A 55,236-nucleotide genomic window follows, 5' to 3' on the forward strand; every position below is an offset into this window, starting at 1 on the left:
GCCGCGCCGGGTGGTCCCACGACTGGCAACCCAGGTGGTCCCATGAAGCTGGCAGAAAACCGCTCAGAGCGGTCCCATGCTCATGGCAGGCGACATCAGGCACAGATGGCGGGCAACTCTGTGCTAGTCGGATCTGCCCGGAGTGCCCGGGAGGCCTACTTGGTGACCCGAGGCCGAGCAGCCGAGATCATTGAGATCAAGACCGCCGGATTGCGCGAGACGCTCGATGCGGGAGAGTCCGAACAGGCGGCCTTCTACGCCGGCTGCCTCGGCCGGAACCTTCTGGTGTTCGGACGCTTCGCTGAGGCCGAGCGGGCAATCCGCGAAGGGCTCGCGCTCGCCCGGGCGCCGCATACCAGCGCACACGTCCGGCTCGCCGCGGCCTTGCTGTCAGTACGCCGAGGAGACCTGGATCCGGCGCGCTCGCATCTGCAGCGGGCAGCGCAGCTCGTACCAGACCTGGACGAACGCCCGGGACTGGAAGCGCCGCCGACCCTTGCCGAGTACTTGGTGGCCACTGGCCGACCCGATCGTGCCCTGGAGATGCTTGCCCGGACGATGGCGGTCCAGATCGCCGATCCCCGGATCGTCGACGACATGGTTATGTGGGCCGCTCGTTCAGCCGCTGAGATCGCCGAGCACGCGCGGGACCGCCGAGACGGCGAAGGCGCCAGTAATGCTCAACGAATGATGGATGAAATCGTTGGGCTCCGCCATGACCTGCAGCCGCCACCGTTCGAGCGCATAACGAACGACGACCTGATCCTGCCAGCCATCGAGGCTCTGTACATCGCCGAGACCGCACGATGCCGGGCCCTGGCATCGACGTCGGCGGTCTGGGCGAACGCCACAAAACGGTGCGCCGCTGCGGGGCTCCGGTGGGAGGAAGCCGTCGCGTCGTCGCGCTGGGCGCAGGCCCTCCTCCACGAGGGCGCGAGCCGCGCGGCCATCGCCGCTCCGTTGCGGTCAGCGCACAGACTTGCGGTTGAAATGGGCGCCGGTCCGTTGCGCCACAACGTCGAGACACTTGCGGCGCTCGGAAAGATCTCGCTGGATGAGCCGGCGGCACCGTCAACGGATGACGTACCGGACGTCTTCCGTTCCCTGACCCAGCGAGAACGCGAGATCCTGGCGTACCTGGTCGACGGTCGAACCAACGCAGAGATCGCCGACGAGCTGTACATCAGCCACAAGACCGTCAGCGTGCACGTATCCAACGTCCTGCGCAAGACCGACACGTCATCACGGCGCGATGTGTCCGCGCTCGCGACCAGACTCGGCTACCACCATCGAAGCGAAGGCGCGGGCAACAAGACCGACCCGGCATAAGGCATACCTCGCAGAATCTGAGGTCTACTACCCGATGCCGACGCCACTCCGCATGCCGGACAGTCGTGGTATGCCCGACTACAGAGGAGTGGATTCAGATGGCAATCAAGACCATCACCCGAACTGCCGCTGGCGCCGCAACCATCGCAATCGCGGGACTCGCACTGACCACCGTTGCACCGGCAGACGCCACCAACAAGCCCGAGCCTGGCGGCGGAACGGTCATCGTGGACCCGGCGATCCCGCCGACCGACAACGGCCGAAGCCTCGATCTAGCCCAGATTGCCAGTGGAGCGCTCGGCGGCGTCGCCCTGACCACGGCCGGGTTCGTTGCCGCTACTCGCCGGCACCGCCCTAGTGATTCGACACCCCGGCCAGCCTGACGCCTCGGACACCGGGTCACGCAACAAGCCGGCAATCGCCTCAACTCGTCCAGGACCCCGTCGCTTGCCATCCATCAACTGAAATCCTCAGCGTCAAACTGAGTCGGCCTCGTTCCGCCCGACCTGCACCACGACATCAACACTGTCCACAACGCAGACTCCCAGGTCACAGACCCATCTCAGGATCGAAGCCTCACGGAAAGTCTGTTCTAGTAATGCCTTCTGCTGTAGCCGGGCCAGCCCACACCGGGGAGGGTCCTGTCCCCGCTTCTGGAACTGTCGGTGCCTGGTGGGATCGTGTTGTGGCATGGAGCTGACTGTCCGGGATTTCGAGCGGATACCGCCGGGGAACCTGCGGGTGCCGGTGCGTGAGTTCGCCCGGCTGTGGCTGGCGGCTGAGCAACGCGGCGACGCGCAGGCGGGTCAAGATCAAGGCGACTGGTACCTCGCCGGCGTGCGGATCACGTGCCGGTGGATGGCCGGTGCGTTCGTGACCTTCAACTACCCGGCCGGGCCGGTTCGCCAACGAGTCCGTGCGCCGGTCACCAAGACCACCAGGAAGGCGCACGAGGAGCTGATCGCGCGGGAGACCGAAGCGGCTGAGACCGCGGTTGCCCGGGGCGGCCTGCCGGGCCGGCCGGGTCTGGCCGAGGGCGCGAAGGCGACGTTCGCCTGGGCATGGCAGGGTTCGGGTATGCCACCGATCGAGGTGAAGCGCACCGCGGCGGGCTAGTGGCCGCCCGGTAAGCGAAAGTGCCTCAGGAGCGGGGTTGTGTGGCTTCCTGAGGCCCCTCCGGGTGCGGGAGTCGTGGCCGGTGGTCAGGCGGTTCGTTGGCGTGGGTGGCGGGTGCCGGCGGTGAGTCCTGAGGTGATGGTGCGTTCGGCTTCGGCGCGGGGCAGGCCGATGCGATCCGCGGCGGACACGAGTTCGTCGTACGCGGTGTTGTGGTCGAGTAATTGTGCGCCGATGAGTTGGCCGAGGGCGAAGGCTGCACGGTTGAGGGTGTCGTTGCGCTGCCCTGGCACGGCAGCGAGTACGTTGTCGATTTCCCCGGCGAGTGCCGCGAGCGTATAGGCGCTGACGTTCCTCAGGTCGGGTGTGGTGCCGCTCAGTGCGGTGTTTGCGGTGCCCGGTGGCGTGGTGTCGAGGATTGCGGTGATCCAGTCGGGGAGTCGCTGCGGTGGGGTGGTGGTGTGGGTGCGGTAGTGGCCGGTGGGGGTCGTTGATCCGGCGCCGACGACGTAGCCGCCGTGGCCGCGGGTGTCGATCTTCCAGCCGAGGCGCCCGGCGCTGTTGCCGAGCTGGATGTCGGTGGGTTGCCGGCAGTAGAGGTGGTGGCCGCCCGTGGGGGTGGTGACGGTGTAGGTGTCGAGGAGGGCGCCCGGGTTGGTTGAGTAGTCGGCGGCGAGCAGGGCGAGTACGTCGGCGCCGTTGGCTGCGCCTCGGGTGCGCCAGGGTTCGGGTGGGGTGTCGTCGGGGTGTTTGGGTTGGCGATCGCAGCGCTGAAGGAAGCTGGCATGATCGAGGGCCCGCGAGGCAAGCGGCCGCGCGTGATCGCCGCGAGCCCGAAGCCGCATACGTCATCGGCGTAGCTGACCTGCGCGCTCGGAGGTGCGCTCGGAGGGATTCGAACCCCCAACCTTCTGATCGCTTCTACGTCACGGGCCTCGCGTCGGGTGCCGTCAAGGGCTGATTGGTACACGGTTCGGGTGAGAAGCACCACCGGCTCGTAATTTGGTATCTGAGATGCCAAATACATAGGGTCGTTGCTGTGCAGCTCACCCGATTCACCGACCTTGGGCTCCGCATCCTGATGCGGCTCGGAACGCCTGCAGTCGATGGCTCGGCACTGACCACCCAGTCGGTGGCGGACCAGATGGCGGTCAAGTACACGCATGCTGCGAAGGTCGTGGCCCGCCTGCAGATGCTGGGTGTCGTCGAGACCCGTCGCGGACGTCTTGGTGGGCTGCGCATCACCGAGCACGGCCGGACGATGTCGATCGGCCGGCTCGCTCGTGAGCTCGAGGGCACGTCGGAGGTCATCGAGTGCGAGGGGCCGAATCCCTGTCCGCTGCGCTCCGCCTGCCGCTTGCGAAAGGTACTGCGGGATGCGCAGGAGGCGTTCTTCCGGGAACTCGATCCGTTCACGGTGACCGACCTCACCTCGGCGCCGACCGCGGACGTCCTGCTCTCGCTCTCGGTCCGTAGCTCCAGCTAGCCCACCCGTCCAACCAGCTGTGGAGGAAGTCCATGTTGTCAGCCCAGTCGACCGAAGTGGTCAAGGCCACGCTGCCGGCGATCGGCGCCGCGATCGACCAGATCACGCCGATCTTCTACCGGCGGATGTTCGCCGCGCACCCAGAGCTCGAACGGGACCTGTTCAATCGCGGCAACCAGGCACAGGGTGACCAGCAACGGGCGCTGGCCGGAGCGATCGCGGCGTACGCCACCCTCCTGGTCGACGAGACCGCCCCCGCTCCCAAGGATCTGCTCGGTCGCATCGCGCACAAGCATGCGTCCTTGGGGATCTCCGCGGACCAGTACCCGATCGTGCACAAGCACCTGTTCGAGGCCATCATCGAGGTGCTCGGGGACGCTGTCACCCCCGAGGTCGCGGCCGCCTGGGACGAGGTCTACTGGCTGATGGCCAACGACCTCATCGCGATCGAGAAGGAGTTGTACGCCGACGCGGGCGTCGACCCTGCGCACGTGATGCGGAAGGTCGTCGTACGGGCTCGCGTCCAGGAGTCGCCGGACACGGTGTCGTTTGTGCTCGCCTCGCCGGACGGTACGGCGCTGCCGACCGCACGTCCCGGTCAGTACATCTCGGTTGCCTGCACGCTGCCCGACGGTGCCCGCCAGATCCGTCAGTACAGCCTCACCCGGGCCTTCCGGCCCGACGAGTGGGCGATCAGCGTGAAGGCCATCGCCCCCGCCCAGGCCGAGGACGGCTCGCCGATTCCCGAGGGTGAGGTGTCCAACTTCCTGCATCGCACTGTCTTCGAAGGTGACGAGCTCTCCGTCTCGCCGCCGTTCGGTGACCTGGTCCTCGAAGACTCCGACGCGCCGGTGGTGCTGATCTCGGCCGGCATCGGCTCGACCCCGATCATCGGCATGCTGCACTACTTGATCCACACCGCGTCGGCGCGCGATGTCATAGTCCTGCACGCCGATCGCTCTCCGGCCCGGCACGCCCATCGGCAAGAGCTCAAGGAACTCGTCGACCGGCTGCCTACGGCCACCCTGCACCGGTGGTACGAGGACCTCGGCGGGCGACCCGTGCGCGACGACCTCCTCGCCGGTCTCGTCGACCTCGACGCCGTGCAGATCCCCGCTGATGCGCAGGTCTACCTCTGCGGACCGCTGCCGTTCATGGAGCTGGTGCACCGCAGCCTGATCGATCGCGGGCTGCCGGAAGCCAGCATCAGCTACGAAGTGTTCGGCCCGGACAAGTGGCTCGCGGCCGTCTGACCTGATCCGTAGAGACTTGCATGTCGTAGAAGGCAGCCAACTGCAGCGTACTTCAGTGCCTTTGACTTCGGTCGCCGTAGACTCCCGCAAACCCTGTTAGACGTGAGTTCGTGCGCAAAACCATGCCCACGACCCGTCGCATCGCGGGGCCCGTTCTCCGGTGCAGCGTGGCTGCTCCGTGCTCGCTGTGCGGGGTCGTTGGGGTCAGTCAGCACTGCCTTGCAAAGGCGGTTGTGGCGCTCCCGCTGACCTGAGCGGCGGATTGCCAAGCGTGGGCTCGACCGGTTGCACCCCGTTTGCGACCGGCCGAGCCCGCTGCTGCTGTCTCGTTGGGGCACGTGGAGGGCACACGGACCTTCTGATCCGTAAGACCCGCCAGGGTGGGCCTGACCGCCCCTGACCGACCTTCTGAGCTGCGGGACGATCGCACCTCGCTACGGTGACTGGGTGAACGACGAACCGGTGACCATCAAGCTCACACACGACCAGGCCCTGGTCCTCTCGGACTGGCTGTACGACGTGACAATGAGGTCGGATCAGCTGAACGCGATCGTGCCCGACCGAGCAGTCTGGTCGCCGTTGCACACGATTGCCGGCACGCTCGACAAAGCGCTGCCAGAGATCTTCGCGCCGATTACGGCGACCTCCTAGACGCAGCACGCCGCCGTCTGCAAGCGGCGATGGGCGACGACGAGCCGCCTGAGCCCGGAGCCGTAACCGGTCGAGGATACACCGACGCGTGAGATTCAAAGTTGCTGATTGACCGTCGACCGGTGTCCATCAAGGCGTCGGCCATGCTCGCAGTCGAACGCACACCCCGCCCGGATCGCCGCGCACCGTCTACCGCCGTCCACGGGTCCTGTTAGCAAATCCGTTAGCAAGTAGCCAGTTTGGAAGATCGGCCAGAGGCACGCTCACCGCCTGGCGGCGAGCCTCAACCGATGCCCGCCGAGTGACCCCACTTGCCCCCGGATGACCCCTCATAATCGCTCGCTAATCGCTCGCACAGGACAGGATACCGTCGCTATGGACTCGGGATGCGCAGCGGAGCAGACTGAACGTGCCAGCATGCAAGCAGGGGGGCTGCTTTGACGCCGGGGGCCTTGGCGATGAGGCCGATCCTCGATGCCCTGGATCGCGGCCTCTTGCTGCCTGTTCGATGGGGAGGGGCAGAGATGAGAATGCTGATTTCGAGGTATGTCGTCGCATTCCTCAAGAGAACTGTCGGCGCGGTCGGCGCGGCGATCTTGGTGGTGGCGATGCTCGCCTCGCCAGCAGAGGCCGATCGTCCGACGGTCGTTAGCGCCAACCAGACGTTCCTGGATGTGAACCCGTGCACCGGCGAGCTCCACACGGTGTCCATCACGTTGACGCTGTTCCTGCATGATCACGGTGATCTCATCGTCGAGCGCTCCGAGGATACTGTCACCACCACCCCCACGGGATACTCGGGTGGCGGGACAGCCACGTACGTGGAAACCGAGGGACTCGTCGTGTTCAGGCTCACCGATGTCCTGACCAACGAGGCCGGTAGCCGCATCCTGGCGCGCACCGTGTTCGTTCTAGACAAGGCGACCGGAACAGCACGGGTCGACCGCGAAGAACTCACGTGCGTTCGTCCCTGACAACCAACTCGTCTGCGTCCTGAGCACCTGGCTCCCGCGCGTGCCCGAGGAACGCGCTGTCACCGGGGCCGATCGCAAGGCGTCAGCACAACACTTCTTGGCGCGAGGTCAGCGGCTGCGCTGACCGAAGGTCGTTCAACGGGGTCCACCTGAGCGATGAGGGTTGAGGAGGCTGGCATCGGTCACACCTGCCCCGTCCCATGATGTCGATGCCCATCCGAAGGATCACTGCCCGACTCCTCTGCTCGCGTGACAGTTCCGGCCGCCGCACCGCCGTGGGGCCACGATCCGCACCAGACATTCGCTAACAGGGATCCACAAGCCGTGGTCGCCAGGTTCCTAACAGGGCATCTCCCGATCCTCCCCGCCGGCCGCCAAGAAGCCTCAGGACTCGCCCACCAAGATTGAATGTCGGTCAGCGTCGAGGCCGGAATCCCGTACTGCGCAACGTTTTCCCGGAACGACGCGAGCACGATCGGCCCGGTGATCCGGGCATGCGCGGTGACCGACAGCGCGTAGCGGGAGTGGTCATCCAGCCAGGTAATGATCTCCACGTCCACGCCCGGTGAGCCGTCGGGACGGGTGAGGCGGTAGTGGGTGAAGTCGGACTGCCAGCACTCGTTCGGCAGCTCGGCGGCGAACCGCAGGTACGACGACCTGGGCCGCTTCCCGGGATCCGGCGTCACGGCGCCGGCCCGGGTCAGGATCCGGTGGATCGTGGCCCGCGACAGCCTGACCTGGTGGTGGTGTTCCAGGTGCCAGCCGTGCTCGAGAGCCGTCCGGCCTAAGACCCGCCGAGTCAGGTCGTAGGGCGGGGTGCCTGCCGGCGAGCTAGCTCGGCTTCCTAGGGCAGGATCGGGTGATCTCCTGGGCGGCGTCGCGATCGGCCGCGGTGATCGGCAGCGACGGACTTGTGGGCGACCTGGAGGTATCGGAGGACGTAGGCGCACCGGTTGCCGCGGTTGATCGGCAGCCTCTCGCCAGGCCCGTCGTCATGCTTGGAGGCGTTCACGGGTCCGTGGACAGCCAGCAGGTTCGCTGCCTGGTCGTTGGCGAAGTCAATGCGTCGCTGGAGCGGCCAGCTGGCCGCTCCCAGGTCCCACGCCCGGGACATCGGGTACAGGTGGTCGATCTGCCCCCTGGTCGCGGAGGTCTTGCGGAACTCGATCCGGCGTTTAGTGTAAGGGTCGGCGGGAAGGGTGCCGGCGATGACGGCAGATCGGGAGCGAGCGCGGTACTGCACTGCGGTCAGCTGGGCCGCGAGGACGTCGTTGCCGATCATTGAACGCAGCCCAGTTTCCGGCGCCCAATTCATCAAACCCCAAGCCTCGCGTCTGTGCTTTGAGGAACGCACCCTCGGGGTCCTCCGGACTCTCAGGTAGGCGCGCGTCGACCACCACGGTGTCCTGTCAACCATGCGCGCGCAGGTGCGGTCGGTCGTTTGGAATGATTTGGTTTCGTCTGACCGGACGCTCGGCTACGACGTGCGCTTCCGGCGACTCTGGCGCCTCTATCTCGCTTACTGCGAGGCGGGCTTCGCGGAGCGCCGGACGACTGGCAGCTGCTGCTGGGGAAGCCGGGCTACGGGCTACGCCCCGGCCGCGGCGGTGTCCCCGGCAGGTATTGAGTTGTCCCTCAAGTGATAGATCGGAAGGCCGGCGGCTTGAATGTCGCACGCGGGCCCGCCGGCGATCCGGCATTCGGCGTCGCGGAACGCGTCCGGCAGCGCGAGCCCACATACGAGACCGTCGTTGTTGCCGAGGCGGTCGAGCACGTACGGAAGGACGTACGGATCTCCCTCCGTGCCCGGCAGCGCTTCGAGGTTGAGGACCTCGTATCCGGCAGGACACGCCGTTGTGGTCGGGGTCTGCGAGGGGTCGGCAACCGCGGGTCCCGCGGTGATCGCGAGCGCAGGGAGAGCAAGGAGTGATGCAGAAAGTACAGTGAACAATCGTTTCATGGGAATCCATCCGATCGAACGAGCTGCTACGACGTTGGTCTGCACGAGACTTGAGCTGTTCGCACTATGACGCGGGCCCGCCGCCGCGGCCCGCGCGCCGAATCCCCGCCGGATGACGTCATCTGGCCCCCCGGAGCCGTCGTGCGAGTGGTTGCGGACCACGCCGACGGCATGGCAAAGCAGCGATGCTCGCTACGCAAGCGTGTTTGGCGCCCCCAGCGCGTCTTCCCCCAGAGCCCCCTCCGTCGCGGCTGCCGAACAAGGGATGAAGGGCTGCCGTGGCCAACGGAACGTCAGAGAATTTACGCGCGGTACCGGGTTCGCACAAGACACCGCGGACGGGCGATCAGACTTACCGCCGGGTGCTCGTCCGTTGATCCGTCGGAGGCTCCAGAGCCAGCCGCAGCACAGCCACACCGTCCACAAGACGCCTAGGCCACAACCCCAATCGAGAATTCGAGGCTGATGATCGAGCAGAAACCTAGTCGCCCGGGTCGGGCGTCTAGTGCTGCTGACGGAGGCCTATGACAGTGGGTTCTGGGTTTTCTGTCGGAGGCGTTCGCATGGGGTTTGTCCGCTGAGCGCGCCGTGGGGTCGATCGTAGTTGTAGTAGTCCTCCCAGTGCTGGAGTCGGGCGTTGAAGAGGTTGACGTCGTCTATCACCTGGCCCTCGAGGAGGCGGTAGAACTCCTCGGAGCAGCCTGTTCACGGCGGTTGACCTGGCGCCGGCCAAGCCGGACTTCGCAGCGGGCGGCGCCTACCTGGCGGCGAACCTGAGCTGGAAGATCCCGGTGATGTCGGATCTCGATCAGGTGATCGTGCGACGCAATCCGAACAGCACAGTTCCCACGCTGACCACCGGTTCGCTTGTTTACGCGGGTACGGCGTCCGCGGTGAAGAACACCGGCCTCGCGCAGGGCGTGACCTGCACGTACGCGGCCTGGGTGAAAGACCGTAGTGGCAAGGTCAGCCCGGTGGCGGTCAAGCAGTTGCTCGGAATGAAGTCCGGGATCACCACGACGTCGACACTGATCAGCTACGGCGGGTCGATCACGATCAAGGGCAGCACGCTGCGGATCGACAACAAGGCGTACGTGGGGTTGCCGGTCAACGTGTACGTGCGGCCGAAGAACTCGTCGAAGTTCGCGTTGCTCGCGGCTTTGAAGACGACATCGACGGGGACTGTCGCGGTGACGCACAAGCCGGCTGTGTCGTCGGTGTACATGCTCACGTTCCCAGGCAACGCCGACCTGATGGGCACCCGCACCGCCGATATCACCGTGCAGGTCGCGCCGACGATCTCCGCGACGCTCGCCCCGACAGCGATTCGGCCTGGACAGGCGGCTGCATTCAGCGGATACGTCGCCCCGGCGCACGCTGGGCAGACGGTCTACCTGCAGCAGTACGGGAGCAAAGTGTGGAAGTCGATCGCGGCGGTCAAGCTGAGTACTTCGGGTAAGTACGCGTTCGGGATCAAGCCGGCCACCCGTGGACAGATCGCATACCGGGTCTGGTTCCCCGGGGACCCGGATCACGCGCAGGCGTTCACTCCGAACAAGATCCTCACCATCAGCTGATCAGTTGCGCCAACAGCACGCCCGGGTCTTCCAAGGCCGGGGCGTGCTGGTTGGTCGGGGGATCACCCGCCTGGGGTGATGTTGTCGGGGGGCGGGGGTGGTGACGATGGTTGGGCGGCGGAGGAGTGCCGTCGCGTGATCCGGCATGGAAGGGGGACCGGTATGGCCATCGGACCGGTGCAGTTGGTGGTGCTCGGGTTCAATCACCCGAACTTTCACGGGGAGATCATCGAGGAGCTCGAGCGGCTGCGCGAGGCGGACGCCATCCGGGTGATCGACGCGCTCGCCGTCCACAAGGACGCCGACGGCGAGATCGAGGTCGCTCACCTCAGCAACCTCACGCTCGACGAGGCCGTCGAGCTGGGCTCGAAGATCGGCGCCCTGATCGGCCTCGGCATCGAGGGCGAGGAGGGCTTGGAAAAGGGCGCAGAGGCAGGCGCCGAGGCCGCCGCCGACGGATTCCAGGTCTTCGACGAAGAGGACGCCTGGGACGTTCTCGAGGAGATTCCGAACGACTCGGCCGCCGCACTTTTGCTGCTCGAGCACCACTGGGCGGTCCCGCTGCGCGACGCGGTGATGCGGGCCGGTGGCTTCCGGCTGGCCGACGAGTTCATCAGCCCGATGGACCTGGTCGGCATCGGACTGCTCGAGGCCGCCGAAGCCAAGGAACTGCACGAGATGGAGAAGGCCGGCACGGCGAAGTGACGCCGCGGGCCGGAACACGACACTGGAGGTGACCCATGTTCGGCTCTCGCAGGGTGGCACGACGGACAGCCCGTCGTACGGCGCGACGCGTCGACCGCCGCCGGTAACCGACCCGGCGGCGCGGCCTCGGTGAGGTAGCGCCGTCGTCGCACGGGCAGCGCGCCCGTGGCGTATCCGAACCAGCCACCAGTCGGTGGCTGGTTCGGCTTCAGCATGCTGCCGCTACTGCCGTGCCATCTGGGCTTGCAGTTCGGACTCCGGGTCCCGGATGAGGTCGCCGCTGACGTCCACCGTCACCTGGTGAAGGTGCCGGTGAACTTGAACAGGCTCGCGTACAGAGAATCCGAGCCCAGGCTAGATGAGCGGGTCGGGGAAGCCGTTGTGGAGTGTGGTGACTACTGGCCGTGGGGCGGTGTCGACGGCTAGGCGGAAGACGTCGGGGCGGTGGTAGTGGCCTACTGGGTCGAACATTCGGCGGGCGGAGCGGACCTTGGCCAGGTCCAGTTCGGCGTACAGCACGGTCTCCGCGTGGCGGGCGGGTCCGGCGAGGATCTCTCCATTGGGGCCGACGATCACCGTGTTGCCGGGCTCGACCCAGTCGGGGTCGTCCGGGTCGGTGCGCCATACCCGGTCCCGGTCGGGGAAGTCTGCGGGGATCTGGTCGACCTTCAGGCACGGGTTCGAGCCGATCACGTAGCAGCGGCCTTCCCGGGCGATGTGTCGCATGGTCGCGACCCACCCGTCACCTCTGGCCAGCGTCGGCGCCACCCACACGTCGACACCCTGCGAGTAGAGGTAGAACCGGGCCAGCGGCATGTAGTTCTCCCAGCAGATCAGCCCACCGATGCGCCCGAAGGGGGTCTGGTAGGTCTCGAGCATCGAGCCGTCGCCCATCCCCCACACCGTGCGCTCCGAGCCGGTAGGCATCAGCTTGCGATGCTTGCCGAGGAGATTGCCGTCGGCATCGAAGTACAGCAACGTGTTGTAGATCGTGCTCCCGGCGGCCTCGCGTTCGTTGATCCCGATGACGAGATAAACCCCGGCTCGCCGAGCCGCTGCCCCGAGCCGTTCGGTGGTCTCACTCGGTACGACGACAGCCTGGTCGGCCAGCATCGCGAACCACTGCTCGTCACCGTCCCAGATCGGCGGCCCGTCGATCCAGATCGGCGTCCCCGGCACGAACGCCTCGGGAAACACCACCAGATCGGCCGCCCGTACGGCGGGATCGGCCAGCAACTCCTCCACCTTGGCAAGCGTCGCCTCGCGATCCATCAGCACGTACGCCGCCTGCACTGCAGCAACCGTCAATGTCGTCATCTCGCCCCCCTCCTCGACGATACGCCCAGCCGGCGCGCGTCACATCGCGACGACGACCGCCGAGAGGCGCCGCTCCCGCTGGGAACGGCGCCTCTCAGATGTTCGCCGGGGTCAGTGCTCGGTGCCGGGGCGGGCGGTCTTCGGGAGCAGGAAGCCAACCGCGAACGCGAGGAGGATTCCGCCGATGGTGGCGAGGAGCGCGGTCTGGGTGCCGTCGAGGGCGGCCATGGCGCGGGTTGCGGGCGTGGCGTGGGCGACCTTGCCCATGAAGATGGTGCCGATCACCGCGATGCCGAGCGCGATGCCCACCTGCTCGAGCGAGCCGAGCATCCCGGTGGCCGAGCCGACCTCGTTGTCCCGGACGCCGCTCAGGATGATGTCGAACAGCGGGACGAAGACCATGCCCATGCCGGCACCGCCGACGAGGTTGGGGGCCACCAGGTCCCAGTGCCCGACGTTCAGGCCGGTCAGCGCGAGTACGCCGTACAGTCCGATCAGGCCGGTCGTCATCAGCGCGAGGCCGACGTGGAGCAGTTTGCGGCCGTACTTCTGCATCGTGATCCCGGAGACCGCCGAGCCGATCAGCGCCCCGAACGCCCAGGGCGCCATCGCCAGGCTCGCGTGGATCGGGCTGTAGCCGAGGCCGACCTGCAGGAACATGCTCAGGACGAACGTGCCGGCCAGCGCACCGAAGAAGACCACCGCGAACAGCACACCGGACAGGTACGCGCGGTTCCGCAGCAATCCCGGCTCGATCAGCGGGGTGGCACCGCTGCGCTGCCGGCGGGACTGGTAGGCGCCGAACCCGGCGAGCACCGGCACCGAGGCGATCAGTAGTGCCTTCGACCACAGCGGCCAACCGATCTCGTGACCCTGCACCAACGGGTAGACCAGGGCGACCAGGCCGGCGCCGGCGATCAGCAGCCCGGGAATGTCCAGCGAGATCCGGCGGCCGGTGGCCTGGGCGTTCGGCAGGTACTTGGCGGCGATGACGAAGGTGAAGATGCCGACCGGGATGTTCACCAGGAAGATCGCCCGCCAGCCGGTTCCCAGCAGGTCCGCGTCGAGCAGCGTGCCACCGACGATCGGGCCGATCACCGCCGACAGACCCATCACCGGACCGAAGAACCCGAGCGCCTTGGCGCGCTCACCCGGCTCGAACAGGTCCCGGGCCAGCCCGAAGCCCTGCGGCAACATGATCGCGGCGAACGCGCCCTGGGCGACACGCGCGGCGATCAGCATCTCCGACGACACCGCGAGCCCGCACAGGAACGAGGTCACGGTGAACCCGCCGACGCCGATCAGCAGCGCCCGCTTGCGGCCGACGAGGTCGCCGAGGCGGCCACCGATCAGGAGCAGGACGGCCAGGGCCATCGTGTACCCGGCGGCCATCCACTGCAGGCTGGCGTAGGAGCCGCCGAGGTCCGCGCGGATGGCGGGGGCGGCGACGTTCATCACGGTGGAGTCGAGCAGGTCCATCACCGACGCGGTGATGACCGCGGAGAAGGCGAGCCAGCGCCGGCGAAGGAGCGGGGCGGCGGCGGGGGTTGCTGCTTGGCTGGGAAGTTCTGCGACTGCGGTCATCATCGGCTCCAGATCCAAACGGAACGAAATGTTCTGTTCCAACTCTAGCGGAACGGAGCATTCCGTTCAAGTGGTAGTCTGGTGATATGACGAAAGCGCTCAGTGGCCGGCAGGCGCAGGCGGCCCGCAACGACGAAGTGATCCTGGCCGCGGCACGGGCGGTGTTCATCGCCGATCCCGGCGCCCCGATCGCTGCCGTGGCCGAACGCGCCGGGGTCGGCATCAGCGCGCTCTACCGGCGGTACGCGAGCAAGGAGGAGCTGCTCCGCAAGCTCTGCAGCGACGGCCTGGCCCGCTACATCGAGGAATCGGAGAAGGCGCTCGCCGACGACCGCGAGCCGTGGATCGCGTTCGGAGCGTTCCTGCACGCGCTGGTCGACGCCGACACCAACTCACTGACCCAGCGGCTGGCGGGAACGTTCACCCCGACCCCCGACCTCTGGCGGGACGCGGCGCGAGCCGGTGAGCTGAACCAGGCGATCTACGCGCGGACGAAGGAGCACTTCCGGCCAGGGATCGAGGTCGAGGACTTCGCGATGATCCTCGAGCAGATCACGTCGATCAAGCTCGGCGACGAGGCGCGGACGAACCGGCTCCGGCACCGGTACCTCACGCTGATGCTGGAGGCGATGCATCGGCCGGGGGAACGCCCGGGCGGCGATTCGGAACTCCCGGGACCGCCGCCTAGCAACGAGGAGCTGACCGACCGCTGGCGCGCCTGACCGGGGCAAACGCAGTGCTGCCCCCTCGAAAGCTCGAGGGGGCAGCACCAGGGTCGAGAACGGTTAGTGGCGGGTCACCGCGGCGTAGGCATCGACGATGCCGTGGCCGTAGAAGCCGTTGAACTCCCGCGTGCCCTCACAGAGCGCGTTGAACTCCTCCGACCGCCCTTCGTTGGTGTAGGTCTGCAGCGGCGGGACCGGGCACGCCCGGGCCTGGGCCGTGTCCATCAGGATCCGGCCGACCTTGTCCGGGTCCATCCCGTAGTCACCGCGGTTCTTCTTGCCGTACTCGCTGACGATCAGCGCAGCCACACCGGTGGCGTGCGGTGACGCCATCGACGTACCTTGCAGCACGTAGTAGTACCCACACTTGGTGTAGTCCGTGACACCGGCGGGGCACTGCTTCTGCGCACCGAGTGCCACCCCGTCCGGGGTGATGTTGCCGGCCGCGTCGACCAGCCCCTCGGCCTGCAGGGTGTTAACCGGGTACGTCGACAGGATCAGGTTCTCGTTGGTCCGGAACATAGGCGTCCCGAAGTAGTCACGGAACCAGCCACCCGGCGCCGACACCTCGATCTGCTCCAGACCGTAGTTGGAGTAGTCGGCCTTCTTCGTCGACGGACCGAGTGCCGACACACCGATCACGTGCGGGCCCTCGACCGGCAGGTCGACACAGGTCGCGTTGTCGATCGGCCGCGGGTACGCCGTACCCGGCGGGAAGTCGGGGCTGGAGATGTCGGTCCGCGGCTTGCCGAGGTCCTCGTGGTTGTTGCCGAGCGAGCCGACCAGCGTGACACCGCGCTTGTGCGCGTAGTTCAGCGCCCGGTTCATCGCCCGGATGATGGTGCGCTGCTCGGCCTGCGCCTCCGGGCTGTCCGCCGGGTTGGCGGTGCAGTTGTACAGCCACGGGTCGACGTAGAAGGACATGTTGACCACGTCGAGCCCGACGTCACCGGCGTACGTCAGCGCGTCCGTGACCGGGCCGAGGAACAGGTAGCCGCTGTCCTGGCCGCCACGGATCTCCACCAGCGTCACGTTCGGTGCGACGCCGGATACGCCGACGCCGTTGACCGCGGCGCCGATCGTGCCCGCCACGTGGGTGCCGTGACCGCTGTCGTCCCAGCCGACCGGGTCGACACAGCCGCGGAACTCACACGCACCGTCGATCTCCGGGATGTCCGGTGCGAAGTTGCGGGACAGCTTCCAGTCGAAGTTCGGCGCGATGTCGGGGTTGCGGGCATCGATGCCGGAGTCGAGGACGCCGACCTTGACCGACTTCTTGCCTGGCTGGACCGTCCGCGCCAGGTCGGAGCGAACCATCCGCAGGCCCCAGAGTTGCGCGTCGAGCGGGTCCATCCCGACGGCCGTCTGCTTGCTCGCCGCGCCGCCGGTCTTGCCGGTCAAACTGTTCTCGCGCTCGACGTTGTTGCGTGCCTTCTGCTGCGGCACCGTGCCGATCGGGCGGCTGCGTGCTGCGCCCTCGATCGCGCTCGACGCGGACACACCCGCGACGAACCCGGAGGCGGCGGCGCGTACGGTCAGCGTGCCGAGGTGTGCGTTCTCCTTGACCACTTCACCGCCGGCGGCCTTGACCGCCGCGATGGCCTGGTTGCGGTCCGCGCCCTGCTCGAGCAGGACCAGGTACTCGGTGTCTCCCCCTGTCGCTCCCGTAGCGCCGGCACCGGCGGTGACCGGTACGGCGAGCGTGGCGGCGACCAGGGCGATAGCCCCGGACACCGCAAACAAACTTCTCCGGACGTCCCTCACGAGCGGATCCCCTCCCTGGAGAGTGAGTGTGACGGCCTCACGGTAGGTCGGGGTGCGGCGACCGAGAAGGGTGACTACGTTGTCAGCTTCCCAACGCCCCCATGAACGTAGGGATTTCCCTGCGGGAGGCGATGCCGAGCTTCGAGTACACCTTGCGAAGGTGCCAGTCAACGGTGTGGGGGCTGAGGAACAATCTGGCGCCGATGTCGGTGTTGGTGAGCCCCTCGCCGGCGAGACGAGCGATCTGTGCCTCTTGAGCCGTGAGGGCGGTCGTCGCGACCGTGCGCTGCCGCACCTTCGCGCCGGTTGCCTGCAGCGCGCGGCGCGCCCGTTCGGCGAAGGCGTCTGCCCCGAACTGGCTCAGCATCTCGTGGGCGATGCCCAGTTGAGTACGAGCGTCGACGCGGCGGTCCGCACGGCGCAACCATTCGCCGTACAAGAGATGCGCACGCGCCAGGTTCACGCGGACGCGGGTGCGCGAGAGCCGCTCGATCGCCTCACGGTAGAGGGTGTCGGCCGCCGCGCCCTCGGACAGGAGTGCGCGCGAGCGCGCCTCGACACCGAGCGCCCAGTCCGTGCCGCTGGCCTGTGTCGCGTCCGTGAGTTGCTCCAGTGCGTCGGACGCCGCCTCGGGCGCGCCGCTGCGTACCGCCGCCTCGACCAGTTCGGCCAGCGCCCACTGCGGCGCGCCGAACTGCTCCTGGTGTGATGCCGCTTCCTGGGCCGCGGCCATCGCCTGCTTGTACTGCGCGAGACCGTTGCAGAGCACCGCGTGGTGGAAGTGTGCGACGGTGACCCCGAGCCCCTGGCCAAACTGTGTGGCCGCGCTGACCGTGCCGTCGATCAGCGCTCGCGCCTCGCTCTCGTGGCCACGCACAGCGGCCAGTGCGAGCGCCCCGAACGGCGGCTGGTTGCTGCCGATCGCCGTACTCACGGTTCGCACCTCCTCGACCATCGAGGCGGCCGCCGCCAGGTCGCCGGCGAAGACATGCACGACGGCCGACGAGTCGAGTGCCAACGGGAGCTCACTGAGCGCGCCCGCCTCGCGAATCAGCCTCACGTGCCGGGACGTGACCAGGTCCCAGCGCTCGAGGTCCCAGAGATCTGCCGCGATGACGCCGGCGAGCAGCAGCCACCGCATCGACTCCTGGACCGGAACATCGTCGTCACAGAACGCTGTCAGGACTCGCTCGATCATCGGCGCCGAGGCCGCAAAGCCGTCCGTGAGACGAACGGCAAGAGCATCCAGCAGCTTGTCCGTCGCGCGCGGCAGGTCCGCCGGTGGGGCCGCGCCGGCCGCCTCCCCAACCTCCCGCCAACTCGGGCTGCTCGACAGGTGGCCGGCAAAAATCGCTGCCGACACCGCTTCCAGGTAGGTGTCCCGGGCGAGAGCGACGTCGAGCGGCTCGAGCCGGCGAGCGGCGGTCAGCAGGAGCGGAGGGGCCTCCCTGCCGCGGCCTTGTGCGAAGGCGAGCCCAGCATGCAGTACGTCGATCCGCGCGCGGGTGAGCTCGTTGGGCTGGCCCGCGGATGCCGTCGCGAGGAGCGCGGACGCCGGTTCGAACGCTCCCGCCTGGAACTTCGCCCCGGCGGCTTCCAAGGCGCGCTGCGACCGACGAGCGGGATCTTGCGTCAGCTCGGACGCCCGCTCCAGGAACGCCGCCACCGCCGCGATGCCGCCACGAGCCTGGGCCCGCGCTGCCGAACGCTCGAGCTCCACGGCGACGTTCTCGTCCGGGCCTGGCGCGGCCTGCGCCCGATGCCAGGCCCGGCGATCGGGTTCGGCGTCGGCGTCGATCGATTCCGCCAGTGCCCGGTTGGCCAGCTGACGATCGGCCAGGGGCGTCGCCCGGTACACCGCCGAGCGCACCAGCGGGTGCCGGAAGCGCACGTGCGTGTCGAGCGTCATCAGCTCCGAGGCGTCGCCCGCCGCGGCGTCCGCGTCGATGCCCAACCGCTCCGCCGCCTGCCTCAGCAACCGCACGTCGCCGACCGGCTCCGCCGCAGCGGTGAACATCAGGCGCCGCGTCTCCGTCGGGAGCGACGCGACCCGGCGGAGGAATTCCCGCTCGATCTGACTCGACACGGGCCGGCCATCCACCGTTCCCAAGCCGCCGGCCGGTTCGGACGCGATCCATTCGTGCGGGAGCTCGAGCAAGGCCAGTGGGTTGCCGCGCGACTCGGCGACGATACGGTCGCGCACCCGCTGGTCGAGTGGACCGGTCACGACGGAACCGAGAAGCGTCCTGGAGTCGCGCTCCGACAGGCCATTGACCGTCAGCTCCGGGAGGCCGGTCAGGGTCTTTACGGGGGTGGGTTCCCGGACGGCGAAGACCAGCAGGACCGATTCCGCCAGCAGTCGCCGGGCGACGAACCCCAAGGTCAACGCCGATGCTTGATCAAGCCACTGCGCGTCGTCGATGGTGCAGACCAGCGGTTCGTTGCCTGCGGCATCCGCAAGAAGACTCAGGACGGCCAGGCCGACGAGGAAGCGGTCAGGCGCGTTCCCGGCCTGCAGACCGAACGCGGTGGCGAGCGCATCGCGTTGCGGACCGGGGAGCTGGTCCAGACCGGTGAGCAGCGGGGCACAGAGCTGGTGCACGCCGGCGTACGAGAGCTCCATCTCGGACTGGACGCCGGCAGCCCGCAGTACGCGGCATCCAGAGGAGCGCTCGAGGAGGTACTTCAGCAGCTCGGTCTTCCCGATGCCGGCCTCGCCACGCAGGGTCAGGGCAGCGCTGCGCCCCGCCCTGGCGCCCTCCAAGAGGTCGTCGAGCGCCCGGCACTCCTCTCGCCGACCGATCATTCCGGCGCCTGAAAGGCGGGGCGTCACCGGATGAGCATACTTTGACGGCAGGCCGGCAATTAAGCGTGTGACTGTGCCGCCGGCGCTGCGCTCTCAGGGTTTTCCTAGTGAGTTCTTAGCGTGCTCTATGGGCTGGTGGGGAAGCTCTCTCGTCTAAGTGGGTGTTGGACTCCACTACGGACGAGAGGACGAAGTGCTGTGGCAGGTTTGGGGATCGCCGAGGCGCCGGGGACCCTCCTGGCGCAGGACAGGGACGAGTTGAGGTACCCGGCGGGCTCGGTGGTGGTGCTGGCCGGGATCCCGGGAGCAGGCAAGACCACGCTGCTTCGGCGGCTGTACCCGGTGGGTGGTGACCACCAGGGCGTGCGGGTGTTCGACTCCGAGCGGCTACGGGATCGGTGGATGCCGACACTCGGCGCGATCCCCTACGCGTGGTGGCGCCCACTGCTGCACCTCACGTACTACGTGAAGGCGCTCAGTGCGATGCGCAGCGGGCCGATGATCCTGCACGACTGCGCCACTCGTCCGTGGGTACGGCGCTTGATCGGCTGGCGAGCACGTCGGTCCGGACTCCACGTGCACCTGGTGTTGCTCGACGTACCCGGGGACGTCGCTCGCTCCGGTCAGTGGGCTCGTGGCCGGGTCGTGCGCTCCGGGAGCATGGAGACGCATTGCCGTCGCTGGCCGGACCTGCTGGACCAGGCTGTTGCCGACCCGAGCCGGGTGGTGCCCGGCGCCGAATCCGCAGTGGTACTCAGCCGGCGCCAGGCGAGCAGGCTCGGGCGAATCACGTTCGACTAGCCGAGCGGTTGCCTGTACGGCGGACGGGGCAAATACTCCTGAGTGTCAGCCGGTGGTTGCACGGCTACGTGCTGCTGCCGGTGGAACTCCGAGGGACCCCGCCCAGTCGGTCCCGCGCACGCTTCAGGAGGACCCTGTGAGGATCGAACGTACGTCACGCCGCCGGATCGCCCAGCTGGCAGCCACAGTCAGCGCAGTCGCAGCATGCCTGTACGCCGTACCGCCCGCAGCCGCCGAGCCGTCGCCGGCCGCCAGACTGGCCGCCGCCACCGCAAAGGTCGACCAGTCCGGTGTGAAGGGCATCGCCTGGTACACCGACGCGGCGTCCGGCAAGGTGGTCGTCACCGCTGACTCCACTGTCTCGGCTGCCGACGTCGCTGGACTGAAGCACGACGGCGTCCAGGTCAATCGCACGAATGGGGTGTTCCGGCCGCTGTTGTCGGCCGGCGACGCCATCTACGGCGGCCAGTACCGCTGCTCGCTCGGCTTCAACGTCGTGCAGGGCAGCACCTACTACTTCCTCACCGCCGGACACTGCGGCAAGGTGGCGAAGACCTGGTACGCCAACTCAGCCAAGACCACGTTGATCGGCCCGACGGTCGACTACAGCTTCCCCGGCAACGACTACGCGCTTGTCCAGTACAGCAACACGTCGCTGAGCCACCCCGGTGGTTTCACCGCGGCCAACGCGTTCGTCGGTGAGAACGTCACCCGCAAGGGCTCGACGACCGGCACCCACAGCGGCCAAGTCACCGCGCTCAACGTCACGGTCCGGTACTCCGGCGGCGGACGCGTCAGCGGCATGATCCAGACGAACGTCTGCGCAGAGCCCGGTGACTCCGGTGGTCCGCTGTACGACGGATCCAAGGCACTCGGCATCACCTCCGGCGGCAGCGGCAACTGCCAGACCGGTGGTACGACGTTCTACCAGCCCGTCCCCGAGGCCGCGAGCGTTTACGGCGTCACGGTCTACTGATCAACCAGCACGAGCCTGGCCGCGACCTGGCGGCCAGGCTCGTACCGCACGAACTAGTTGTTGCTCTCGTCCGCGTCCAGCGGGCAGGTGTCCTCGGTGCGGTCACCGGTGAAGTCGACGTCCGGGTGCGCGGCACTGAGCAGCGCGGCAACGTTGTTGGCCGCCTCGCCGCCGTAGAACTGCGGGTCGTCGAGCACCTGCTGCAGGGTCGGGTTCGCGACGCCGCCCTTCTTGGTGCCGTCGACGTCCGGGTCGAACAGCGCGTTGTACGACTGCGTCATGTCGACGCCGGTCTCGGCCACAGCGCCCGGGTTGTTCTTCCAGAACCCAGGTGTGCAGAACTCGCCGCCAGGCGGCGTGGTCGGCGGCGTGGTCGGCGGCGTGGTCGGCGGCGTGGTCGGTGGTGTGGTCGGTGGAGTCGTCGTCGACGGTGGTGTCGACGGCGGCGTTGCGGTGGATGTGGTGGTCGTTGTGCTCGTCGTACTCGAGGTGGCGCCGGCTTGAGACACGAAGCCCATGCCGAGCACACCTCCGGCGGCGACAGCCGACACTGCGGCAACGACAGCGAACACCCCACGATTGCGGCCCATCAGAGGCCCCCCTCTGTGATCAATCGCGCCGCAGGCGGGCGCCGCGGCGACTCCCCCGAATCCGTCCCCCACAGACGGACATTTCGAAGGTACGACTCCGTTTCCGCGTTGACCAGGGCTCGTGGATCTCACACACTGACTTCAGCGATCTCCGCTCTTGATCGCGTCTGCTGCAGGGGGGACCTGTCATGCGCACTCGTGTCTCGCATGCCCGGGTGGCGATCGCCGCCGTCGTTGCGCTGGTGGCTGGGCTCGCGGCCGCGGCACCAGCCACCGCTCAGGACCCGCCACCGACGCCCCCGGGCCACGACCATCACAGCCACGACCACGACCACGCCGCCGAGGACCTGGTCGGCGTGCCGATGAACGAGATCGAGCGTGGCGCGAAGGCACGAGCCGACGAGGTCCAGGCCCGGACCGGTCAGCGGCCCGGCCGCCGCTCTCCGAAGGAGCAGGCGGAGGCCGACCGGATCGCAGCGGACGCGGATCCGGCCGTGTCCGGCACCTGGGGCGGTGTGATTCCGACCCCCGTCGTACCGGTGTTCAGCGCTACGCTGCCGAACGGCAAGGTGCTGATGTGGGACTCCGTCGGCGAAGGACCCGCCGAGTCGTACAGCGACCAGTCGTTCACCCGGGCCGCGGTCTGGGACCCGGTGACGAACACGAGCAGACGCGTCGACGTCCAGGGCTACAACATCTTCTGCGCCGGGTACGCCCAGCTGTCCGACGGCACCGTGCTGGTTGCCGGCGGCAACCGGGACATGTCGCTCAACGGACTCCGCAAGACCCATCTGTTCGACTGGCGCACGGAGACCTGGCGCCGCGGCCCGGACATGGCCGCCGAGCGCTGGTACCCGTCGGTGACCGCGCTGCCGAACCAGGAGGCACTCATCCAGGGCGGCGGTCCGGAGAACGCCGAGGTGCACCAGACGAACCAGTGGATCCGGTTGCTGACCGGGTTCACCACACCGTCCAGCCGGCTGTACCCGCTGCTCACCGTCCGGCCCGACGGGAACGTCGACCTGGTCGGGACCGGCACGGTGATGCGCACGCTCCAGACGGCCGCCGCCGGCGCCCAGGTCGGCACGTCCGTCCGAGACCTCATCAACCGCGACTACGCCAGCTTCGCGACCATCCGGGTCGGCAAGACGCTGGTGGCCGGTGGCGGCGTCGTCGCCGAGGACGGCAAGGTCAGCGTGCCGACACGCACTGCGGTGATCGTGGACTCGAACAGTACGACGCTGGCGCTGCCGACCGGCTCGATGGCCACCGGACGACGGCAGCACAACCTGACCGTCCTCGCCGACGGCGACGCGCTGGCGACCGGCGGCATGAGTGCGGTGATGAGCGACAGCGGGGTCAACCTCGCGAGCCCGGTGTACGACGCCGAGCTCTACGACTCCGAGACGGGTACATGGCGCACGCTCGCCGCCGCGAACCGGATCCGGCAGTACCACTCGACGGCCCTGCTGCTGCCCGACGGCCGCGTGATGACCGGTGGCGGCGGCATCTGTGGCGAGTGCCAGCGCGTCGGCTATCTGGAGAAGAACATCGAGTACTTCACCCCGCCGTACCTGTACGGACCCGACGGACAGCTCGCCGCGCGGCCGGCGATCACCTCGGCGCCGACCACGGCGTCGTACGGAAGCCTCTTCTCGGTCAGCTCGCCGCAGGCTGCGGGGATCGCCAAGGTGGGGCTGGTCGGACTGGGCGCACCGACACACGGCGACGACCAGGGGCAGCGGTATGTGCCGCTCTCGTTCAGTGCGTCCGGTACGACGCTGACGGTCGGCGCACCGGCCAACGTCAACATCGCCCCGCCCGGGTACTACATGCTGTTCATTGTCGACAGCAACGGTGTGCCGTCGGTGGCCCGGATGGTGCAGCTGACCGCGACCGCGCCGCCGGCGCCGGCGCCGATCCGGCTCACCGTCAGCGGACCGGGCGACCGGTGCCTGGACATCGACCACAGCTCGGTCGTGCCGGGGACCAAGATCCAGCTGTGGGACTGCAACGGCACGCCGGCCCAGCGCTGGACGCGGCCGGCCGACGGCACGTTGCGGGCTCTCGGGGTGTGCGCGGACGTGCCGGGCGGCACCCTCAAGGTCGGTGCACTGGTGCGGACCGACACCTGCAGCAGCACCGACCCGGCCCAGAAGTGGACCATCGGCACCGATGGCCGGATCAAGTCGACCACCAAGCCGAAGCTCTGCTTCTCGGCGCCCGGCAAGACCAACGCCGAGCAGGTCGTCCTCGCGAACTGCAACAGCTCGCCGACACAGCTGTTCCGCTACTAGGCCGGCTGGTCCAGCCGTACCTCGGCGGCGGCACGGCGTCGGTTGCGGAGCCAATGGCCCAAGGTGACCAGACCGAAGCCGACCGCGTAGATCATCGTAGTGAAGGTGAAGTAGCCGAGCGTGTCGCCGACGAGCTGGTTCGAGTCGGTCGCGGGGAATGCTTTGGTCGAGCCGTTGACCCACTCCATCACCAGGTCCGCGGTCTGGAACGTGTAGACGTGGCTGAACGCGATGGCGAAGACCAGGTAGGCCGCGAGGCGGTTGCGGACCAGCAGGCCGAGCGGCAGTGCGACCAGGACGGTCAGGATGGCGATCATGGTGTCCTCCAGGACTTGTAGAAGTTGACCACCACCGTGCTCGGCCGGCCCGGTGCGCGGCATCGAGGCCATCGCTGGTTCTGGGGCCAGTGCTGGCACGGAGTCCACTCAGCGGTGAATCGGTGGACAATCTGGCCATGAGACGCGGGCTGATGCTGGGGGCGACGGCGGTCTGCGTCGTGTCCTGGGCGGTGCTTGCCGTGGCGACCTTCGGTTCGTCCGACGCGCGTGACGGCCTGGCGACGCTCGCCGACCTACTGGTGCTGGTCCCGCTCGGCCTGTCCTGGCTGATCGCCGTACGGGTGCCGGCCAGCCCGGTCGGCCCCGCCCTGGCCTGGCTTGCTGCCTTTCTGGTCGCAACACCGGCCGTGGGGGCGTGGGGCGCCATGAGCGGCGGCGTGGTCGCGGTGATCGGGGCAGGCAACTGGGCTTGGCAGCTGGTCGGCTTCCTGATCCTGCTGCTGGTGTTCCCGGACGGCCTGCGCTGGAAGGTGCTGTTCTGGCTCGTGCCCGTCGCGGCTGTGCTGATGACGGCCGCCTTCGTCGTGACGATGAACTACCACGACGTGCCGCCGGCCCACTCGCCGGTCGCCGTAGGAGAAGCACTGTGGATGCCGATGATGTTCGGTGCCCTGGGCATCATTCTCGCGGTCAGTGTGGCCTGCGTCGCGAGCGTGATCGTCCGCTACCGGGATGGCGATCACCGGACGAGGCAACAGCTCCGCTGGCTGATCCTGGCCGCCGGAGCCGTCGTGGTGCTGATGGTCGCGAGCTGGGTGGTGACCACGCTCGGCTGGCTGGGTGAGGGCGCGTACGCCGGGTTCCTGCTGGGCATCGTCGTACTCGTGCCGGCGGCGGTGACCATCGCGATCCTGCGCTACGACCTGTTCGAGATCGGCCGCATCCTCAGCGACTCGGTGGCCTGGGCACTGACCGCTGTGGTCGCCGCACTGACGATGGCCGGCCTGGTGATCGGCATCGGCTACCTGGCCGGACGCGACTCGGCCGTCGGGTTGACCGCCTCTGTCTTCCTGGTCGCATTGGTGCTGCTACCGCTGCACCGCTGGTTCCACAACGCTGTCGGGCGAGTCATTGACAGGGACCGCGTCGTACTCCTGGAGTGGATCAGGCGATTCGTCGACCAGGTCCGTGAGGGCTCCGCAGAGCCGGAGGCGGTCGAGCAGGTACTACGAGACGCAGTGAGCGATCCACAGCTGTCACTGCTGCTGACGAGCGTTGACGATGGCCGGTACGTCGACCTGTCCGGTGAGCCGGTGCACGTCCCGCAGGACGCCGTACAAGTGCCGCTGCGAACGACCGACACCGACATCGGGCTGGTGCTCGTCAGCGAAGCGTCGGCACGGCAGTTGCGACGCGTCCAGCTCGCTGCGTCGGCTGCACGGCTGCCGATCGAGGTCAGCCGGCTGCGGCTCGGGCTACGCCGGGCTCTGCACGAGGTGGACGACAGCCGGAACCGGATCGTCGCTGCCACAGTCGCCGAGCGGCGCCGACTGGAGCGTGACCTCCACGACGGCGCCCAGCAACAGCTACTGGCGATCGGAATGCAGCTGCGGGCTACACAGCGCCAGCTACCAGCGGACCACCCGGTGCTGAGTGAGCTGGATGTGGCAGTCGAGCGACTCGAGCAGACTGTCCGCGAACTGCGTCGGCTCGCGCATGGGGTCCGTCCAGCGAGCCTGGACGACGGTCTGGCGACCGCACTGCGTCGGCTGGCGCCTGACTCCCCCATCCCCATCCACTTCGCCGTACCCGACGTGATGCCGCCCGAGCTGATCGCCACGACCGCGTACTTCGTCGTCGCCGAGGCGGTCGCCAACGTGCTCAAGCACGCCCACGCCACGCGGATCGATGTCGTAGTGCAGGAGACCGATCACCAGCTGCACGTGTCGGTGACGGACGACGGTGTCGGCGGTACGCCTTCCAACGGCCTCGTGACGTTGCGGGACCGCGTCAACTCCGTCGGCGGCCACCTGACCATCGCCAGCGCAGCACAGTCAGGTACGGCGATCGAGGTGGTGCTCCCATGCGTGTCCTGATCGCGGAGGACTCCGTGCTGTTTCGCGAAGGCCTGGTGCGCCTGCTGACTGAGTCAGGGCACGACGTGGTCGAGACGACGGCCACTGCGGACGGTTTGCCCGAGCTTGTCGACGTACTCCGGCCGGACATCGCCGTGATCGACGTACGCATGCCACCGACGATGACCGACGACGGAGCCCGGGCAGCGCACCTCATCCGGACTGCTGCTCCCAGCCAGCCCATGCTGCTGCTGTCGCAGCACGTCGAGACCAGGCACTCGGTCCATCTGGTGTCGACCGGTGCCTTCGGCTACCTCCTGAAGGACCGGGTGCTCCGAGTGACCGACTTCCTCGACGCCCTCGAGCGCGTGGCCGCGGGCGGCTCCGCTCTCGACCCCGATGTCGTCGCGGCCCTGCTGGCGTCCGACGACGGCGGACTCGGCAAGCTGTCTGCCCGCGAGCGCGAGGTCCTGGCGCTCGCTGCCGAAGGCCACTCGAACGCGGCCATTGCCGCCCGCCTCGTCATCACCGAGCGAACCGTCGAAACCCACGTCCGCTCCGTCTTCCAGAAGCTCGACATCCACGAGTCCGCGCTGAGCCACCGCCGCGTCCTCGCCGTCCTCGCCTACCTGCGATCCGGAATTGTCGGTGGCGGGTGATTGGGTCGGAGGTGTCGATGGGGAGGAGTGGGTGTGAAGGTTCGGGTTGGGCGTGAAGTGCTGGCCGAAGGGATCGGCTGGGTGGCGAAAGGGCTGCCCAGCCGGCCGAGCGTGCCGATCCTGGCCGGGATGCTGGTCGAGGCCGGTGACGGGCAGGTGACGCTGTCCGGGTTCGACTACGAGAGCTCGGCGCAGGTGAGTGTGCCGGCCGAGGTGGCGGACGAGGGACGCTATCTGGTGTCGGGCCGTTTGCTCGCCGACATCTGCCGCAGCATGCCGCGTGACTCCGTGGAGCTCAGCGGCGACGCCGCCCGGGTGCAGGTGAGCAGCGGGAGCTCGCGGTTCGTGCTGCAGACCTTGCCGTTGGGTGAGTATCCGGCGCTGCCGGAGCTGCCTGCGGCAAGCGGAGTGGTGAGTGGGGAGGCGTTCGCGCGCGCTGTTCACCAGGTGCTGAGCGCGGCCGGGCGGGACGACACGCTGCCGGTCTTCACCGGGATCCGGCTGGAGATCCGGGGGTCCAAGATCGAGCTCCTGGCCACCGACCGGTACCGGCTCGCCGTGCGGACCGTCGAGTGGGAGCCGGTCGACCCGGGCGTCGAGGCGAACGCGCTGGTCCCGGCCAAGCTGCTCGCCGACGTGTCCAAGGCGCTGGCCGGTCACGACGTCACGCTCGCGCTCGGTTCGACCCGCACAGGGGACGGGTTGATCGGGTTCGCGGGGGCCGGCCGGCGGGCGACGAGCCGGTTGATCGACGGCGAGTTCCCGAAGGTCCGCAGCCTGATCCCGGCGCCGTCCGCGATCACCAGCACAGTCCGGGTGGAGACCGCGACGCTGGTCGAGGCGGTGAAGCGGGTCGCGCTGGTGGCGGAGCGTACGACGCCGGTCCGGCTCACCATCGCCGACGGTACGGCGACCTTGGACGCGGGCAGCGGGGACGAGGCACAGGCGTCGGAGTCCGTCGAGGTCGCGCTGACCGGCGAACCGGTGGCAACCGGCTTCAACGCGGGCTACCTGCTCGACGGACTGGCTTCGATCGGTGCGCCGGTCGCGCACTTCGCGTTCACCCAGCCCACCAAGCCCGCCAACCTCACCGGTCTCCGCTCCCCCGACGACGAGCCGTCCGGCGATTCGGCGTACATCCTGATGCCCATGCGCCTGCCAAGCTGATGTCGGCTGAGGCAATGATCGGGCGGTACCTGGCCCGCCGGGGCGAGGTCACCGCAGCCGACCGCATCGTGCTGATGGGCTCCGCTGTCCTCGAGTCCGTCGAGGCAGCGGCCAGGCTCTATCACCGGCGGCTCGCCCCGCGGATCCTCGTCAGCGGCGGGATCGGGCACTCGACCCACTACCTGGAGGAGGCAGTACGGCGACGCGGACTCGACGTCGAAGCCACCGGCCGCCCGGAGTCCCATGTCTTCCGCGACCTGCTCATCACCAGGCACGCCGTGCCGCCCGAGTCGATCATGGTCGAGGACGAGTCGACCAACTGCGGCGAGAACGCGCACCTGACCCGGCAGCTCATCGACCGCCCTGAGACGCTCCTGCTGATCCAGGATCCGACCATGCAACGCCGGACCCACGCCTGCTTCGAGCGGTCGTTCACCGACCTGCCCGGGACAACCCTGATCAGCCACGCCCCGCTCATCCCGTGGATCGAGCCAGATCACGTCAGCGCCGGCCCGAACCTCCCCGAGATCTGGAGCAGGCGAAGATTCACCGAGCTCGTCCTCGGCGAGATCCGGCGGTTGCGCGACGACGCCGACGGCTACGGCCCACGCGGCCGGAACTTCATCGACCACGTCGAGATCCCGACGGAGGTGCTTGCCGCGTACAACCGTCTCGCCGCCGAGCACCCCGACCTCATCCGCAGGTAGCACACCGGGATCACGCCGTGGGTTGATGATTGCGACCCCGCTGTACCTGATCCACGCGCACATCGGGTTCATCATCTTCGAGCGGCTCGGCGACGAGCGACCGCTGGCGCCGCGCCTCAAGCGCGTGCTCTCCGGCAGGCGTCAGCCGGCGCTGAAGTAGCCGGTCAGAACAGCCGCGAGCGTCTCCGGCGAGAGCGTGTGGAACGTCCCGTCGTGGCCCTCCGCAGTACCGTTCGGCGACGCGGCCACAGCCTCCTGCACCGCCCGCTGCATCCACTCCGGGCTCGCGTTGCTGTACAACCCGAGCACCGGCGTCGAGACGGACGACAGCAACGACACCGGTACGGCGCTGTCCCGCATCTGCAGGCCGTCGTACACCAGGGTGTGCGCCATCGCCTCCAGCCCGGCCCACATCGGCGTCTCCCGGATCTGGTCCACGACCTCCTTCGGCTGACCGACCGCCTCCACCATGAACAACTCGGCCGCACCACCGGGGTTTCCGGCGTCGACGTACTCCTGCAACCGCTCGAGGTACCGCTCCGGCGCCGGCGGCGCGCCCTCGACGCGGAACGGCGGCTCCATGATCGCCACCTTCTCGAACGGCAGCCCGGCCTGCAGCAGCACCATCACCCCGGACGAGAACGCGCAGGCGTACCGCGCCCCAGTCGCCGTCCGCACGGCGTCCAGGTCCTCCCACTCCCGCTCCACCGCGTACGGCGTGGTGTCGCCGGAGTCACCGCGGCCACGCCGGTCGTAGTTCACCACCGTGAACGCGCCCGACAGCGCCTCGGCGTACGGCGCGAAGAACGACCGGTCGGTGAACGCGCCGGCGATCAGCACCAGGCCCGGACCGCTGCCGACAACGTCGTACGCGATCTCGGTGCCGTCCTGCGAGACAACTTTCTCCATCACCTGCTCCTTACCAAACGAGACTCCCTACCCATCCGTCGAACGAACCGGGCCCGGCAAGACCAGGTTCGATGTGATCCATGTCACACGATACGAGCGCGACGCGCGAAACCTTCCCGGAGTCAGGCCACCTCACTACAGTTGGATTATGTATACAGACGACTGGTATGCGATCCACCATCCGGCCGGGTCCTGATGCTGCTCCGCCAGCTGGAGTACCTCGTCGCCCTGGCCCGGGAGAAGCACTTCGCCCGCGCCGCGGACGCCTGCTACGTGTCCCAGCCGTCGCTGTCCGCCGCGATCCGCAAGCTCGAGCAGGAGCTCGACGTGCCGATCGTCCGTCGCGGGCGCCGGTTCGAGGGCCTCACCCCCGAAGGTGAGCGGGTGCTGCTCTGGGCCCAGCGGATCCTGGCCGAGCAGGACGCGCTGCGGCACGAGCTGTCGGTGATGCGCGGTGGCCTGACCGGGACGCTCCGGCTCGGCGCGATCCCGACCGCGATGCCCGTCGTCTCGCTGCTCACCACGCCGTTCTGCGAGCGGCACACGAACGCGAAGGTCACCATCGAATCGCTGTCGTCGCGCGACATCACCCAGAAGCTCGCCGAGTTCGACCTGGACGTCGGGATGACCTACCTCGACGACGACACCCTCGGCCACGTCCGCAAGACACCGCTGTACGAGGAGCGCTACCTGCTGCTCACCCCGCAGCACACCGCGCTCGCCGAGTTGCCGATGGCAACCTGGGCGCAGGTCGCCGAGCTGCCGCTGTGCCTGCTGTCCCCGGACATGCGCAACCGCCGGATCATGAACGGCTACTTCACCGACGACGGTGTCACCGCGACGCCGTCGATCGAGAGCGACACGGTTTCCGGCCTCTACAGCCACCTGCACGGCAACCACTGGTCGACCGTGATCTCGCACGCGTGGCTGCACATGTTCGGGGTGCCCGACGGGATGCGCGTCGTACCGCTGAAGAGTCCGGCGCACGGTCCGCGGGTCGGGCTGGTGATCGCAGCGCGCAGCCCCGAGCCGGTGCTCGCCCGCGCGCTCCTCGACGTCGCGCGTCAGGCCGGCGTCCACAACGCGCTGGACGCCCTGCTCGACGTGCACTTGATGGGTTCTGGCTATCTCGACATAGCAAGCAAGTCTTTGACCGCCGGACCGTGACGCGGCGACTGTGGAAGTCCCTTCACCACAAGGAGATTCCACACCATGGCCAAGACCCTGTGTGCTCGGCACGATGAAGCGCGGCGCCTACCTGATCGTCGACGGCGGCCGCCTGGCCGGAGCCGGCGCGCGCTCCTGCTCCACCAGGGCGCGCGTATAAGCGGGATCACGTCGTACGTAACCGGGATCACGTGAGACGCGGGCATAACCGGCCAGTACGCCTGGTTGAATGTATACAGAAGGCAGAATTCAAGCAAGCTCCCCCGAGGAGCAGGAAGGCAGACAATGATCTTCACGCGTAGGTTCGGCGCTCTGGCGGCTCGCCCGCAGTTCCCGGATGCTCCGGAGCTGCAGCAGGAGCTGAACACCCCGGTCGACCTGGACGCCGAGTTGGCCCGGCTGACCGGTGACGACGTCCGGCTCACCTCCGGCGACGACGACCGCCGCCGGGCGGACGAGTCGGCCGCCTGACGGCTCCCGGAATCCCGGGGCCGAAAAGCATATGTTCGGTCATGGCACTTGGTAGACTGTCTACCAAGTGCCATCCTGATCTCCTCAGCGTTTCTGGGAAGGACCTCATGACGACCATCAGCACGGGTACCAGCGACCCCGTCTCCCCCGGTGTCCGGCACGTCAAGCGCCCGACGCCATTGCGGGAGTCCGTCTACGAGGCCCTGACCGAGATGATCATCGACGGCACCCTCGAGCGCGGCCGGCACCTCGTCGAGGTCGAGCTGGCCGGCATGCTCGGGGTGTCCCGGCAGCCGGTGCGCGAGGCCCTCCAGCGGCTCAACAACGAGGGCTGGGTGGACCTGCGGCCGGGCTTCGGCGCGATGGTGCACGTCCCGGCCGAGGACGAGGTCGACCAGCTGCTGGCGGCCCGCGCGGCGCTGGAGTCGGAGTCCGCGCGGCTCGCGGCCCGGCACGCGACCAAGGACGACGTGGCCAAGCTCAAGGAGCTGTGCAAGGTCGGTACGGCGTACCACGAGGCCGGCGACATCGACGGCGCCGTACGGACGAACGGCGAGCTGCACAGCCTGATCACCCAGATGTCGGGCAACCGGTTCCTGGTGGACTTCGCGGCCCAGGTGGACCGCCGGGTCCGGTGGTACTACACGCCGGTCGCGCCGGTGCGCGGCGCCGCGTCCTGGCGGGAGCACAACCGGCTGGTCAAGGCGATCAGCGAGGGTGACGAGGACAAGGCCGCGCAGACCATGCGCGAGCACACTGAGCACACCCGCAAGGCCTACCACGACCTGCAGGCGGCCAACGGTCCGGACGAGGCCGCTCCGGAGCCCGAGGCAGCTCCCCGGCGGCGGCGCCGTACGACGCCCTGACCCCCCGAAACAACCCGAGGGGATTATCCACCGGTGTTGTGCCTTCTCCCCTCGTACAGCATGGGAGAAGGCACAACACCGGTGGATATCCCCTCGAACGGTCAGGCGACACGTTTCTTGCGGCCCCGGCCGGTGGCGGCCTTGCGGGCGTCCAGGGCGGCGGCGAGGTGGGCGTACTGCTCGACGGTCCGCCTGGCGTAGATGTTGCGGTCCAGGATGCGCGGCCACCAATGGCGGCCGAGCTGCTCGTGCATCCAGAGGAAGCCGATCGCGAAGCCCATGCTCACCAGGGCACGGAAGGCGAGGAACTTCCACGGCTCGGGCGGCAGTCCCGGCGAGCCGGCCACCACCCACTCGGTCACCACCGAATGCACCAGCAGGGCGAGCGGGAAGCCGATCACCCAGTAGACCGCCGCCGGCGCGAACACACCGGCGGGGACTTTGCCCAGCGCGACCAGTACGGCGTACCCCGCGCCGAACAGGACCAGCGGGACGCCGAGACCGAGGCCGGTCGCGACCGCCCAGCCGAAGGGCTGGCCGACGAACGCGGCCAACCCTCCGGCGATGACTCCGGCCGAGGCGCCGACCGCGGCGGCCGGGACCGAGAACTCCGCGAGCTGCTTCAGGTCAGCCATGATCAGTCCACGACCACACCGAAGCGGATCAGGCAGTAGAACAGCAGGCCGAGGTAGAACACCGCGCCGAACCCGATGATCAGGTTCCGGACCGGACCCGGCCGGATCGGCTTGGGCAGCAGCATGTTGTTCACCAGCAGCAACACGATGCAGTAGGCACCCATCGCGAACGTGGACAAGAAGGCCAGGATGTCCAGGATGCCCGCCGGACCGTCGGCCGGCCCGAACAGCAGGATCAGGATCCCGAAGGTGATCACACCCCAGAGGAATCCGGCGTACAGCCTCGACATCGAGAACCGCTTGGCGCCCGGCACGAAGTAGTACGTCATGTCCGCCTGGCCCCGGGAGAACGAGTCGAACAGACCGAGGGTCGCGTTCAGCCCGATCAGCGCGATGAAGCCGAAGAACAGCGAGCCGAGGATCGGGCTGCCGGCCGAGGCGAAGGCGTCGGACATGGCCTTCAGCGCCGCCTCCCGGTCACCGCCCTCGATCAGGCCGGCCACGTTCGGGTTGGTCCGCGCCGCCGACATGGCCAGCACGGTGAACGAGACCGTCACCAGCATGGTGATACCCCAGAAGAGCAGCAGCGCGTCGAAGGTGACCCACTTGCGCCAGCCCTTCCACTTCTGCATCTCGGCCGGGTCCTCGGTGTCGAACATGAAGCCCCGCGACGGCATCGACTCGGCCTCGCCGGCCGCACGCAGACCGCGGATCTTCGGGATGTGCGAACCCATCGCGGCGCCGCTGTCGCGCAACTGCAGCGTGTACCACATCTGCTGCATACCGGACGGGCCGGCGAAGGCGATCGAACCGACCACGATCGGGAACCAGGCGTCGGTGAGCGCCTTGTCCGGGAAGTAGCCGAACGCGAACATGCCGGACAGGGTGTTCGCCAGGTCGTCCCAGCTGCCCACCATCGCCGCGATCACCGACGTGCCGACGACCAGCAGGCCGATCAGCAGGCCGAGCAGCTTCTCGAGGAAGTTGTAGATCACCGACAGCATGCTGAAGAGCACCCCGACGAAGATCAGCGCGACGCAGGCTGTCACCTGCCAAGGTATGCCGCTGACCTCCTCGAACGCGGCGGCGCCGGCCGACAGGTGGCCGGGCCACATGTAGATCAGGATCGCCGCGACGTAGAAGAACCACATCATCGGTTTGAAGATGCGGGCCGCGCCGAAGAAGATGCTCTCGCCGGTGGCCATCGCGTACCGGGCCATCTCCAGCAGCACGAACGCCTGCAGGGTGACGCCGACCATGAACAGCCAGCGGATGTCCGGCCCGAACACCAGGACCAGCCGGGGCCACATGTAGGACTCGCCCATGCCGACGCCCAGCGCGACCAGGAAGACGGTCGGACCGAGGATGTGCAACGAGGGCGGTGCGTCCGGAAGCTTCCGGATCGGCATCGGTTCGAGCCTGCCCGCTTTCCAGACCTTCTCGGTCACTGCTGCCGCGGCGGGCCCTTCGGGTACTTCTGAGGTGTTGCTTGTGACGTCCAAGGCGGACTCCTTAGATCGACGCCAACTAGCGGATCAACGCTCCCCCGCGTGCTCCTTCCTCCAATCGATCGGTCAGCCGAGCGGGCCGGCGTTGCGGGCCCAGCGATACTTGGCACCGAGGACCTGGACCGGGGTCTCGGTGGTGTACGGGTAGGCGACCACACCGTGGTCGAACAGGTACTGGCTGGCCTCCTCGACCTCGACGTCACCGGACAGCGACGCGACCACCGGCTTGTCGATGCCCTGGGCGCGGTACTCCTCGACCACCTCGGCGACCAGCTTCGCGAACACCATCGGCGGGGTCACGATGGTGTGCCAGTAGCCCAGGATCAAGGCGTGGATCCGCTCGTCGGACAGCCCGAGCGCGATCGTGTTCCGGTACGTCGACGGCGGCTCGCCGCCGGTGATGTCCACCGGGTTGCCGGAGGCACCGAACGGCGGGATGAACTTCTTGAACGCCTCGTCCAGGTCGGCCGGCATCGACATCAGCTGCAGGTCGTTGTCCACGCACGCGTCGGACAGCAGGACGCCGGAGCCGCCCGCACCCGTGATGATGACGACGTTCTCGCCCTTCGGGGTCGGCAGCAGCGGGATGCCGCGGGCGAACTGGAGCATCTCGTTCAGCCCCGGCGCCCGGACCACACCGCTCTGCCGCAGGATGTCGTCGTACACCTTGTCGTTGCCGGCCAGGGCGCCGGTGTGCGAGCTGGCCGCCCGGGCGCCCAGGTCGGTACGGCCGGCCTTCAGCACGACGACCGGCTTCTGCTTCGACACCCGGGCCGCCGTCTCGGCGAACGCCCGGCCGTCCTTCAGGTCCTCCAGGTGCATGGCGATCAGGTTCGTGTTGTCGTCGTTCTCGAAGAACGTCAGGAGGTCATCCTCGTCGATGTCGGCCTTGTTGCCTACCCCAACAATTGCGGAGACGCCCATCCGGCTGGACCGGCTGAAGCCGAGGATCGCCATCCCGATGCCTCCACTCTGTGACGAGAGCGCGACACTGCCCTTCACGTCGTACGGCGTGCAGAACGTCGCGCACAGGCTCTCCGGCAGGTAGTAGTAGCCGTAGATGTTCGGCCCGAGGATGCGCACGTTGTGCTTGCGCGCGATCGCCACCACCTCGTCCTGGAGCTCCTGCTCACCGGTCTCGGCGAACCCGGACGGGATCAGGATCGCCCCGGCCACACCCTTCTCACCGCACTGCTCGAGCGCGCCGCCGACGAACTTGGCCGGTACGGCGAACACCGCGACGTCGACGTCGCCCGGGACGTCCAGGATGCTCGGGAACGCCTTCAGCCCGAGCACCTCGCCGCCCTTGGGGTTGATCGGGTAGATGTCGCCCTGGTAACCGCCGTTGACCAGGTTCTTCATCACCGAGTTGCCGATCTTGCCGGTCTCGTTGGAGGCCCCGATCACCGCGACCGCGCGCGGTTTCATGATCCGGGTCATCGCGGTCAGGATCTCGTCCTGGCTGTACCGCTCGACCGGCTTGCCGGCCTCGGCGTCGACGATGATCCGGAAGTCCACCGCGGTGGCGCCGTCCGGCCCGGCCAGCACCGGGTTCAGGTCCACCTCGGCGAACTGCGGGAAGTCGGTCACCAGGTCGGACAGCCGCCTGACCAGGTCGGCCACGGCGTCCTTGTCCACCGGCTTGGCGCCGCGGACGCCGTCCAGCATCTCGTGCGCGCCGATCCCGTCGATCATCGACCGCGCCTCGTCGTCCGACAGCGGGGCCAGCCGGAAGGTGACGTCCTTCAGCACCTCGACCAGGACGCCACCCAGCCCGAACGCGACCACCTTGCCGAACGTCTGGTCGGTGACCGCGCCGACGATGACCTCCTGCACGTCAGTGACCAGCAGTTGTTTTTGAATTTGGACCCCGGTGATGTCGGCGTCGGCTTTGTAGGCTTTCGCATTGTCGACAATCTTCCGGAACGCCTGCTTCGCGGCGTCCTCGGAGTCGACCCCGACCACGACCCCACCGGCGTCGGTCTTGTGCAGGATGTCCGGCGACACGATCTTCAGCACGACGGGGAAGCCGATCTCGGCCGCCAGGCCGGCCGCTCCCTCGGCAGTCGTGGCCAGCCCCTCACCCGGCGTCGGGATGCCGTACGCGTCCGCGACCTGCTTGGCCTCGGGTGCGCTCAGCGAGGTGCGGCCGTCCGCCAGAGCCTGGTCGAGGATGGTCTGGACTGCTGCCTTGTCATAGGTCATGCCATTAGCTCCCATTCGCGAAGAGGTCAGACGACGCCGGCGGCTTTGAGTTCTTCGAGCTCGGTGGTGTCGATCCCGAGCCCGCCGTAGATGACGGAGTTGTGCTCGCCGAGACCGGGTGAGGTCTCGACCTGGACCGGGGAGTCGGACAGCTTGATCGGGCAGCCGACGGTCTTGAAGCTGCCGCGCTGAGCATGCTTCACCTCGACCACGGCGCCGAGGTCGGCCAGCGTCTCGTCCTCGATCAGCTCGCGGGTGGACATGATCGGCCCGCAGGGCACGTTCAGCGCGTTGAGCTTGTCCATCACCTCGAACTTGGTGTGCTGCTCGGTCCACTGCTCGATCAGCGCGAACATCTTGCCCAGCTTGCCGAGCCGGGCTGCCGGGGTGGACCAGTCCGGGTCGTCGGCCAGCTCGGGCTTGCCGATCAGGTTCGCGATCGGGGCCCAGCCGGGCGGCTGGACGATCACGTAGATGTAGTCGTTCGGGCCGCCCGGAGCGCACCGCAGCGCCCAACCGGGTTGACCGCCGCCGGAGGCGTTGCCGGACCGCGGCACCTCGTCGCCGAAGTGCGCGTTCGGGTACTCGCGCAGCGGCCCGTGGGCCAGCCGCTGCTGGTCGCGCAGCTTGACTCGGGTCAGGTTCAGCACGGCTTCCTGCATGGCCACGCTGACCCGCTGGCCCTTGCCGCTGTGCGTCCGCTGGTAGAGCGCCGCCAGGATGCCGGCGACCAGGTGAATGCCGGTGCCGGAGTCACCGATCTGGGCGCCGATCGCGGTCGGCGGCCCCTCCTCGAACCCGGTCGTGCTCATCGCGCCGCCCATCGCCTGGGCGACCACCTCGTAGGCCTTGAAGTCCTCGTACCGGCCCGGGCCGAAGCCCTTGATCGAGGCGAAGATCAGTTGCGGGTTGATCAGCTGCAGGCGGTCCCAGGTGAAGCCCATCCGGTCGATCGCGCCGGGGGCGAAGTTCTCCACCAGGATGTCGACGTCCTTCACCAGGTCGGTGAAGATCTCCTTGCCCCGCTCGGACTTCAGGTTCAGCGTGATGCTGCGCTTGTTGCAGTTCAGCATCGTGAAGTAGAGGCTGTCGACGTCCGGGAGGTCGCGCAGCTGCTGGCGGGTGATGTCACCGGTGGGCGCCTCGAGCTTGACGACGTCGGCGCCGAGCCAGGCGAGGATCTGGGTGCAGGACGGTCCGGACTGCACGTGGGTCATGTCGAGAACGCGGACACCTTCGAGGGCCTTGGACATGCGGGTCCTCCGTTACTTGTACATGGTCTGGTTCATGGTTCCGGGGGCGTACGCGTCCGGGTCGACCCAGACGTTGATCAGTGACGGCAGCCCGGACTCGCGGGCGCGCTGCATGGCCGGCCCGATGTCCTTGGGATCGCGGACCTCCTCGCCGTACCCGCCGAGCATCCTGGCGAACTCGTCGTACCGGACGTCGCCGAGCGTGTTGCCGACCCGGCCGCGGGCCTGGCCGTACTTGACCTCCTGGCCGTAGCGGATCTGGTTCATCGAGGAGTTGTTGCCGACGACACCGACGAACGGGAGGTTGAAGCGGACCAGCGTCTCGAAGTCCCAGCCGGTCAGCGAGAAGGCGCCGTCGCCGAACAGCGCGACCACTTCCTGGTCCGGCCGGGCGTACTTGGCCGCCATCACGAACGGGATGCCGACGCCGATGGTGCCGAGCGGTCCCGGGTCCATCCAATGGCCGGGCGACTTGGGCTGCACCACGCCGCCGGAGAAGGTGACGATGTCGCCGCCGTCGCCGATGTAGATCGAGTCCTCGGTCAGGAACTCGTTGATCTCGTGCGCCAGCCGCAGCGGGTGGATCGGGTTCGCGTCCGACAGCTGCTTCGGCAGCCGCTTCTGGTACGACGCGTCCTCCTCGGCGCGGAGCTCGGCGAACCAGGCCTTCCGGTCGCCGGCCTTCTGTACCCGGCCGGACGCCGCCTGGGTGACCGCGGCCAGGATCGCGCCCGGGTCGCCGACCAGGCCGAGATCGATGTCGCGGTTCTTGCCGACGGTGCGGTAGTCCATGTCGACCTGGACAACGGTCGCGGTCTTCGGCAGCCGGCGGCCGTAGCCCATCCGGAAGTCGAACGGCGTGCCGACGATCAGGATCAGGTCGGCGTTGTTGAACGCGTACCGGCGGGACAGGTGGAAGTGGTGCGGGTCGCCGGGCGGCAGCGTGCCGCGGGCGGAGCCGTTCATGTACGCCGGGATGTTCAGCCGGCGAGCGAATTCGATCGCGGCGTCGGTGCCGCGCGAGGTCCACACCTGGGTGCCGAGCAGCACCACCGGCTTCTCGGCCCGGACCAGCAGGTCGGCCAGCGCCTCGATGCCGGCCGGGTCGCCGATGCTCTTGGTGGACGCCCGGTACCGGCCGGGCTCGGGGACCGTCGCGGACTCGACCGGGACCGAGTTGTCCAGGATGTCGCGCGGGATCTCCAGGAAGGACGGTCCGGGGGCGCCGTTGAAGCACTCGCGGAACGCCATCGACACCATGTCGGCGACCCGCGCGGTGTGCGGCACGGTCGCGGCGAACTTGGTGATCGGCGTCATCATGTCGACGTGCGGGAGGTCCTGCAGGGACCCCATCTTGTGCTGGTTCAGCGCGCCCTGGCCGCCGATCAGCAGCATCGGGCTCTCGGCCCGGAACGCGTTCGCGACCCCGGTGACGGCGTCCGTCGTCCCCGGTCCGGCGGTGACCACGGCGCAGCCGGGCTTGCCGGTCATCCGGGCGTACCCGTCGGCCGCGTGCGCGGCGACCTGCTCGTGCCGTACGTCGACCACCGCGATGCCCTCGTCGACACAGCCGTCGTAGATGTCGATGATGTGCCCGCCGCAGAGGGTGAAGATCACGTCGATCCCCTCGGCCTTCAGGGCCTTGGCGACCAGGTGGCCACCCGAGATCGTCGTGGTCTCCGGCTCCTTCACCTCTGCGGCTGGTTGGGTCTCCGACACTGTCTGCGCCATCTGCAGTCATCTCCTCGGAAGGGCCGGGGTGCGGCTTGAATGTAGATTGCATACCGTATGGTGTAGTCGTAGTCTTATCGCACGCCGTGGTGGTTGTCCAGAGTTCGACGCCGGGAGGCTGCGATGACGATTCACGAAGATCTCGACCGGACCCGCGAAGCCGTGCAGGCGTTGGAGAAATCCCTTCTGGCGTTGAGGAATCAGCTCGGGCCGCATCTCGACGTACTGCGATTGATGGACGATCTGCAACGGTGTGCGGCGGACCTGGAGCGGCTCGAGCAACAGGTCCGCGCTCCTCGCCGGCGCGAACTGGTGGTGATCCCGGATGGCGACTACGACCACGGTTTCTGGGCAGGCGTCGAGCACGAGGGCTTAGGAGCGCCGGGCCGCCGAGCCCCATGAGCTGCGAGGCACTGTTTCAGGAGCTGCCTCAGACGTACGTCGCAGTCACTGTTCGAAACCCGGGCGGTGACCGCGACTGCTTCGGCGGCGTGTTCGGTCGCGACGAAGGTCCGGTAGAACGGCTCGCTCCAGCCGAACCGGCCGAGGACCGGCAGCCACCAGCGCGCCGCTCCCCCGGGCTCGTCGCGCCCGCTCATCAGGTGGATCGCGGTCTGATGCGCGTTCGCCAACCGGATGCGTTCGTCTTTCGTCAGCTCGCCGCCCGCCAGTGCGGTCGACACGCACAGCGCGACGACACGGGCGGACGGTTCGAAGCCGGTCTGCGCCGTACCGATGAAGCTCGGGGCCAGTGGGAGTAGGGCCTGGCGGCCGATTGAGCTGCTGTGGTCGTGCACTGCCCTGGCCACCGCGCTCAGCGTCGGGTGAACGCAGGTCGGGCGGTCCGTCCACGGTTCCCTGGCCAGCTTCGACACCAGTTCCATGACGCACGGATCGGGGCGCGCGACCCTGCCGTAGCCGTTCACTCGCCCGACCCGGCGACCGGCGTACCCAACTGCGGACGGACCGGCAGCGCAGGTCGACCTGGTTGTTTCAGGAACCGCACGATCAGCGCCGTCAGCACACCGAGCAACCCGGCGCCGAGGAACAGCGGCCGATACCCCACGGTCGCGACCAGCGAGGCGGCAACACCGACGCCGACGAGTCCACCGGCGGCCTTCGCGGAGTACAGGATCGCCTGGTTCTGCAGCAGGCTGTTCTCGCCGAAGAACTCCAGCACCAGGTTCGCCATGATCGCGTAGAACGCGCCGCCGCCCAGTCCGGCGAACATCGCGCACAACACGAACGCCCAACCCGCACCCGCCTCGCCGGCGACGACGAGCCCGACGTGCGTGAACCCTTCGACCATCAGTACGGCGGCCAGCACCCGACGCCGGCCGAACCGGTCCGAGAGGTGCCCGGCCAGCGACCGGCCAAGACCGTTGACCGCGGCAAGCATCCCGGCCGCGAACCCGGCGACCGCGACTCCCAGCTCCGCGGTGACGGCGTAGCTCACGACGAAGGCGATGCCGAAGAGCGAGAGCGCCGTACTCAGCGCCAGCGTCAGCCACATCAGTGGCAGCGCGCCGGTGCGCATCGCCTCGGCCGGGCGGTAGTGCCGGACCGCGGGGGCGTTGTGCGGGATGTTCCGGTTGAGCTTGCGGTCGATCGCCCACACCTGCGCGTCGATCTCCGCCGGCCACCAGTGCCGTGGCGGATCCTTCAGCAGCCCACCAGCGGTCAGTACGACGAGCACGGCGAGCAGCGCGGTCACGTCGAAGACGATCCGTTGTCCGGTTGTCGACTGGAAGATTGTCAACAATGCGATGCTGGGCACCGCGCCGACGGCGAACCCTCCGGTGACGAAACCGATCGTGGCGGTGCGGCGATCAGGGAACCAGCGTGCGGCCGTGGTGATGCAGGCTGCGTACACGAGTCCGGCGCCGGCTCCGCCGACCACCGCGTAGCCGAGGACGACGAGCGCATAGCCGTCCGCATGGGCGAGTGTCACCAGTCCGGTCGCGGCGAACATACCTCCGACGACGACGAGCTGGGTCGGCGTGGCACGCCGTACTCGCTGGGCCCAAGCAGCCGGGATCGCCATCAGTGCTTGGCAAGCGACGAAGATGGCGAGCAGCCACATCGTCGCGACGGCGTTCCAGCCACGTCCGTCCTGCAAGCCGATCGCGGCGGAGCCGAAGGAGTACTGGAGTGGGCTGATGGCGACCATGCACGCCCAAGTCGCCCACAGCTGCCATCGGCGGGAGTGTCCGGTCAGGTCCTCGGCGTCCTCTCCGATGCGGTACTGCCTGCCGTAGACGTCACGCACGTCCCGGGGCGTGGCCATCGCGTGATTCATATCGCCTCCTGACTACTGCATACCGTATGAGATCTGTGGTACTCCTCTGCGTCACCGTTGTCCAGAGCCCAGACCCTTGTGACGACGACTGTATACCGCATACAGTCGTCCATAACCCCTGGACATGGAGGCTGCCGTGGACCTGATGGAGTACCAAGCCAAGGAACTGTTCGCCCGGCACGGCGTCCCGGTGACGCTCGGTCGGGTGATCGAGGATCCGGCCGACGCTGCCGCGGCTGCCGCGGACCTCGGCGGGCGGGTGGTGGTGAAGGCACAGGTGAAGACCGGTGGCCGCGGCAAGGCCGGCGGCGTGAAGCTGGCGAGCTCCCCCGACGAGGCCGTGGCCAAGGCCGGCGAGATCCTCGGCATGGACATCAAGGGCCACGCCGTCCGCCGGGTGCTGCTCGCACCGGCCGCGGACATCGCCGAGGAGTACTACTTCTCCTTCCTGGTCGACCGGGCCAACCGCAACTACCTCTGCATCGCCAGCACCGAGGGCGGTGTCGAGATCGAGGAGGTCGCGCACACCAACCCGGAAGCGATCGCGAAGGTCGCGATCAGCCCGGCTGTCGGCGTGGACGCGGCGAAGGCTGCAGAAATCGTCGCGGCCGCAGGCTTTCCGGCCGGCGCGGAGGACGTCGTACGGAAGCTCTGGGACGTGTTCATCGCCGAGGACGCGTCATTGGTCGAGGTCAACCCGCTGGTCAAGCTGGGCGACGGATCGCTCGAAGCCCTCGACGGCAAGGTGACCCTCGACGAGAACGCGGCGTACCGGCACGCCGATCACGCGGGCTTCGAGGACAAGGCGGCCGCGGACCCGCTCGAGGCCGCGGCCCAGGAGAAGGGCCTCAACTACGTCAAGCTGGACGGCTCGGTCGGCATCATCGGCAACGGCGCCGGCCTGGTCATGTCCACCCTGGACGTGGTCGCGTACGCCGGTGAGCCGTACGGCGTGAAACCCGCCAACTTCCTCGACATCGGGGGTGGCGCGTCGGCGGAGGTGATGGCGAACGGACTCGGCATCATCCTCGGCGACGCCCAGGTCCGCAGCGTGTTCGTGAACGTGTTCGGCGGCATCACCGCCTGCGACGCGGTGTCGAACGGGATCGTCCAGGCGCTCGCGCTGCTCGGCGACCAGGCCGACAAGCCGCTGGTGGTGCGGCTGGACGGCAACAACGTCGAGGAAGGCCGCCGGATCCTTGCCCAGGCCAACCATCCGCTGGTGACCGTGGTGGACACGATGGACGGCGCCGCCGCCCGTGCCGCCGAACTGGCCGCCGAACTGGCCGCCCCCGTTTCGGCAGCCCAGATCTGAGAGGCGTGTGAGATGGCGATTTTCCTGACCGAGCAGAGCCGGGTCGTCGTGCAGGGCATGACCGGATCCGAAGGACAGAAGCACACCAGCCGGATGCTTGCCGCCGGCACCAACATCGTCGGCGGCGTGACGCCGGGCAAGGGCGGCCAGTCGATCGACTTCGCGAAGCGATCGATCCCGGTCTACGGCTCGTGCGCCGGCGCGGTGAAGTCTGCCGGCGCGGACGTGTCGGTCGTCTTCGTGCCACCGCGGTTCACCAAGGGCGCAGTGATCGAAGCCGTCGATGCCGGCATCCCGCTGGTGGTGGTGATCACCGAGGACGTGCCCGTCCACGACACCGCGGCCTTCTTCGCGCACGCGCAGGCATCCGGGACCACCCGCATCATCGGCCCGAACTGCCCCGGCATCATCAGCCCCGGACAGTCCAACGCGGGCATCATCCCGGCCGACATCGCGGGTCCGGGCCGGATCGGCCTGGTCAGCAAGTCGGGCACGCTGACCTACCAGATGATGTACGAGCTGCGGGACTTCGGGTTCTCCACCGCGATCGGGATCGGCGGCGACCCGATCATCGGGACCACCCACATCGACGCGCTGCAGGCGTTCCAGGACGACCCGGACACCGACGCGATCGTGATGATCGGCGAGATCGGCGGCGACGCCGAGGAGCGCGCGGCCGCGTTCATCAAGGACAACGTCACCAAGCCGGTCGTCGGCTACGTGGCCGGCTTCACCGCACCCGAGGGCAAGACCATGGGCCACGCCGGCGCCATCGTCTCTGGCTCCTCCGGCACCGCAGCCGCCAAGCAGGAAGCCCTCGAAGCAGTAGGCGTCAAGGTCGGCAAAACCCCCACCGAAACCGCCAACCTGATGCGGGCCGTGATGGCGGTCGAGGAGGTCGCGGTATGACGGCGATCGGCTTCATCGGCCTCAGGATCATGGGTTCGCACCTGTCCGCGAACCTGGTCCGCGCCGGACACGCCGTGACCGGGTACCGGCAGCTGTGGATCGGCTGGCGCAAGCCGTCTGCGGACATCGCCGGCGCCGTCAACGGCGCCGAGGTGGTGATCACGATGCTGCCCGACTCACCCGCACAACTGGTCGCCGCGGCCCGCGCCAAGGCCACGGTTCCCTCGACCACTCCGCCCTACTGAAGGTCGTCGAATCCCTCTCCCCCCGCTCACATTTCGCTGGCTAACCAGCGAAATGCTGGGTTTGCCACCCGCAACCGGGGTGGCAAACCCCCAACCTGGTGGGTCTACCCACCAAATGCGGAGGGGCGCGGCGGGGCCGTACTGCTCCGGACCACCAGTTTGGTCGGTACGGCGACCGGGTCGTGGTGGTGTTCGCCGGCTTGGATCTCGCGGATGAGCGCGTCGACGCTGAGCCGGCCCACCTCGGCGAAGTTCTGCCGGATCGTGGTCAGCGGGGGCCAGAAGTGCGCGGCTTCCTCCATGTCGTCGAACCCGATCACGCTGATGTCGTCCGGCACCACCCGGCCCCGCTCGTGCAGCGCCCGCAGCAGTCCGAGCGCCATCTGGTCGTTCGCGGCGAACACGGCCGTGACGTCCTGGTTCGCAGCCAGCTCCCGGCCGGCTACGTAGCCGGAGCTGGGCGTCCAGTCGCCGTCCAGGACCGGCGGGACCTCGCAACCACGCTGCTTCAGCGTCAGCTCCCACGACCGCCGGCGCCGGTCCGCGGCGAACGACGTCGGTGGTCCGCCGAGGTGCCACACCGTCTCGTGCCCGAGATCCAGCAGGTGCTCGGTGGCCAGCCGGGCGCCCTGAGCCTGGTTGGTGTCCACGATCGGGTAGTCGTAGTGGGCGCTCGAGTCGACCACCACGACCGGCAGCCCCTCGGGCAGCAGTACGCCGGCCTCGTCGAGCGTGTGCGCCTCGATGAGGATGATCACACCGTCGACCGCCTGCTCCCCCAGCCGGCTGAACGCGTTCGTCACCGCACTCTGGTTCACGTCGAGCACCGGTAGCAGGTTGATCGCGTAGCCGCTGATCGTGGCCGCCGCGGCGACCGCGTCGAGCGTCCGCGTCGTACCGAAGCTGTGCAGCTCGAAGACGATCACGCCGATACTCCGGAACTGCCCGTTGCGCAGCGCCCGGGCGGCGCTGTTCGGGCGGTAGCCGAGCTCGCGCATGGCGGCCTGGACCCGGTCCCGGGTGGCCGCGTCGACGTTGTGCCGCTCATTCGCGACCCGGGACACCGTCTGCCCGGACACGCCGGCCAGCCGGGCCACGTCGGCCATCGACGGGCCACGCCGCCGCCGTACCGCAGACTCCTCCGCTGACATCGGCACCCTCCTCGCTTGTCCCGCAGTGTAGACATGTTGACGTAAACACGCTACCGTCTCGGCGATCGATGTTGACGTCAACATCGCGTGTCGGCGACGAGTTCACGAAGGAGGCCGGCGGGCGCATGAGTCAGTCCGTAGCACTACGCCGGAGGCGTGGGAGGTTCGGTCAGGATGCGAAGGGATGGGTCTTCGTCGGCCCGTTCCTGGCCGTGTTCGCGCTGACCTTCCTGGCCCCGATCGGGTACGCGATCTACCTGAGCCTGTTCCGCGACCAGGCGTTCTTCGGCGGCACCGTGTTCGTCGGCCTGGACAACTACACCGAGGCGCTGCGGGACCCGAAGTTCTGGGAGGCGTTCGGCCGGGTCGCGGTGTTCCTGGTCGTCCAGGTGCCGGTGATGCTGGGGCTCGCCCTGCTGGCCGCGCTGGCCATCGACAGCGCCCGGCTGCACGGCGCGAGCTTCTTCCGGATCGTGATCTTCCTGCCGTACGCCGTACCGGGCGTGGTCGCGGTGCTGATGTGGGGCTACATCTACGGCGACAACTTCGGCCTGGCCGCGAACCTGAACGACCTGTTCGGCACCACTGCGATCCAGCCGCTGAGCGGGAGCTGGATGCTGCCGTCGATCGCCAACATCGTCACCTGGGAGTTCGTCGGCTACAACATGCTGATCTTCTACTCGGCGCTGCGCACGGTGCCCGGTGAGCTGTACGAGGCGGCCGCGATCGACGGGGCCGGCACCTTCCGGACCATCCGCGCGGTGAAGCTGCCCGCGCTCCGCGGCGCGATCGTGATCGCGACCATCTTCTCGATCATCGGCAGCTTCCAGCTCTTCAACGAGCCGAACATCCTGCGGACGCTGGCGCCGAACGTGATCACCACGTACTACACGCCGAACATGTACGCCTACAACCTGTCCTTCGCCGGGCAGCAGTTCAACTACTCCGCCACCGTCGCGATCGTGATGGGCGTCATCACCGCGATCATCGCGTACGTCGTCCAGCTGCGTGGCTCCCGGGAGGCCCTGTGACCACGACTGTGGACGCTCCGCGCGCCGTCCGTACGGCGCCTCGGACGAAGAAGACCACGACGTCGCCGCTACGGCCGCGGAAGTCGCCGCTGCTGACCGGCCTGATGGTCCTGTACCTGATCTACACGCTGGTGCCGCTGGCCTGGCTGCTGATCAGCTCGACCAAGACCCAGGCCGACCTGCTGTCCACGCCCGGACTGTGGTTCGGCAAGAGCTTCGCGTTCTTCGACAACATCAAGGACACGCTGACCTACAACGACGGCATCTTCCTGCAGTGGCTCGGCAACACGCTGCTGTACGTCGTCGTCGGGGCCGGCGGTGCGACCCTGCTGGCGACCGCGGCGGGCTACGGCCTGGCGAAGTACAAGTTCGCCGGCCGCCGGGCCGTGTTCGCGGTGCTGCTCGGTGCGGTCGCCGTACCGGGGACGGCGCTCGCGGTGCCGACGTTCCTGATGTTCTCCAACCTCGGCCTGACGAACACGGTGTGGGCGATCATCATCCCGTCGCTGGTCAGCCCGTTCGGGCTCTACCTGATGTGGGTGTACTCGACCGACGCGGTGCCGGTGGAACTGCTCGAGGCAGCCCGGATCGACGGCGCCGGCGAGGTGCGGATCTTCTTCACCGTCGCGCTCCGGTTGCTTGCCCCCGGCATCGTCACCACCCTGCTGTTCGCGGTGGTGTCGACCTGGAACAACTACTTCCTCCCGCTGATCATGCTCAGCAAACCCAACCTCTACCCGCTCACGGTCGGGCTCACGCAGTGGAGCAACCAGGCGACCGGCGTGGGTGCCCGCCCCATCTACAACCTGGTGATCACCGGCTCGCTGCTGACCATCGTGCCGCTCGTGATCGCCTTCCTCCTTCTCCAGCGGTTCTGGCAGTCGGGCCTGTCCGCCGGGAGTGTCAAGTGAAAGGGAACAGCATGAAGTCACACCGGCGGGGCATCCGGCAACTGGTGGTTGCCGGAGCCGCACTCATGGCCCTGGCAGTGGTAGCTGCCTGCGGCGGCTCGGACAGCTCCGGCAGCGGCGGCAGCGGACAGGCCACGGGTTCGCCCGACGCGGTCGACGCTGCACTGAAGGCCGGCGGCACGATCACCTACTGGAGCTGGACGCCGTCGGCCGAGGCCCAGGTGAAGGCGTTCATGGCGCAGTACCCGAACGTGAAGGTGAACCTCGTCAACGCCGGCACCGGCAACGACCACTACACCAAGCTGCAGAACGCGATCAAGGCCGGATCCGGTGCCCCGGACGTGGCGCAGATCGAGTACCAGGCGCTGCCGCAGTTCGCACTGCCAGGCTCGCTGGTCGACCTGAATCAGTACGGCTTCACCCAGTACGAGTCGGCCTACACTGCCTCGACCTGGGCGGCCGTGCACGCCGGTGACGGCCTCTACGGCCTGCCGCAGGACTCCGGGCCGATGGCGCTGTTCTACAACAAGGAGGTCTTCGACAAGTACGGCATCGCCGTGCCGAAGACCTGGGACGAGTACATCGCCGCGGCCAAGAAGCTGCACGCGGCGAACCCGAAGTCCTACATCACCAACGACTCCGGTGACGCGGGCTTCACCACCAGCATGATCTGGCAGGCCGGCGGCCAGCCGTTCAAGACCGACGGCAAGAACATCACCATCAACCTGCAGGACGAGGGCTCCAAGAAGTGGACCTCGACCTGGAACCAGCTGGTCGAGGGCGGTCTGGTGTCGCAGATCCCCGGCTGGACCGACGAGTGGTTCAAGGCGCTCGGCGACGGCACCATCGCCACGCTGCCGACCGGCGCCTGGATGCCCGGTGTGATGGAGGCGTCGGTCAAGGCCGGCGCGGGCAAGTGGGCGGTCGCCCCGATGCCGACGTACGACGGTCAGCCGGCCACCGCGGAGAACGGCGGCAGCACCGAGTCCGTCCTGAAGCAGAGCGCCAACCCGGCGCTGGCCGCGGCGTTCGTGCGCTGGCTGAACCACGACGAGGGCGTCAAGCCGTTCCTCGCCAGCGGCGGCTTCCCGGCCACCACGAAGGACCTGAAGGACCCGGCGTTCGTGGACAAGACCAGCGCGTACTTCGGTGGCCAGCAGATCAACCAGGTGCTCACCGGTGCGGCCGACAACGTCGTGAAGGGCTGGAGCTACCTGCCGTACGAGCTGTACGCGAACAGCATCTACGGTGACACGGTCGGCAAGGCGTACCAGTCCAAGTCCGACCTGAACACCGGTCTGCAGGCCTGGCAGGACGCGCTGGTTGCGTACGGCAATCAGCAGGGCTTCCAGGTGAACGGCTGATCCGTGTCCCCATTCGCGATCGGTGAGTCCGACTTCCTCCTCGACGGCCGGCCCTTCCGGATCCTGTCCGGTGCGCTGCACTACTTCCGGGTGCACCCGGACAGCTGGGCCGACCGGATCGAGAAGGCCCGCCTGATGGGACTCAACACCATCGAGACGTACGTGCCGTGGAACGCGCACAGCCCGGCTCCGGGCGTCTTCGACACCTCCGGGATGCTCGACCTCGAGCGGTTCCTGCGGGAGATCGCCGACGCCGGGCTGTACGCGATCGTCCGCCCCGGCCCGTACATCTGCGCGGAGTGGGACAACGGCGGGCTCCCTGCCTGGCTCTTCCGGGAGCCTGGCATGGGGGTCCGGCGGTACGAGCCGAAGTTCATGGCCGCGGTCGAGGAGTACCTGCGCAACGTGCTCCGGATCGTCGAGCCGCTGCAGGTCGACCGGGGCGGTCCGGTCCTGCTGGTCCAGGTCGAGAACGAGTACGGCGCTTTCGGCGACGACCCGACGTACCTGAAGTCGGTCGCCGAGATCATCCGCAACGCCGGAACCACCGTGCCGCTTGTGACCGTCGACCAGCCGGTCGACGCGATGCTGGCGGCCGGTGGGCTGGACGGCGTGCTTCGGACCGGTTCCTTCGGGTCGCGGGCCGACGAGCGGCTCGCGACGCTGCGCAGGCACCAGCCGACCGGGCCACTGATGTGCATGGAGTTCTGGGACGGGTGGTTCGACCACTGGGGTGGGCCGCACCACACGACCGGTGTCGCGGAGGCCGCCGCCGAGTTGGATGCGCTGCTCGCGGCGGGTGCGTCGGTCAACATCTACATGCTCCACGGCGGCACGAACTTCGGGCTGACCAGCGGAGCCAACGACAAGGGCGTCTACCGGCCGACCATCACGTCGTACGACTACGACGCCCCCTTGGACGAGGCGGGGAACCCGACCGCGAAGTTCCACGCCTTCCGCGACGTCATCTCCCGGTATGCGCCCGTCCCCGACGTTGTCCCGGCGTCGGGGCCGGCCGCGCCGGAGACCTCCGCGGCACTGGGCTCGCCCATCCAGCTGCTCGCCGACCCGTCGGCATGGGGTACGGCGTCGCAGCATGACGTCATGCCGACGCTCGACGAGCTGGACGCCCAGCTGGCGCTGTTCGCGACGTCGATCGACATCGACCACCCGATGTTGCTCAGCGTGGACGAGGTGCGGGACCGGGCGTACGTGTTCCTCGACGGCGATCCGGTCGGCGTCCTCGATCGGGAACGTCACGATCGGGCGCTGATGGTGCCGCGTGGACGGGGTCGGCTCGAGATCGTCGTCGAGGACCAGGGCCGGGTGAACTACGGGCAGCGGATCGGCGAGCCGAAGGGGCTGATCGGTCCGGTGCACCTCGGAACCACGGAGTTGACCGGCTGGACGGCTCACGTGATCGACCTGGCCGCCGTACCGGGGTTGTGGGACTCCGTGGGCCGGACGCCGGATGCCCCCGGGGTCGGACCCACGGCTTGGCGGGCTGGTTTCGAGGTGGCCGAGCCGGTCGACCACTTCTTGTCCACGGTTGCCTGGGGCAAGGGCATCGCGTGGGTGAACGGCTTCTGCCTCGGGCGCTATTGGCGCCGGGGGCCGCAGGAGACGCTGTACGTGCCCGGCCCGGTACTGCGGGCCGGCCGCAACGAGCTCGTCGTACTGGAGCTCGACGTGATGGCCGAGCCCGTCGCCCACTTCGTGTCCGGCCTGTCGTTGGGGCCGACGGAACTCTAGATGGAACAGGTGGGTCCGACGTCGCTGTGGTCGGACCCACCTGGCTTGTCATGAAGGTATGCCCACCTTCGTGGCGAGGAGGTCGGCGACGGCGTGCACCGCGCGCAGGGTCGGGGCCTTGGTGCCGGTGAGGTCGGCCAACTCGACGACCGCGGCGAGGATGACGTCGAGCTCGAGTGGCTTGTCCTTCTCCAGGTCCTGGAGCATCGAGGTCTTGTGCTCGCCGACCCGCTCGGCGCCGTTGATCCGCTTGTCCACCGAGATCTCCGGATGACAGCCGACGGCGGCCGCGATCTCCAGCGACTCCTCCATCATCAGCCGGACCATCGCCCGGGTGCCCTGGTGGGTCGCGATCTCGACCATCGTGGCCCGGGCCAGCGCGCTGATCGGGTTGAACGCGGCGTTGCCGAGCAGCTTGATCCAGATGTCCTTGCGGATGTCCTCCTCGACCGGGCACTTCAGTCCGCCGGCGATCATCGCCGTACTGAACGCCTCGCACCGTGGCGACAGGCCACCCGCGGGTTCGCCGATGGAGAACCGGGTGCCTTCCAGATGGCGTACGACGCCCGGCGCCTCGAGCTCGGTCGAGCAGTACACGACGCAGCCGACCGCGCGGTCGAGCCGGATGACCTCGGTGACCGCGCCGCCTGGGTCGACCGACTCGATCCGGCGGCCTTCGTACGGGCCCTTCAGGCCGTGGAAGTACCACCACGGGATGCCGTTCTGCGCTGCGACGACGACGGTCTCGTCGTGCAGCAACGGCTCGAGCAGCGGGCCGGCGGTGGCGTAGGAGTTCGCCTTGAGGCCGAGGAAGACGTAGTCGACCGGGCCGACCTCGGCCGGGTCGTCGGTGGCCGGCGTCCGGGCCTCGAAGTCACCGCGCGGGCTGAGCACCCGCACGCCGCCGGACCGGATCGCCGCCAGGTTGGCGCCGCGAGCGATCAGGTGGACCTCGGTCCCGCCGCGGTGCAGGGCCGCGCCGACGTAGGCGCCGATCGCCCCGGCGCCGAGAACAGCAACCTTCATCAGTCCCCCCTCAGGCCGGACAGCGTCGGAACGCCGGGCTCGGCCCGGGTGTAGCCCTCGGCCATCTGGGAGGCACCCTCGACGTGCCGCGGGAGCTTCCCGGTGCCGGGTTCGTTCCGGCCGGGCGCGTCGGCGGCCGCAGGTCGGTCGAGCAACGGGAGCTCGGTGAACAGGATCGAGCAGTTGACCGCATAACGGGCAGAGTCCATGGGTCCCACCTTCCGGAGGGGCTCGGTATACGGGATACAGTAGGCGAGAGCCCGAGTGCGGTCAAGATCACACTCCCGGCAAACGCTCGCCCGTTTCCTCCGCCACCTGCCGAGGGCATGGCGGGGCGACCCGGCCGGGGATCGGCAGGGTGCGCGACGGATGGCTGGGGGTCTGCTAGGGTTGCCTGCGGTTGCAGTTTTGCAGTTCCACGTTCGTGTTTCAGCGCCCGCGGATTTGTGATCCGCAGGGCGTTTTCTCATCTCAGGCCTGGTCTGTTGTGGGAGGGCTCAAACGGCAACCCGAGAACCGGCACCGGGCCGGGGCTCGTACCGGCCCTAACGCGAGGAGCAGAACATGGCCAGCGGAACAGTGAAGTGGTTCAACGGTGAAAAGGGCTTCGGCTTCATCACCCAGGACGAGGGCGGCGCCGACGTGTTCGTCCACTACTCGGCCATCCAGACGAACGGCTTCCGTTCGCTCGAGGAGAACCAGAAGGTGGAGTACGACGTAGCCCAGGGCCCGAAGGGCCTGCAGGCGGAGAACGTCCGCCCGCTCTGAGCTGAGCAGCACAGCAGGCCCAGTCGCATCGCGGCTGGGCCTGCTGTCATGTTGTCCAGAGGTACTCGCCGTCGTCGACCTGATCGGTGCGAGTGAGTCCGGCGGCAGCGGTGACGGCCGCTGAGGCGGTGTGGTCCGGGTGTACGTGGGCGACGATCCGCTCGACGCCGTGGTCGCTGAGCCAGGTGACCAGCCCACGGGCGGCTTCCTTGGCGTATCCGCGGCCCTGCCAGTCGGCGCCGATGACCCAGGCGATCTCCGCCGTACCGCCGGTGACCGTCGCCTGGACGTAGCCGACGAGTTGGTCGTCGTACTGGACTACCCAGTTCAGCCAGTGCTCGTCCTCGCGCCCCGGTCCGGCCAACTGGCGGCGGTAGCGGCTCTCGAGGGCTTCCACGGTCGGCGGCTCGCCACCGGTGAACGTGTAGAGGTCCGGGTCTGCGAGGACATCCGCCATCTCCCCGGCGTACTCCACCTGCAGCGGCAGCATGGCCAGCCGGGCGGTGTGGAAGCTGGTGGCTATCACCGCTCCACGCTACGGCTCGGGGGTAGCACCGGACGGCTCGGCCGCTCCCTCCACGGCCGACCCGCCCTGCGCCACCGTTCGCATCCGGGCATTCGTGTGCAGATCGAACTGCGGACTCCGCTGATCCCCCACCCCGTACGGCGCGACCCGCTCCTCGTAGTGCAGGTGCGAGCCGGCCGCGACCCCCAGTAGATCCCCCGTCTCCACGGTCTCCCCCTGGTTGACCGTGAGCTCGGACAGGTGGTCGTAGACGTGCCAGATCGCGTTCGACTCGACCACGACCCGACCCGGCTCGACCCGGACCACCACACCGGCCAGCGCAGCCCTGACGGGCGTGCCTGGTTCGGAGCGGTAGTCCCGACCGGTGTGACCCGCGCTGCCGTACTCACGGACCACCACTGGGTTGTGCACCGGCGCTGCCATGGTCAGATGGTGCGGACGGACCTTCAGAAAGTCTTAAAGCCGGGCCGGCACCGCCGGATAGGGGGCCGGCTCAACCTCCAGCTCGGCCATCCGCTGCACGTAGGTGCGGTAGGCGCGACGCGCTTCGCCGTGCGCACCGCTCGCCTGGAACGCCCCGACCAGGCCGAGGTGGGCGCGTTCGTCGTACTGGTCCCGCTGCAGGATCCGGAGCAGGTACCCGGCCGCTGCGTCGGGGTCACGACGACCTCGCTCGGCCAGCACCCGCGCCACCCGGACGTACAGCGCCCGGGCCTCCTCGCGCATCCCGGCCGCCCAGTCGGCGTACACGTCCTCCTCCAGGAAGTCCCCGCTGTACGCCGCCTCTGCCGCCCGGAGCAACCGCAGATCGCTGGTGGTGAGTCCCTCCCGGGCGTCGTGCAGGAACTGCTCCACGTCGACGGCAGCCTGTTCGCCGTCCAGCCAGATGGTCGCCCGATCGGCGCCGACGAACCGGTCCGGCGGGTACCGCTTCTCCGGGTCGAGCACCGACCGCACTGTCGACAGGGCGACGGACAACCTGGGTGAGGCGACCGCCTCGTCCTGCTCCGGCCAGAGCAGATCCAGCAGTTGCACCCGGGCCACCGGACGGCAGCGGCGGGCCACCAGGATCTTCAGCAGGTCGCGAGCCTTCTTCGACGGCCACTCCCCCAGCTGGACCGCCTTGCCGTCCCGCAGTACACGGAATCCGCCGAGGCACTCGATCCGGACCGCCACCGGACCGGTCTCCTCGCTGGCTTCGAGAGCTGCGGCCGCGTAGCGGGTCGCTCCGGCAGCCAGGAACTGCTGGTGTGCGCGCAGTGCGAGCTCACGGCCGTCCAGACCCTTGGTGCGCTTGGCAAGCATCAGCTCGGCACGCGCCTCGCCCAACTGGTCGCCCAGCTCGCTGCGGATGTTCAGCACCTCGTGCAGGACCTCGCCGCCGCCTGTGGCCGCGTACAGCTCCAGCGCGTCGGCCAGACCGGCCCGGTCCCGTCGCTTGCGGCACAGCGCGGCCGCTTCTTCTGCAGTCGCCGCGGCCTCGGTGTCGTTCCCGGCGTGCAGCGTGACCCAGCCCAGCGCGACCAGTGCACCGGACAAGCCGAGGACAGGGCCGTAGGCAACGGCCTGACGAGCCAGCGCGGCCAGCTCTGCGGCGCGCTGCGGCTCCTCGACCGCGAGCACCCGGGCAAGACCGGCCAGTGCCGGGACCAGGGACTGCATGTCCTTGGTCTCCTCGGCGATGGGGATGGCCTCCTCGAAACAGGCTCGGGCCATCGCGCGGTCACCACGCTCGCGGTAGACCTCCCCGAGCACGGACAGCGGCTGTGCCACCCGCTTCGAGTCCAGCTTCTGGTAAAGCGCTCGGGACGCCTCCAGCTCACCGATGGCCTCGTCCAGGCGACCGAGCCGGAGCAGGGCCTCGCCGCGGTTGTTCAGCGCCAGCGCACGGAACACAGCGAAGCCTGCCCGGTCCGCTAGCTCCAGAGCGATGTCCAGCTCCTTCAGACCGTGCGCGTAGTCGCCCTCAGCGATGTGGTGCGAGGAACGGTTGACCCGGATCCGGATCGACTGCAGCAGGTCACCAGCGCGCTCCGCATGTTCGAGCGCGCGCACGTAGTTGGTGTAGTTGCCGTGCGGGTCGCTGTCGACCGCAGCCAGCATGGCGAGCACGGTGTACGAAATCGCCAGCGCGCTGTCGTCGCCAGAGACCTTTGCTGTCTCATGTGCAGCCGTCACCAGCGCACGGCACTCGTCGAACTCGCCACGCAGCCAGTGCGCACCCGCCCACCACGCCTGCAGCAATGCCTCGTCCGTCGGGTGCTGCCCGTCGATGCGTCCGCGCTGGTACGTCGCGATCGCCACGTCGGTCTGGCCACGCAAGTGGTGGATCAATCCGAGCCGCCACGCGATGGCAACCGGGATCTCGCCCTCCGGCCCGATGATCCGGTCGAAGCA

56 protein-coding genes (1 of these 56 only partly in view) are annotated in these 55,236 nt (G+C 68.3%); 31 read left to right on the forward strand and 25 right to left on the reverse strand.

Translation table 11 applies throughout. From position 1 onward, the window contains the following. Positions 1-42 precede the first annotated feature (42 nt). The 3 genes from ACIBL3_RS38700 (at position 43) to ACIBL3_RS38710 (ending at position 2,445) form a co-directional block, all read left to right on the forward strand. Positions 43-1,329, forward strand: coding sequence for a LuxR C-terminal-related transcriptional regulator (locus ACIBL3_RS38700; RefSeq protein WP_396358929.1), 1,287 nt, complete (start codon positions 43-45; stop codon positions 1,327-1,329). A gap of 98 nt (positions 1,330-1,427) precedes the next feature. Beyond that, the gene (locus ACIBL3_RS38705; protein ID WP_396358931.1) at positions 1,428-1,712 is read left to right on the forward strand and encodes a hypothetical protein; all 285 of its coding nucleotides are present in this window, start codon (positions 1,428-1,430) and stop codon (positions 1,710-1,712) included. A gap of 307 nt (positions 1,713-2,019) precedes the next feature. Then, a complete protein-coding gene (locus tag ACIBL3_RS38710; protein WP_396358932.1) occupies positions 2,020-2,445 on the forward strand; it encodes a hypothetical protein in 426 nt (141 codons plus the stop codon). Between the two features lie 86 nt (positions 2,446-2,531). On the opposite strand, the gene ACIBL3_RS38715 is transcribed toward ACIBL3_RS38710, so the two are convergent. Further along, complete coding sequence (locus ACIBL3_RS38715; protein ID WP_396358933.1) at positions 2,532-3,290, reverse strand: bifunctional DNA primase/polymerase; 759 nt, start codon at positions 3,288-3,290, stop codon at positions 2,532-2,534. Between the two features lie 194 nt (positions 3,291-3,484). Here ACIBL3_RS38715 and ACIBL3_RS38720 point away from each other — a divergent pair, with 194 nt between their 5' ends. From ACIBL3_RS38720 to ACIBL3_RS38735, 4 genes are all read left to right on the forward strand, one after another. Next, positions 3,485-3,931, forward strand: coding sequence for an Rrf2 family transcriptional regulator (locus tag ACIBL3_RS38720; RefSeq protein ID WP_396358934.1), 447 nt, complete (start codon positions 3,485-3,487; stop codon positions 3,929-3,931). 32 nt (positions 3,932-3,963) lie between these two features. Beyond that, complete coding sequence (locus ACIBL3_RS38725; protein WP_396358935.1) at positions 3,964-5,184, forward strand: globin domain-containing protein; 1,221 nt, start codon at positions 3,964-3,966, stop codon at positions 5,182-5,184. 447 nt (positions 5,185-5,631) lie between these two features. After that, positions 5,632-5,835, forward strand: coding sequence for a hypothetical protein (locus tag ACIBL3_RS38730; RefSeq protein WP_396358936.1), 204 nt, complete (start codon positions 5,632-5,634; stop codon positions 5,833-5,835). Between the two features lie 524 nt (positions 5,836-6,359). Further along, a complete protein-coding gene (locus tag ACIBL3_RS38735; RefSeq protein WP_396358937.1) occupies positions 6,360-6,809 on the forward strand; it encodes a hypothetical protein in 450 nt (149 codons plus the stop codon). 182 nt (positions 6,810-6,991) lie between these two features. Here ACIBL3_RS38735 and ACIBL3_RS38740 read toward each other — a convergent pair whose 3' ends face one another. The 4 genes from ACIBL3_RS38740 to ACIBL3_RS38755 form a co-directional block, all read right to left on the reverse strand. Beyond that, on the reverse strand, positions 6,992-7,759 hold the full coding sequence (locus ACIBL3_RS38740; RefSeq protein ID WP_396358938.1) for a DDE-type integrase/transposase/recombinase: 768 nt from the start codon (positions 7,757-7,759) through the stop codon (positions 6,992-6,994). Further along, a complete protein-coding gene (locus ACIBL3_RS38745; protein WP_396358939.1) occupies positions 7,654-8,091 on the reverse strand; it encodes an HNH endonuclease family protein in 438 nt (145 codons plus the stop codon). Before ACIBL3_RS38745 ends, ACIBL3_RS38740 begins: the two co-directional genes overlap by 106 nt. Before the next feature lie 306 nt (positions 8,092-8,397). Continuing rightward, positions 8,398-8,769 carry a hypothetical protein gene (locus ACIBL3_RS38750; protein ID WP_396358941.1) on the reverse strand — a complete coding sequence of 124 codons (372 nt, stop codon included), beginning with the start codon at positions 8,767-8,769 and terminating at the stop codon, positions 8,398-8,400. 522 nt (positions 8,770-9,291) lie between these two features. Next, positions 9,292-9,432, reverse strand: a complete 141-nt coding sequence (locus tag ACIBL3_RS38755) for an integrase core domain-containing protein (protein ID WP_396358942.1) — start codon at positions 9,430-9,432, stop codon at positions 9,292-9,294. Between the two features lie 131 nt (positions 9,433-9,563). Here ACIBL3_RS38755 and ACIBL3_RS38760 point away from each other — a divergent pair, with 131 nt between their 5' ends. Continuing rightward, complete coding sequence (locus ACIBL3_RS38760; protein WP_396358943.1) at positions 9,564-10,346, forward strand: hypothetical protein; 783 nt, start codon at positions 9,564-9,566, stop codon at positions 10,344-10,346. Positions 10,347-10,508: 162 nt separating this feature from the next. Then, positions 10,509-11,051 (forward strand): hypothetical protein, encoded by a 543-nt coding sequence (locus ACIBL3_RS38765; protein WP_396358944.1) that lies wholly within the window; start codon positions 10,509-10,511, stop codon positions 11,049-11,051. A 354-nt stretch (positions 11,052-11,405) separates the two neighbouring features. Here ACIBL3_RS38765 and ACIBL3_RS38770 read toward each other — a convergent pair whose 3' ends face one another. Together ACIBL3_RS38770 and ACIBL3_RS38775 are read right to left on the reverse strand one after the other, a co-directional pair. Further along, positions 11,406-12,368, reverse strand: a complete 963-nt coding sequence (locus ACIBL3_RS38770; protein ID WP_396358945.1) for a carbon-nitrogen hydrolase family protein — start codon at positions 12,366-12,368, stop codon at positions 11,406-11,408. Positions 12,369-12,479: 111 nt separating this feature from the next. Beyond that, on the reverse strand, positions 12,480-13,952 hold the full coding sequence (locus ACIBL3_RS38775) for an MFS transporter (protein ID WP_396358946.1): 1,473 nt from the start codon (positions 13,950-13,952) through the stop codon (positions 12,480-12,482). An 86-nt stretch (positions 13,953-14,038) separates the two neighbouring features. Here ACIBL3_RS38775 and ACIBL3_RS38780 point away from each other — a divergent pair, with 86 nt between their 5' ends. Then, positions 14,039-14,674, forward strand: a complete 636-nt coding sequence (locus ACIBL3_RS38780; protein WP_396358947.1) for a TetR/AcrR family transcriptional regulator — start codon at positions 14,039-14,041, stop codon at positions 14,672-14,674. Between the two features lie 63 nt (positions 14,675-14,737). On the opposite strand, the gene ACIBL3_RS38785 is transcribed toward ACIBL3_RS38780, so the two are convergent. After that, a complete protein-coding gene (locus ACIBL3_RS38785; protein WP_396358948.1) occupies positions 14,738-16,411 on the reverse strand; it encodes a S8 family serine peptidase in 1,674 nt (557 codons plus the stop codon). A gap of 112 nt (positions 16,412-16,523) precedes the next feature. Further along, a complete protein-coding gene (locus tag ACIBL3_RS38790) occupies positions 16,524-19,247 on the reverse strand; it encodes an AAA family ATPase (RefSeq protein ID WP_396358949.1) in 2,724 nt (907 codons plus the stop codon). A 198-nt stretch (positions 19,248-19,445) separates the two neighbouring features. Between ACIBL3_RS38790 and ACIBL3_RS38795 the strand changes: the two genes are divergently transcribed. Together ACIBL3_RS38795 and ACIBL3_RS38800 are read left to right on the forward strand one after the other, a co-directional pair. Further along, positions 19,446-20,048: an AAA family ATPase gene (locus ACIBL3_RS38795; RefSeq protein ID WP_396358950.1), complete on the forward strand. Its 603-nt coding sequence runs from the start codon at positions 19,446-19,448 to the stop codon at positions 20,046-20,048. Between the two features lie 136 nt (positions 20,049-20,184). Beyond that, a complete protein-coding gene (locus tag ACIBL3_RS38800) occupies positions 20,185-21,024 on the forward strand; it encodes a S1 family peptidase (RefSeq protein WP_396358951.1) in 840 nt (279 codons plus the stop codon). Positions 21,025-21,077: 53 nt separating this feature from the next. Here the strand turns inward: ACIBL3_RS38800 and ACIBL3_RS38805 are convergent, their stop codons facing one another. After that, positions 21,078-21,305, reverse strand: coding sequence for a hypothetical protein (locus ACIBL3_RS38805; protein WP_396358952.1), 228 nt, complete (start codon positions 21,303-21,305; stop codon positions 21,078-21,080). Here ACIBL3_RS38805 and ACIBL3_RS38810 point away from each other — a divergent pair. Further along, positions 21,304-21,528 (forward strand): hypothetical protein, encoded by a 225-nt coding sequence (locus ACIBL3_RS38810; protein ID WP_396358953.1) that lies wholly within the window; start codon positions 21,304-21,306, stop codon positions 21,526-21,528. The two genes, ACIBL3_RS38805 and ACIBL3_RS38810, sit on opposite strands and share 2 nt — an antisense overlap. 274 nt (positions 21,529-21,802) lie before the next feature. After that, positions 21,803-23,911 carry a galactose oxidase-like domain-containing protein gene (locus ACIBL3_RS38815; protein WP_396358954.1) on the forward strand — a complete coding sequence of 703 codons (2,109 nt, stop codon included), beginning with the start codon at positions 21,803-21,805 and terminating at the stop codon, positions 23,909-23,911. Here ACIBL3_RS38815 and ACIBL3_RS38820 read toward each other — a convergent pair. After that, complete coding sequence (locus ACIBL3_RS38820; protein WP_396358955.1) at positions 23,908-24,228, reverse strand: hypothetical protein; 321 nt, start codon at positions 24,226-24,228, stop codon at positions 23,908-23,910. The two genes, ACIBL3_RS38815 and ACIBL3_RS38820, sit on opposite strands and share 4 nt — an antisense overlap. Positions 24,229-24,365: 137 nt before the next feature. On the opposite strand from ACIBL3_RS38820, the gene ACIBL3_RS38825 reads away from it, so the two are divergent. From ACIBL3_RS38825 to ACIBL3_RS38845, 5 genes are read left to right on the forward strand one after another with little or no spacing between them, the layout of a single operon-like run. Further along, positions 24,366-26,285 (forward strand): histidine kinase, encoded by a 1,920-nt coding sequence (locus tag ACIBL3_RS38825; RefSeq protein WP_396358956.1) that lies wholly within the window; start codon positions 24,366-24,368, stop codon positions 26,283-26,285. Continuing rightward, positions 26,273-26,923 carry a response regulator transcription factor gene (locus ACIBL3_RS38830; protein ID WP_396358957.1) on the forward strand — a complete coding sequence of 217 codons (651 nt, stop codon included), beginning with the start codon at positions 26,273-26,275 and terminating at the stop codon, positions 26,921-26,923. The genes ACIBL3_RS38825 and ACIBL3_RS38830 overlap by 13 nt, the downstream gene beginning before the upstream one ends. Before the next feature lie 33 nt (positions 26,924-26,956). Beyond that, positions 26,957-28,090, forward strand: coding sequence for a DNA polymerase III subunit beta (gene dnaN, locus ACIBL3_RS38835; protein WP_396358958.1), 1,134 nt, complete (start codon positions 26,957-26,959; stop codon positions 28,088-28,090). Continuing rightward, positions 28,090-28,797 (forward strand): YdcF family protein, encoded by a 708-nt coding sequence (locus tag ACIBL3_RS38840; protein WP_396358959.1) that lies wholly within the window; start codon positions 28,090-28,092, stop codon positions 28,795-28,797. The genes dnaN and ACIBL3_RS38840 overlap by 1 nt, the downstream gene beginning before the upstream one ends. A 25-nt stretch (positions 28,798-28,822) precedes the next feature. Next, entirely contained in the window at positions 28,823-28,957 is a 135-nt protein-coding gene (locus tag ACIBL3_RS38845; protein ID WP_396358960.1) for a hypothetical protein, read from the forward strand. Here the strand turns inward: ACIBL3_RS38845 and ACIBL3_RS38850 are convergent. Beyond that, entirely contained in the window at positions 28,939-29,706 is a 768-nt protein-coding gene (locus tag ACIBL3_RS38850) for an alpha/beta fold hydrolase (protein ID WP_396358961.1), read from the reverse strand. The genes ACIBL3_RS38845 and ACIBL3_RS38850 overlap by 19 nt on opposite strands. Positions 29,707-29,901: 195 nt before the next feature. Here ACIBL3_RS38850 and ACIBL3_RS38855 point away from each other — a divergent pair, with 195 nt between their 5' ends. The 3 genes from ACIBL3_RS38855 (at position 29,902) to ACIBL3_RS38865 (ending at position 32,210) form a co-directional block, all read left to right on the forward strand. Further along, on the forward strand, positions 29,902-30,873 hold the full coding sequence (locus ACIBL3_RS38855; protein WP_396358962.1) for a LysR substrate-binding domain-containing protein: 972 nt from the start codon (positions 29,902-29,904) through the stop codon (positions 30,871-30,873). A 285-nt stretch (positions 30,874-31,158) separates the two neighbouring features. Continuing rightward, positions 31,159-31,344 (forward strand): hypothetical protein, encoded by a 186-nt coding sequence (locus ACIBL3_RS38860; RefSeq protein WP_396358963.1) that lies wholly within the window; start codon positions 31,159-31,161, stop codon positions 31,342-31,344. A gap of 107 nt (positions 31,345-31,451) precedes the next feature. Beyond that, positions 31,452-32,210: a GntR family transcriptional regulator gene (locus ACIBL3_RS38865; RefSeq protein WP_396358965.1), complete on the forward strand. Its 759-nt coding sequence runs from the start codon at positions 31,452-31,454 to the stop codon at positions 32,208-32,210. 101 nt (positions 32,211-32,311) lie between these two features. Here the strand turns inward: ACIBL3_RS38865 and ACIBL3_RS38870 are convergent, their stop codons facing one another. The 5 genes from ACIBL3_RS38870 to ACIBL3_RS38890 form a co-directional block, all read right to left on the reverse strand. Beyond that, positions 32,312-32,845, reverse strand: coding sequence for a hypothetical protein (locus tag ACIBL3_RS38870; protein ID WP_396358967.1), 534 nt, complete (start codon positions 32,843-32,845; stop codon positions 32,312-32,314). 2 nt (positions 32,846-32,847) lie between these two features. Next, on the reverse strand, positions 32,848-34,254 hold the full coding sequence (locus tag ACIBL3_RS38875) for an Nramp family divalent metal transporter (RefSeq protein ID WP_396358968.1): 1,407 nt from the start codon (positions 34,252-34,254) through the stop codon (positions 32,848-32,850). Positions 34,255-34,419: 165 nt separating this feature from the next. Further along, complete coding sequence (locus ACIBL3_RS38880) at positions 34,420-36,558, reverse strand: acetate--CoA ligase family protein (protein ID WP_396358969.1); 2,139 nt, start codon at positions 36,556-36,558, stop codon at positions 34,420-34,422. 26 nt (positions 36,559-36,584) lie between these two features. Further along, positions 36,585-37,811, reverse strand: a complete 1,227-nt coding sequence (gene frc, locus ACIBL3_RS38885; RefSeq protein ID WP_396358970.1) for a formyl-CoA transferase — start codon at positions 37,809-37,811, stop codon at positions 36,585-36,587. A 12-nt stretch (positions 37,812-37,823) separates the two neighbouring features. Further along, positions 37,824-39,542 carry a thiamine pyrophosphate-binding protein gene (locus ACIBL3_RS38890; protein ID WP_396358971.1) on the reverse strand — a complete coding sequence of 573 codons (1,719 nt, stop codon included), beginning with the start codon at positions 39,540-39,542 and terminating at the stop codon, positions 37,824-37,826. Between the two features lie 123 nt (positions 39,543-39,665). Here ACIBL3_RS38890 and ACIBL3_RS38895 point away from each other — a divergent pair, with 123 nt between their 5' ends. Next, on the forward strand, positions 39,666-39,944 hold the full coding sequence (locus ACIBL3_RS38895) for a hypothetical protein (RefSeq protein WP_396358972.1): 279 nt from the start codon (positions 39,666-39,668) through the stop codon (positions 39,942-39,944). Here the strand turns inward: ACIBL3_RS38895 and ACIBL3_RS38900 are convergent. Further along, positions 39,875-40,426, reverse strand: coding sequence for a hypothetical protein (locus ACIBL3_RS38900; protein ID WP_396358973.1), 552 nt, complete (start codon positions 40,424-40,426; stop codon positions 39,875-39,877). The two genes, ACIBL3_RS38895 and ACIBL3_RS38900, sit on opposite strands and share 70 nt — an antisense overlap. A gap of 38 nt (positions 40,427-40,464) precedes the next feature. Beyond that, positions 40,465-41,841, reverse strand: coding sequence for an OFA family MFS transporter (locus ACIBL3_RS38905; RefSeq protein ID WP_396358974.1), 1,377 nt, complete (start codon positions 41,839-41,841; stop codon positions 40,465-40,467). A gap of 136 nt (positions 41,842-41,977) precedes the next feature. On the opposite strand from ACIBL3_RS38905, the gene sucC reads away from it, so the two are divergent. Genes sucC through ACIBL3_RS38920 form a run of 3 tightly spaced genes read left to right on the forward strand, consistent with a single transcriptional unit; the run spans position 41,978 to position 44,310 of the window. Further along, positions 41,978-43,156 carry an ADP-forming succinate--CoA ligase subunit beta gene (sucC, locus tag ACIBL3_RS38910; protein ID WP_396359054.1) on the forward strand — a complete coding sequence of 393 codons (1,179 nt, stop codon included), beginning with the start codon at positions 41,978-41,980 and terminating at the stop codon, positions 43,154-43,156. Between the two features lie 12 nt (positions 43,157-43,168). Next, positions 43,169-44,065 (forward strand): succinate--CoA ligase subunit alpha, encoded by an 897-nt coding sequence (gene sucD / locus ACIBL3_RS38915; protein WP_396358975.1) that lies wholly within the window; start codon positions 43,169-43,171, stop codon positions 44,063-44,065. Next, positions 44,062-44,310 (forward strand): NAD(P)-binding domain-containing protein, encoded by a 249-nt coding sequence (locus ACIBL3_RS38920; protein WP_396358976.1) that lies wholly within the window; start codon positions 44,062-44,064, stop codon positions 44,308-44,310. The genes sucD and ACIBL3_RS38920 overlap by 4 nt, the downstream gene beginning before the upstream one ends. Positions 44,311-44,414: 104 nt before the next feature. On the opposite strand, the gene ACIBL3_RS38925 is transcribed toward ACIBL3_RS38920, so the two are convergent. After that, complete coding sequence (locus tag ACIBL3_RS38925; RefSeq protein ID WP_396358977.1) at positions 44,415-45,461, reverse strand: LacI family DNA-binding transcriptional regulator; 1,047 nt, start codon at positions 45,459-45,461, stop codon at positions 44,415-44,417. Between the two features lie 125 nt (positions 45,462-45,586). Here ACIBL3_RS38925 and ACIBL3_RS38930 point away from each other — a divergent pair, with 125 nt between their 5' ends. From ACIBL3_RS38930 to ACIBL3_RS38945, 4 genes are read left to right on the forward strand one after another with little or no spacing between them, the layout of a single operon-like run. Next, on the forward strand, positions 45,587-46,492 hold the full coding sequence (locus tag ACIBL3_RS38930) for a carbohydrate ABC transporter permease (protein ID WP_396358979.1): 906 nt from the start codon (positions 45,587-45,589) through the stop codon (positions 46,490-46,492). After that, the gene (locus ACIBL3_RS38935) at positions 46,489-47,403 is read left to right on the forward strand and encodes a carbohydrate ABC transporter permease (protein WP_396358980.1); all 915 of its coding nucleotides are present in this window, start codon (positions 46,489-46,491) and stop codon (positions 47,401-47,403) included. Before ACIBL3_RS38930 ends, ACIBL3_RS38935 begins: the two co-directional genes overlap by 4 nt. Before the next feature lie 11 nt (positions 47,404-47,414). Then, the gene (locus tag ACIBL3_RS38940) at positions 47,415-48,767 is read left to right on the forward strand and encodes an ABC transporter substrate-binding protein (RefSeq protein WP_396358981.1); all 1,353 of its coding nucleotides are present in this window, start codon (positions 47,415-47,417) and stop codon (positions 48,765-48,767) included. A 3-nt stretch (positions 48,768-48,770) separates the two neighbouring features. Then, positions 48,771-50,519, forward strand: a complete 1,749-nt coding sequence (locus ACIBL3_RS38945) for a beta-galactosidase family protein (RefSeq protein WP_396358982.1) — start codon at positions 48,771-48,773, stop codon at positions 50,517-50,519. A 48-nt stretch (positions 50,520-50,567) separates the two neighbouring features. On the opposite strand, the gene ACIBL3_RS38950 is transcribed toward ACIBL3_RS38945, so the two are convergent. Both ACIBL3_RS38950 and ACIBL3_RS38955 read right to left on the reverse strand, forming a co-directional pair. Then, the gene (locus tag ACIBL3_RS38950) at positions 50,568-51,545 is read right to left on the reverse strand and encodes a 2-dehydropantoate 2-reductase (RefSeq protein ID WP_396358983.1); all 978 of its coding nucleotides are present in this window, start codon (positions 51,543-51,545) and stop codon (positions 50,568-50,570) included. Next, entirely contained in the window at positions 51,545-51,754 is a 210-nt protein-coding gene (locus ACIBL3_RS38955; RefSeq protein ID WP_396358984.1) for a hypothetical protein, read from the reverse strand. Before ACIBL3_RS38955 ends, ACIBL3_RS38950 begins: the two co-directional genes overlap by 1 nt. A 355-nt stretch (positions 51,755-52,109) precedes the next feature. Here ACIBL3_RS38955 and ACIBL3_RS38960 point away from each other — a divergent pair, with 355 nt between their 5' ends. Further along, a complete protein-coding gene (locus ACIBL3_RS38960) occupies positions 52,110-52,313 on the forward strand; it encodes a cold-shock protein (protein WP_396358985.1) in 204 nt (67 codons plus the stop codon). Between the two features lie 46 nt (positions 52,314-52,359). Here the strand turns inward: ACIBL3_RS38960 and ACIBL3_RS38965 are convergent, their stop codons facing one another. The 3 genes in view from ACIBL3_RS38965 to ACIBL3_RS38975 are tightly spaced (at most 33 nt apart) and all read right to left on the reverse strand, a layout consistent with a single transcriptional unit that may run on beyond the window. Beyond that, a complete protein-coding gene (locus tag ACIBL3_RS38965) occupies positions 52,360-52,839 on the reverse strand; it encodes a GNAT family N-acetyltransferase (protein ID WP_396358986.1) in 480 nt (159 codons plus the stop codon). A gap of 9 nt (positions 52,840-52,848) precedes the next feature. Further along, entirely contained in the window at positions 52,849-53,262 is a 414-nt protein-coding gene (locus ACIBL3_RS38970; protein ID WP_396358987.1) for a M23 family metallopeptidase, read from the reverse strand. A 33-nt stretch (positions 53,263-53,295) separates the two neighbouring features. Next, positions 53,296-55,236, reverse strand: partial view of a tetratricopeptide repeat protein gene (locus ACIBL3_RS38975; RefSeq protein ID WP_396358988.1) — the 3' portion only. 1,263 nt of this gene lie beyond the right edge of the window; the window shows 1,941 of its 3,204 coding nt (coding positions 1,264-3,204); its start codon lies off the right edge, out of view — the gene reads right to left on this strand; its stop codon occupies positions 53,296-53,298.

Source organism: Kribbella sp. NPDC050124, assembly GCF_044460355.1.
Taxonomy (GTDB): Bacteria; Actinomycetota; Actinomycetes; order Propionibacteriales; family Kribbellaceae; genus Kribbella.

What these genes read in the sequence shown, in the direction of transcription:
- ACIBL3_RS38700 (WP_396358929.1), top strand. Translation starts at nt 43, where the DNA reads ATGAAGCTGGCAGAAAACCGCTCAGAGCGGTCCCATGCTCATGGCAGG.
- ACIBL3_RS38705 (WP_396358931.1), top strand. Translation starts at nt 1,428, where the DNA reads ATGGCAATCAAGACCATCACCCGAACTGCCGCTGGCGCCGCAACCATC.
- ACIBL3_RS38710 (WP_396358932.1), top strand. Translation starts at nt 2,020, where the DNA reads ATGGAGCTGACTGTCCGGGATTTCGAGCGGATACCGCCGGGGAACCTG.
- ACIBL3_RS38715 (WP_396358933.1), bottom strand. Translation starts at nt 3,290, where the DNA reads ATGCGGCTTCGGGCTCGCGGCGATCACGCGCGGCCGCTTGCCTCGCGG.
- ACIBL3_RS38725 (WP_396358935.1), top strand. Translation starts at nt 3,964, where the DNA reads ATGTTGTCAGCCCAGTCGACCGAAGTGGTCAAGGCCACGCTGCCGGCG.
- ACIBL3_RS38735 (WP_396358937.1), top strand. Translation starts at nt 6,360, where the DNA reads ATGAGAATGCTGATTTCGAGGTATGTCGTCGCATTCCTCAAGAGAACT.
- ACIBL3_RS38745 (WP_396358939.1), bottom strand. Translation starts at nt 8,091, where the DNA reads ATGATCGGCAACGACGTCCTCGCGGCCCAGCTGACCGCAGTGCAGTAC.
- ACIBL3_RS38750 (WP_396358941.1), bottom strand. Translation starts at nt 8,769, where the DNA reads ATGAAACGATTGTTCACTGTACTTTCTGCATCACTCCTTGCTCTCCCT.
- ACIBL3_RS38760 (WP_396358943.1), top strand. Translation starts at nt 9,564, where the DNA reads ATGTCGGATCTCGATCAGGTGATCGTGCGACGCAATCCGAACAGCACA.
- ACIBL3_RS38765 (WP_396358944.1), top strand. Translation starts at nt 10,509, where the DNA reads ATGGCCATCGGACCGGTGCAGTTGGTGGTGCTCGGGTTCAATCACCCG.
- ACIBL3_RS38770 (WP_396358945.1), bottom strand. Translation starts at nt 12,368, where the DNA reads ATGACGACATTGACGGTTGCTGCAGTGCAGGCGGCGTACGTGCTGATG.
- ACIBL3_RS38775 (WP_396358946.1), bottom strand. Translation starts at nt 13,952, where the DNA reads ATGACCGCAGTCGCAGAACTTCCCAGCCAAGCAGCAACCCCCGCCGCC.
- ACIBL3_RS38780 (WP_396358947.1), top strand. Translation starts at nt 14,039, where the DNA reads ATGACGAAAGCGCTCAGTGGCCGGCAGGCGCAGGCGGCCCGCAACGAC.
- ACIBL3_RS38790 (WP_396358949.1), bottom strand. Translation starts at nt 19,247, where the DNA reads ATGATCGGTCGGCGAGAGGAGTGCCGGGCGCTCGACGACCTCTTGGAG.
- ACIBL3_RS38810 (WP_396358953.1), top strand. Translation starts at nt 21,304, where the DNA reads ATGTCGACGCCGGTCTCGGCCACAGCGCCCGGGTTGTTCTTCCAGAAC.
- ACIBL3_RS38805 (WP_396358952.1), bottom strand. Translation starts at nt 21,305, where the DNA reads ATGACGCAGTCGTACAACGCGCTGTTCGACCCGGACGTCGACGGCACC.
- ACIBL3_RS38815 (WP_396358954.1), top strand. Translation starts at nt 21,803, where the DNA reads ATGCGCACTCGTGTCTCGCATGCCCGGGTGGCGATCGCCGCCGTCGTT.
- ACIBL3_RS38820 (WP_396358955.1), bottom strand. Translation starts at nt 24,228, where the DNA reads ATGATCGCCATCCTGACCGTCCTGGTCGCACTGCCGCTCGGCCTGCTG.
- ACIBL3_RS38825 (WP_396358956.1), top strand. Translation starts at nt 24,366, where the DNA reads ATGAGACGCGGGCTGATGCTGGGGGCGACGGCGGTCTGCGTCGTGTCC.
- ACIBL3_RS38830 (WP_396358957.1), top strand. Translation starts at nt 26,273, where the DNA reads ATGCGTGTCCTGATCGCGGAGGACTCCGTGCTGTTTCGCGAAGGCCTG.
- ACIBL3_RS38840 (WP_396358959.1), top strand. Translation starts at nt 28,090, where the DNA reads ATGTCGGCTGAGGCAATGATCGGGCGGTACCTGGCCCGCCGGGGCGAG.
- ACIBL3_RS38845 (WP_396358960.1), top strand. Translation starts at nt 28,823, where the DNA reads ATGATTGCGACCCCGCTGTACCTGATCCACGCGCACATCGGGTTCATC.
- ACIBL3_RS38850 (WP_396358961.1), bottom strand. Translation starts at nt 29,706, where the DNA reads ATGGAGAAAGTTGTCTCGCAGGACGGCACCGAGATCGCGTACGACGTT.
- ACIBL3_RS38855 (WP_396358962.1), top strand. Translation starts at nt 29,902, where the DNA reads ATGCTGCTCCGCCAGCTGGAGTACCTCGTCGCCCTGGCCCGGGAGAAG.
- ACIBL3_RS38860 (WP_396358963.1), top strand. Translation starts at nt 31,159, where the DNA reads ATGATCTTCACGCGTAGGTTCGGCGCTCTGGCGGCTCGCCCGCAGTTC.
- ACIBL3_RS38865 (WP_396358965.1), top strand. Translation starts at nt 31,452, where the DNA reads ATGACGACCATCAGCACGGGTACCAGCGACCCCGTCTCCCCCGGTGTC.
- ACIBL3_RS38870 (WP_396358967.1), bottom strand. Translation starts at nt 32,845, where the DNA reads ATGGCTGACCTGAAGCAGCTCGCGGAGTTCTCGGTCCCGGCCGCCGCG.
- ACIBL3_RS38875 (WP_396358968.1), bottom strand. Translation starts at nt 34,254, where the DNA reads ATGCCGATCCGGAAGCTTCCGGACGCACCGCCCTCGTTGCACATCCTC.
- ACIBL3_RS38880 (WP_396358969.1), bottom strand. Translation starts at nt 36,558, where the DNA reads ATGACCTATGACAAGGCAGCAGTCCAGACCATCCTCGACCAGGCTCTG.
- frc (WP_396358970.1), bottom strand. Translation starts at nt 37,811, where the DNA reads ATGTCCAAGGCCCTCGAAGGTGTCCGCGTTCTCGACATGACCCACGTG.
- ACIBL3_RS38890 (WP_396358971.1), bottom strand. Translation starts at nt 39,542, where the DNA reads ATGGCGCAGACAGTGTCGGAGACCCAACCAGCCGCAGAGGTGAAGGAG.
- ACIBL3_RS38895 (WP_396358972.1), top strand. Translation starts at nt 39,666, where the DNA reads ATGACGATTCACGAAGATCTCGACCGGACCCGCGAAGCCGTGCAGGCG.
- ACIBL3_RS38900 (WP_396358973.1), bottom strand. Translation starts at nt 40,426, where the DNA reads ATGGAACTGGTGTCGAAGCTGGCCAGGGAACCGTGGACGGACCGCCCG.
- ACIBL3_RS38905 (WP_396358974.1), bottom strand. Translation starts at nt 41,841, where the DNA reads ATGAATCACGCGATGGCCACGCCCCGGGACGTGCGTGACGTCTACGGC.
- sucD (WP_396358975.1), top strand. Translation starts at nt 43,169, where the DNA reads ATGGCGATTTTCCTGACCGAGCAGAGCCGGGTCGTCGTGCAGGGCATG.
- ACIBL3_RS38920 (WP_396358976.1), top strand. Translation starts at nt 44,062, where the DNA reads ATGACGGCGATCGGCTTCATCGGCCTCAGGATCATGGGTTCGCACCTG.
- ACIBL3_RS38925 (WP_396358977.1), bottom strand. Translation starts at nt 45,461, where the DNA reads ATGTCAGCGGAGGAGTCTGCGGTACGGCGGCGGCGTGGCCCGTCGATG.
- ACIBL3_RS38930 (WP_396358979.1), top strand. Translation starts at nt 45,587, where the DNA reads ATGAGTCAGTCCGTAGCACTACGCCGGAGGCGTGGGAGGTTCGGTCAG.
- ACIBL3_RS38940 (WP_396358981.1), top strand. Translation starts at nt 47,415, where the DNA reads ATGAAGTCACACCGGCGGGGCATCCGGCAACTGGTGGTTGCCGGAGCC.
- ACIBL3_RS38950 (WP_396358983.1), bottom strand. Translation starts at nt 51,545, where the DNA reads ATGAAGGTTGCTGTTCTCGGCGCCGGGGCGATCGGCGCCTACGTCGGC.
- ACIBL3_RS38955 (WP_396358984.1), bottom strand. Translation starts at nt 51,754, where the DNA reads ATGGACTCTGCCCGTTATGCGGTCAACTGCTCGATCCTGTTCACCGAG.
- ACIBL3_RS38960 (WP_396358985.1), top strand. Translation starts at nt 52,110, where the DNA reads ATGGCCAGCGGAACAGTGAAGTGGTTCAACGGTGAAAAGGGCTTCGGC.
- ACIBL3_RS38970 (WP_396358987.1), bottom strand. Translation starts at nt 53,262, where the DNA reads ATGGCAGCGCCGGTGCACAACCCAGTGGTGGTCCGTGAGTACGGCAGC.